Raw genomic sequence first — 56,179 nt, 5'->3', positions numbered from 1 at the left:
GCTTGTGATGTACATTTGATTTGTTATAGCTTTAAACCAATCTTTGGTTGGGCCAAAACAACGCTTTTCTATGAAAATGAAGATGGTAGTTTTTCGTTAGTCTATGACCAAGCAGTGGTAGACGAAATGGAACCAAGCGAAATGTTCAAACTAATCAGCAGCCAATCGAAAGGCTTCCAATTATCTGGCTGGGAAGAAGAACGTTTGAATAAATTCAACGGCCTAGTTGAAATGTACGAAGGTGTCACAGAAGAGAAACTATTTGATAATTTGAAATACTTCTTAGAGCGGATTATTCCAGTCTGTGAGGAGATGGATGTCAAAATGGCGATCCATCCGGATGATCCGCCATGGGAAATTTTCGGCTTCCCGCGGATTACGAAGAATCTCTTTGACCTAAAACGCATTATTGAGGCGGTAGATTCACCTTACAACGGTATCACCATGTGTACCGGTTCTTTAGGGGCGGATCCTAATAATGATTTAGTCGAAATCATCCATGAAGTAGGCGACCGCATTAACTTTGTTCATTTCCGTAACGTCGGTTTTATGGGAGAACGTAAATTCAAAGAGACGGCTCATTTGAGTACGGAAGGCTCTTTAGATATGTATGCCATTATGAAAGCCTTGGTAGATGTTGGCTTTGATGGCGTGATTCGTCCAGACCACGGCCGTACTGTTTGGGGCGAAGTAGCGCGACCAGGTTATGGCTTATATGATCGGGCCATGGGTATTACCTACATGCAAGGTCTGCATGAAGCTATTATCAAAGCAAAAGGAGAGTAAGAGCATGCAAGCAAATATGGCCCATGAATTATACCAAAAAATTGCGGAAACAAAATTATTGCCCCTCTATACGGCAACAGACCTGAGCCTACTAGGAAAACTAGAAGAAATTTTAGTGAAAAATGACGTGCGCTTTATTGAGGTGACCTTCCGCAGTAGTTTAGCAAATGAAGCCATCAAACAATTAGCCGCTTCTGGTGAGCTGATTGTCGGCGCTGGCACGGTGCGGACTTTGGCAGAGGCTAAAAGCGCCGTAGCCAATGGCGCTCAGTTCATTGTTTCGCCAGCCATCGTACCAGAAGTCATTGAATATTGTATCCAGCAGGACATTCCTGTCTTTCCGGGAACCGCAACACCAGGCGATATTCAGCGGGCAACGGAGTATGGAATTCGTGTAGTGAAATTTTTCCCAGCAGATATTTACGGTGGCTTGAAAGCTATTAAAGCCTTAAGCGGCCCTTTCTATGATGTCCAATTCCTACCAACCGGGGGTATCAATGAAGATAACTTCACTGAGTATTTACAAGATGAACATATCATTGCAGTTGGTGGTTCCTTCATTATTTCTGAAAGTGCTATTCAAAAAGACAGTGAAGCTGCTGACAAGACGCTAGCGGCACTTGTCGCAAAACGCTAGTAACGAAACACAGCGCAGCGAGTGGCCTTGACCTCTTGCTGCGCTTTTTGAAGGAGAAAAAGATGGATAAAATCGAATTGTTTATTTTTGATATGGATGGTCTGTTATTTGATACTGGCCGCTTAGCTTACCGAGCCTACTATCGTTCAGCCGAAAAGCATGACTTTGAAATCACCCATAATGTCTATTACTATCTGACTGGTCGGACTGAGGCAGATATTCGGGAAGAAATGGCCGTTTTATATGGTACGGACGTGGATTCTAGTGAGTGGCGCCGTTCCATGAATGAATTCAAAGAAGAAATCTTAGCGAAAGAGCAACGGGTTTTCAAGAAAAAAGGCGTGCGGGAAATTTTCCAATTTGCTCAGGAGCAGGGGGTTAAAATCGCAGTGGCCTCTTCTAACTCACGGGATAAGGTGAAGGCCTATTTAGAAATGGAAGGGATTCAAGAGGATGTGGACTTGATGGTAACAGGGGACCAAGTCAGCAAAGGTAAACCAGATCCGGAGATTTTCTTAACTGCCTGTAAAGAAGCGGGGATTGCGCCCGATCATGCTGTCGTTTTTGAAGACTCAGCAGCTGGTATCGAAGCTGCTAGCCGAGCGGGCATTCGCTCCTTCTTGATTGAAGACGACATTACAGATTTACCTACCCGCAAAGGGCAGTATCCGCTGCAAAAAGATTTAAGTCATTTGCGAGATCGCCCGGCGCCGGCAGATTATCAATTTCATGATTTGCTGCAAGCACGGAATTATTTAGCCAAAAAAGAATTGTATCTGTAAAAAAAGGCTGTAAACCAAGTCGCGGAGGACTTAAGTTTACAGCTTTTTCCTTGATGTCAGGTCAGCATAAATGCATTTGGGCATGCAAAAGTAGCTTGGTTCAAGTCGATTACGTAACAACACCCCCCATGGCGCTTATCGTCATGGGGGGTGTGAAGCTCTTCAGAGATGTTTAAGCTGCGTAGCGTTGCCAGCTATAAGCGCCGCCGATGACTAAGACAGCATCATAGCCTTGCTCAGCTAGAAATTCAGTGATAACGGCTGCTTTGCGGCCGCTATAACTTAAAACAAAATAAGTCGTATCCTTGTCCAATTCCCCTAAGCGACTAGGTAGTTCTGTTGCGGGGATTTGCAGGGCGTTTGGTAATAAAGCGGCGTCTTCCCGCAGATCCAAAATAGCTGGTTTTAATTGACGAAAAACAACATCAAAATCTTGTGTAGTAATAGAACGATGCATGAAAATCGTTCCTCCTTTTTCTGAAAGTAATTGGAACATGTCGCCTATCATAAAACCTTTTTTGGATTTCGTCAATTCTTTTGTGCGATATGACGAAACTGTTCGTCTATTCTTAAAAAGACTTAATAAATAACGTTCGTATAGTGAAAAGTAAAGATGATTACCCAGCTGTTCGGCGCCACAAAAACAAATCTTAAATTAAGCGAAACTCGTAAAAGGGTTATTCCTTGCTGAAAAAAAGTCAAATCACTACAATAGAGGTAGATGAATGGGGGAGAGGACATGACGTATCAGCTGGCAAGGGAGGCCGTGATCAAAAACGTTGCGATTCGCATCAAAAATGTTGAAGCGATGAGTGAATTTTACCGTCATATTATTGGTTTTACTTTGAAGCGTGAAGAAAACAATTTGACGATTTTCGGCTCTAGTGCGCCGGAGAGCGAGCTGTTGTTATTAGAAGAAACACCAGAGGGCGAAATGATGTACCCTTTGAAAAAAATGCGCCGGCTATCTTTTTCAGTCGGCTCAGAGGCAGAATTAGCGAGCCTTCTTAAACGGGCAATTCGTGGCAATCAGCCAATCCAAAGTACATTAGAAATGGATGGCTTTAAGGGATTGATTATTCGGGATCCGGAAGGAAATGAATTAGAATTTTTTACGCAGAACCGCGAAAATAAGCCAAACTGTGCCACGGGTCAAGCAATTGATATTGCCGCCTTTGCCAAAGAGGCCGATCCAGCTTTACGTTTGCAGGATACCTTGGCGGTTACGAGCCTTTTGTTTAACAGCGATGACTTGGACCGGAGCCATGACTTTTTCCAAGGACAATTGGGGATCAAGGAAAAAGATTATACAGGTTCGCTAAAAGTTGGCGCTGAGCAACTGACGATTGGTCTGCATAAAAACGAAGATGCGCTATTTGACGAAGAAGAAGCCGCTAGTTTGGGACTTGATTTCGTCACCATCCAACTGCCTGATAAGGCGGCCATCACAGCCTTACATGATCATTTGGCGGCAGGAACCCAACCTTTTTATATTGATAAAAAGTACCGGATTCTGACGATTTTTGATCCTAGCGGGGTAGAGTGGTGGTTCACTCGACCAAAAGAATAACAATAGGACGCCTCTTTGCGGGGGCGTTCTTTTTTTGTTATCCTGTGAGTTAGTAAGAAGGAGATGGATGTTATGGAACGCACGAAAGCGAAGATTGCTTCGCTAGTGGGGGACGCCTACCCAGGAGTTGATTATCGCTTCATTAACCCAGATGAGCACCATATTTTAGGGCTGGCGCAACTTTTGCCGACAGCTGAGGCACTAACAGAAGAGATGCTGTTTGATGTGGCTTCACTGACTAAAGTTGTTTGTACCACAACTGTGATTCTTAAGCTGTGGGAACGAGGGGTTTTGCAATTTGATGAACCTTTGCGGCATTTTTTACCTACCTTTCAGGAAGGGGTCACCATTAGACATTTATTGACCCATACGAGTGGTGTTGCCGGCTACATTCCCAATCGTGATCAGCTGACAGCGTCTGCTTTGCGGCAAGCTTATTTAGCCATGCAGACCTCTCAGTTGCCTAGTCCAGTTAAATACACCGACACAGGAACGATTTTATTAGGCTTTATGCTAGAAGAGATTTTTCAACAAGATGTGGTGACGATTTTTCAAGAGGAAGTTCTGACGCCTTTAGGTATGACGAAAAGCCGTTTTGAAAAAGTAGACCCTGCCCAAGCGGTTGCTAGTCAATATGATAGCCCCCGAGGACCTTTGCGAGGCACAACCCATGATCCTAAGGCCTTCATTTTAGGCGCTCATGCTGGTAATGCCGGTCTATTCACTACCAGTGGTGATTTACTGCATTTTAGTCGCATGCTGTTGCAGCGAGGCTGGCATGAAGGTCCTTTTTTAAAAGAAGAGACAGTCTTACTATTGTTAGAGGACCAAACTCCGGATAAACAAGGAGGGCGCTCACTGGGCTGGGATTTGAAAGGTCCTTATCTCTACCATACCGGCTATACAGGGACCTTCTTGTTATTGGATCCGTTACAAGAAAAAGGCCTGATTTTTCTATCGAACCGAGTCCATCCTTATGACCACCGCGCAGCTTATCTGAAAAAAAGAGATGAAATCATTGAGACTTTTCTCCAAGAAAGTACTAGTGGCGTAAAAAAATGATATAATAAGTCGGAAAAATGATAGGAGGATCCTCATGAAACAAGAACCATTATTTTTAGCACCTGTTTTTCAAGAAAAAATTTGGGGTGGCAACAAGCTTCATACTGTTTTTGGCTTTGATTTACCTAATGATCGCATTGGCGAATGTTGGGCAATTAGCGCGCATCCTCATGGCGTTAGTACGGTTGAAAACGGCGAGTTCGCTGGTTGGAAATTAGATAAGTTATGGCAAGAACACCAAGAATTGTTTGGCAATCAAACAGAACCAGTTTTTCCATTGTTAACTAAAATTTTAGATGCGGAAGATGATTTGTCGGTGCAAGTCCATCCAGACGATGCCTATGGCTTGAAGCACGAAGGCGAATTAGGTAAAACAGAATGCTGGTATGTTTTAGATGCGGAACCAGGGGCAGAGATTGTTTACGGTCATCATGCGCAAACACGAGAAGAATTAAAAGAAATGATCGAAGCCGGTGACTGGGATGATTTATTGACTCATGTTCCAGTGAAAAAGGGCGATTTCTATTATGTTCCTAGTGGCACCATTCATGCCATTGGTAAAGGCATCTTGATTTTAGAAACGCAACAAAGTTCAGACACGACCTATCGTGTATACGACTATGATCGTAAAGATGACCAAGGCCAGACCCGTGAGTTGCACATTCAACAATCAATTGACGTAACTACCGTGCCGGCTCAAACACCAGAAGTTCACATCCAAGAAAATTGCCAAGGAAATTCCAGCGTAGTAACCTATCTGAAGACAGATTTCTTTAATGTCTATGAGTGGCAAGTACGTGGCCGCTTAGAATTGAAAAAAGGTGCGCCTTATACCTTAGTTACCGTAGTTGACGGCGTCGGCAGCTTACTTGTTGACGAAAAGGAATACCAACTGACAAAAGGGACTAGCTTTATCTTACCTAATGCCATTGAAAAATGGGCATTACTAGGGGATATGGATATTATTGCTTCTGAACCTGGAACTAAAGAATAAGCAAAAAAGTCAAACAGTGGCGAACTGGTCAGTGTTTGACTTTTTAAATAAAAACCCCTCCTGCCACGAATATCATAGCAGGAGGGGTTTTTGTGTTATTCAACGTTTTCTAAATCACCTAAGGGTAAATCCACTTGACCATAACGATTTTCTAAAGCCGTGGTAATCAAACGTACAGCCAATGCTTTATTGCGAGAAAGGATGGGACCATGGAAATAAGAGCCGTAGACATTTTTATAAATGACGCCTTCGGAACGATCTTCACCGTTATTACCATTGCCTTCCACGATGTTGCCTAAAGGACGTTCGCCTTCGCCTAAGAAGGTACGACCATTGTGATTTTCAAAGCCATAATAGGTTTCATTGAATTCTTCATTGTGAATCACGATGTCACCTATGAAGCGATTGTTATCTTGCGATAGTGTATAGTGATCTAAGGCACCAATACCTTCGATTTTTTCACCATTGGCGCCCATGTAGTAGTGACCCAATAATTGATAACCACCACAGATCGCCAGCATGACGCCGTTATTTTCAATGTAATCCGTCAAAGCCTCTTTCTTTGCTTGGATGTCTTGAGAGACAATCAGCTGTTCAAAGTCTTGCCCGCCACCGAAAAAGACGAAATCATATTTTTGCGGATCAAAGTCTTCATGGATGCTTACGACTTCTGATTGAAAGTCAATCCCCAGCTTTTCCGCATAGTATTTCAACATTAGGAGGTTCCCGTTATCTCCGTAGGTATTCAATAAATTCCCGTATAAATGGGCCACCCGCAACTGATAGTTAGCCACGGTCCATTCCTCCTTTGATATAGCCTTGGTTGGCTAATTCTTTTCGTAATTGTAATACGGCTGTATACGTCGCCAGAATATAAACATGTTCTGTCGGCAATAGTTTAATGTCTTCAATGACTTCCGTCAACTCTTTCGTCTCGGTCAAGCGCTCCTCTGGAATACCTGCGACTTTCAGACGTAAAGCCATGTCCTCATGGCGCTCACCGCCAGCAATTACCGCCGGAATATTCATTTCAGCAAAGGCCTCGTGATTCCCATCCCAGATCCAGCTGACATCAATGCCGTCCGCATAGTTGGCATTGAGTAAGCTTACTAAGGAGAAAGGATAAGGGGCTAAGCCAATCATATCGATAACTTGATTCAAGCCAACCGGATTTTTTACTAAAATCAGCGTACAGATTTTATCGCCGATTTTTACGACTTCTTGGCGACCGAAAACTTTCTCATCATAGCCTAAGCCTTGACGAATTTTTTCCGGAGCCACATGATAATATTCGGCCACGGCTGTCGCAGCTAAGGCGTTGTAGACATTGTACATGCCGCCTACCTCAATGCCGTATTCTTCGCCATCAATTACGAAGTCAGCGGAGACATTGTCCATCCGCACCATTTTAGTCAAGGTATAGTCCAGTTCTGGCCGATGGAAGCCGCAGTTAGGGCAATAGTATTTGCCTAGATTAGCATAAGTGATCATTTTGTAATGTAAAATGTGGTGACAGACGGGGCAAAGCACACCGTCTGTATTGTAATGCGCCATTTGTTCTTCATCTGGCAGGTGGTCAAAGCCGTAATATTTCCGAGGATTGACGGTTTCTACTGAGTTGAAGATGGGGGAGTCGCCATTGCAAATGATGGGCGCATTAGGTGACTTGGCAGCTCCTTCGGTAATCAAGCGATAGGTAGTATAAATCTCGCCGTAGCGGTCCATTTGGTCACGGAAAATATTGGTAAATAAAAACAACTCTGGCTTAATATATTCTGTAACCTTGCTAAGACTGGCTTCATCAATCTCCAGCACCGCAAATTTCTCGCCTTGGCTTTTCTTAGCTTGCAGGAAGGTGGAAACGATGCCCTGCACCATATTAGCACCAGTTGGATTTGTCAAAACGTGATCGAATTGTTGCTTTAAAATATTGACGGTCAAGGCTGTAGTGAGGGTTTTACCATTGGTTCCGGTCACTACGATGACTTTATAATCTTTGGCTAATGTATCTAAAATTTGCGGATCAATGGCTAGCGCCAACTTCCCCGGGTAACTACTGCCGCCCTTGAAGAAAGTTTTTAATACCCACTGTGATGTCTTACCAGCCGCAACGGCCAGCGCACTTTTGAACCCCATAAAATTCCTCCGACTTTTCACTAAATCAAACTCGCGTTTGTAATCTCACCTATCTTACCATAATTCAGCTTAAAAATTAACGGCCTTTACTTTTCCTTAAGCTTGCCAAAAAAAGAGCAAAGGCTCCTCATTAGAAGCTGCTTTGCTCAGTCGGCGTTAGCCAATGATAATTTTTTCTGAAGGGTATTCGTAGCCTTGATCTCGTGTTTCTTTTGGTACAAAAAGGATCAGAGTATACAACATCCCAATCCGCCCGATAAACATCAACAGGGCAATCATGATTTTACCGCTTAAACTTAAGCTGGCGGTGATTCCTAGGGAAAGACCGGTAGTTCCAAACGCCGAGGCGACTTCTACAATGATAGCAATCAAAGGATGACTCTCAGTTGCACTTAAAAACAAGACGGCGAAAAAGCACATAATCAAAGAAAGGTTGAAGACCACCACTGACTTTTTCAAATCATCATCATCAATTCGGCGCCCAAAGATATTGATATTGGTTTCACTTTTAATGAAGGAATACATATACAGCCCTAAGATAATGATCGTGGTGGTACGCACGCCGCCGCCCACCGAACTAGGACTACAACCAATAAACATCAATACAGAGAAGACCATGAGGGTGGTCACCTGAAAATCGTTTAGATCATTTAACTGTAGCCCGGCATTACGGGTAGTCATGGAATAGAACATGGAAGTGATCCACTGCTGGACACCGCTCATTCCTTGGAACAAATGATCTTTTTCTAATAAGTAAATCAGTAAGGTACCACCAACAAACAGCAGGACAAAGGACAAAAGTGCCAATTTACTAAACAGTGAAAAGCGGAAGGGCAAGCCATGCTTAGTTTTTTTGTAGAATAGCCACTCGCGAATCTCCATCAAGACGGGAAAGCCGATACCGCCAATGAAAATCAAAAACATGATAATCAAAAGAAAGGGATAGTCTTGAGCAAAGGGCATAATGGAGTCTCCCGTTACGTCAAAGCCTGAGTTGGTTACGGCTGAAATTGATTGGTAAAAGCCGTAAAAAATTGCTTTCCCCCACGATTCATAGTAGCCACGATAAATGAAATATAAGGAAAAGACGATTCCAAAGAATACTTGGAAATAAATCAAAATCGCCAACGTGACCCGAATCAACCGCACAATACCACTAAGGCGGGGTTGGTTCATATCGGCCATAATCAGCTGCCGCTGTTTTAAGGAGATCCGCCTTTTAGAAACAATGAAGAAAAAAGTCGAGATCATCATAATCCCTAAACCACCAATTTGAAATAGGATTTCTAGCAGGACAACTCCACGGTCATTGAAGACGCTATTGATGTCGAAGGTAGTCAAGCCGGTGACACTGACGGTACTAACCGCCATGAAAATCAAATCCATCACACCCACGTGGGAATCAGGTTCCCGAAAGAATGGCAGATTAAATAAGATGAAGGAAACCACCGTCATCAGGAGGTAATACGAAACGATCACTTGGATCGAGGTGATACTACTGGCAGAAAAACGCTGATACTTGCGTTTTAAGAGCCAATAGGAACGCTCTAGATTCATGAAAAGACTCCTATGTTTTTTCTTCTATTATACCAAAATCAAGGTTAGCTGCCGCAAGTTTCTGTTAATGTAAAGAAATTCAGCTCCAATACTGTAAAAAAGTGGGATTTTCGGCTATAATCAAAACTGGTGCAAATTGCCTTAAGTGGGCGACTGCCCCGAAATGAGATCAACTGGAAGTGAAAAAATGGCGCAATTATTTTTTAAATACGGTGCAATGAATAGTGGTAAGACAATTGAAATCTTAAAAGTCGCCCACAATTATGAAGAACAAAACAAACCGGTGGTAATTATGACCAGTGGCTTGGATACCAGAGACGGTGTAGGTTATGTTTCCAGCCGGATCGGGTTAAAGCGCGAAGCCATCCCCATCTTTGCTGAAACGGATGTCTATGCGCTGATAGCTGCTCTGCCGGCAACCCCTTATTGTATTTTGATTGATGAAGCGCAGTTTTTAAGCAAACAGCACGTAGATGCCTTTGCTCGTATCGTGGATGAATTAAATATCCCGGTGATGGCATTTGGGCTGAAAAATGATTTTCGTAATGAGCTATTTGAAGGCTCTAAATATTTGTTATTGTATGCCGATAAGATTGAAGAATTGAAAACAATCTGCTGGTTCTGCCATAAAAAAGCTACGATGAATCTGCATTACATCGACGGCAAGCCAGTTTATGAAGGCGATCAGATCCAAATCGGAGGTAATGAGGCGTATTACCCAGTCTGTCGCAGACACTATGCCCACCCGCCGATTGAAGAAGGAAAGGAGTAACCTATGTACGATCAGTTACAATCAATTGAAGACCGTTATGAAGAACTAGGTGAATTGCTAAGCGATCCTGCAGTCATTTCAGACACGAAACGGTTTATGGAATTATCAAAAGAAGAGGCCAATACCCGGGAAACGGTGGAGGTTTACCGTCGCTATAAGGAAGTCGTCCAAGGAATCAAGGATGCTGAAGAATTACTAGGAGAAAACTTGGACCCTGAGATGGCAGAAATGGCTAAAGAAGAACTTTCTGACTTGAAAAAGGAAAAAGAAGTTTTAGAAGACCGCATCAAGATTTTGCTATTACCAAAAGACCCCAATGATGATAAAAATATTATCATGGAAATTCGAGGAGCAGCCGGTGGGGACGAAGCAGCGTTGTTTGCTGGCGACCTCTTTAATATGTACCAAAAATACGCAGAAAGCCAAGGCTGGCGGACTGAGGTTCTAGAAGCTAATGTGACAGGAATCGGCGGCTATAAAGAAGTTATCATGATGATTACGGGGGAAAGTGTCTTTTCAAAATTGAAGTACGAAAGTGGCGCGCACCGCGTGCAACGGGTACCTTCAACTGAATCACAAGGACGTATCCATACATCAACTGCCACCGTAGTCGTGATGCCTGAAGCCGAAGAAGTTGAAATCGATATTGAAGACAAAGATATTCGGACGGATATTTATCATGCCTCTGGTGCCGGTGGTCAGCACGTCAATAAGACGGCCTCAGCAGTCCGCTTGACGCACATTCCAACGGGGATTGTTGTGGCAATGCAGGATGAACGTTCGCAATTGAAAAACCGTGAAAAGGCCATGAAAGTCTTACGGGCACGGGTTTATGACCAAATTCAACAAGAAGCGCAAAGTGAATATGACGCTAACCGAAAATCAGCTGTGGGGACTGGCGATCGTTCAGAACGGATTCGGACCTATAACTTCCCGCAAAACCGTGTGACCGATCATCGTATCGGCTTGACCATCCAAAAATTAGACCAAATCTTGGCTGGAAAACTGGATGAAATCATCGACGCATTGATTCTGTATGATCAAACCAGTAAGCTAGAAGAAATGCAAAATGGCTAAAACCTATTATGAAGTCCTGAATAGGGCTTCTTCTTTTTTAACCAGTCAAGGAAAAGAAGGGGCCGCTATTCTATTTGTCTTTTTAGGACGTAAAGGTTGGTCAAAAACTGATTGGCTTTTGCAGATGAAAGCCGCAATTTCTCCTGAAGAAATCGCGCAGGTGGAGCAAGATACCGAAGCCTTACTAAAGGATGTCCCACCTCAGTATTTATTAGGCTTTGAAGAATTTTACGGTCGCCAGTTTCAAGTGACACCAGCGACCTTGATTCCGCGTCCTGAAACAGAAGAATTGGTGGAGTTGGTGCTGGCACAGGTGTCTGATGAACAATTACGTGTAGTGGATATCGGTACTGGCACCGGTGTTATTGCCATCTCCTTAAAGTTGGCGCGACCAAATTGGCAAGTGACGGCGGTGGACCTTTCTACTGAGGCGCTAGCTGTCGCCGAGGAAAATGCCCGCCAATTAGCCGCTGACGTGCGTTTTTTAGCAAGCGACGTTTTAGGTGCTGTCAATGAAGTGGATGTCATCGTGTCAAATCCGCCTTATATTGCCGCAGATGAGTGGCGGGAGATGGATGCCAGTGTGCGAAAGTTTGAGCCCAAAATGGCGCTCTTTGCTGAGGATAATGGCTTAGCTATTTACCGGCAAATTGCCCAAGAGGCACAGCAAAAATTATCAGTTAACGGTCAAATCTTTTTAGAGATTGGCTATCAGCAAGGGGCCGCTGTCAAAGCGTTGTTTGAAGCAGCCTTTCCTGACAAAAAAGTACAACTGCATCAAGACCTATCCGGACATGACCGAATGATTCAAGTGGGGAATTGTGGATAAAAATTTTTTAATCCCCATTTAAAAAATAAAAGAACAGGATAACAACGGGATTTATTACCATAAAAGAGGTTATCAACAGAGTTATCCACTATTGACAAATGAATTGTCCACAGTTCGTGGATAACTTTGTTGAAAAGTGGATAAAATCAAGATTTTAAGAAAAAAAGGGTGTGAATAAACTGTGGATACAAAAATTTATCAAGCAGATGAATTGTCAGAAGCGGTAGCTGCAATCAAAGCTGGTCAGTTGGTGGCCTTTCCCACGGAAACGGTCTATGGATTGGGTGCTGACGCGCAAAATGAAGCAGCGGTCAAGCAGGTTTATGCGGCCAAAGGACGTCCCAGTGACAATCCGCTGATTGTTCACGTTTCGTCCTTTGAGCAAGTGAAAGCGTTTGTGGATAACTTTCCAGTAATTACCGAAAAATTAGTCGAAACTTTCTGGCCGGGACCGTTGACTTTGATTTTTCCAATCAAACCAGGCACATTACCGGCAGTGGTGACGGGTGGTTTATCCACAGCAGCTTTTCGTATGCCAAATAACAAAAAAACCTTGGCCCTAATTGCACAAAGCGGTAGACCAATTGTCGGTCCTAGCGCAAATACTTCTGGTAAACCTAGCCCTACTACGGCTGAGCATGTCTATCATGATTTGAAAGGTAAAATTGCGGGCGTTCTAGATGATGGTTCGACTGAAATCGGCGTGGAATCGACCGTTCTGGATCTTTCTCAAGCAGTACCCATGATTTTACGACCAGGAGCCATTACTGAAGAAGCTTTAGCGGCAGTGATTGGTCCCGTAGCAATCGACGGTCATCTCGTTAGCGCTGAAGAAGTACCAAAAGCGCCAGGCATGAAATATCGGCACTATGCCCCACAAGTACCGGTGCAAATAGTAGAAGGAGCTGATTGGCAGGCAGCGCTAGCCTGGGCGGCTGCAAGACAGCAACGTCCTGGTATTTTAGCCGATCAAGCAGTGATTGCTGCTTTTCCAGCAGTGCCTCATTTTGAATTAACCACTGACAACGATGTCGCAACCGCTGCGCAACGCTTGTTTGCTGGGCTACGTTATTTTGATGAGCAGCCTATTGACGTCCTATTTGTACAAGGCTTTGCTGAACAAGGCATGGGTGTCGCCTATATGAATCGTTTGAAGAAAGCCGCCTCAGGAAATTTTTTTACTAGTGGAACCTGAAGTCTTCCTTTTTAGAAGAGCTATGATACAATCATAAAAAAGGAAAATGAGGTGTTGGCATGGATTATAAAGCATTTGATCCGGATTTATGGGTCGCAATCGAAAAAGAAACGAAGCGACAAGAAGGCAACTTGGAATTGATTGCTTCTGAAAATGTTGTTTCTAAGGCGGTAATGGCAGCACAAGGCAGTATTTTGACGAACAAATATGCAGAAGGTTATCCTGGCCGTCGCTATTATGGTGGCTGCGAATTTATTGATGTGGTGGAAAATCTGGCAATCGACCGCGCCAAGGAACTTTTTGACGCTAAGTTTGCTAACGTCCAACCCCATTCTGGGTCACAAGCCAATACGGCTGCTTATCTGGCGTTAATTGAGCCTGGTGATACAGTATTAGGGATGGATCTTTCAGCTGGTGGTCACTTGACCCATGGTTCTCCCGTCAATTTTAGTGGGAAAACCTATCACTTTGTCAGCTACGGGGTCGATCCAACAACTGAAGTTATTGACTATAATGTGGTGCGAATTTTAGCTCGAGAACACCAGCCTAAACTAATCGTTGCAGGTGCTAGTGCTTACTCCCGTACCATTGATTTTGCTAAATTCCGTGAAATTGCGGATGAAGTGGGCGCTCGTTTAATGGTAGACATGGCACACATCGCAGGGCTAGTGGCCAGCGGCCTGCATCCCAACCCTATGCCGTATGCTGATATCGTGACGTCTACCACGCATAAGACGTTAAGAGGCCCACGAGGCGGCCTAATTTTAACGAATGATGATGAGTTAGCGAAAAAAATCAACAGCAGTGTTTTCCCTGGGATTCAAGGGGGACCTTTGGAGCATGTGATTGCTGCTAAAGCAGTCGCTTTTAAAGAAGCCATGACGCCTGACTTTAAAGAATATAGTCAGCAAGTGATACAAAATGCACAGGCGATGGCGAAGGTCTTCAACCAGGCACCAGAGGCTCGTCTGATTAGTGGTGCAACGGATAATCATTTGTTGCTGATTGATGTTACCGGCTTTGACCTAAATGGGAAAGAGGCTGAAAATATTTTAGATAGCGTCAATATTACGGTGAACAAAAATAGTATTCCGTTTGAAACACTGAGTCCTTTCAAAACAAGCGGGATTCGTGTCGGGACACCAGCCATCACCAGCCGCGGTTTCAAAGAAGAAGACGCCGTAGAAGTGGCCAAATTGATCGTCAAAGCATTACGGGAACACGCAGAGCCGGCTAAAATGGACGAAGTTCGCCAAGAAGTCCAAGCTCTAACCGCGAAATATCCATTGTATCCTGAAAATTAATTCGATACCTTTCTTATGGGAGCTAGTTTACTCATAAGAAAGGTTTTTTGTTTGCGGCATGGACCTTTCAAAAATGTTCGTTTATCCTTAGTCGCCTGTTCGTGCAATTTTAAAGCGAGAGGTATAGACTACTTTAATAGGAGATGATAAACAAGATGAAGAAAATTATTGCAGTAGTCGCGGTCATTGTTGTCGCGTTTCTAGGCTATCAAGGCTACCATTATTACGAAAGTACCTATGTAGGTACGGATACCTATGCGGTAGTACCGGAACAAGTTCCTGAGAAAAAAGAGCTGAAGAGTGATTCGGGGGAGTTAATTAAAGAAGACGGTGTTCAGCTTTATACATACCATTACCAATTGTCAGGGGTTACTAAGGATGGAAAAGTGCGAGAAATGTCCTTTGAAGTAGATGGAGTGGATCCTAAACCACTACAACCCAATTCAGTTATTAAAGCCTCTGTTTCAGAAAAAAGAGTCGTCAAAGGTCCCTGGACGATCAAAAATACGGAAGTGCCAGCCGAAATTCAATCAAAAATAGGCCTGTAAATTAAAAGAATTGCCTCAACCTTTGAGTAAAAATCTCAAAAAATGGTTGCTGCAGTTCTTTTTTTGTTAAATTGAAATTTAAAAAAACTAGGTTTTTAGAAAACGATTTAATCGCCTAAATAGCGGTATTTAGCGGTTTTTGTCAGACTTTTCTTGCACTTTTTTGTAATCTTTTGTTACGAGATTAATGACATTTTTCAATGGAATTGCAATTGTCTTGAAACATTGAAACAGTATTCTAAGACTCGTACCACAAATACCGAAAAGAGAGGATTTTTTCACTTGAAGAAATTTATTTTTACGTTAGCTGTCGGCGCAGGATTTTTATTAGGCGGTAATGCCGCTTTTGCTGCAGAACAAACTCATGTTGTCCAACCAGGAGATTCACTATCTTCTTTATCCATTGAATATGGTACTACCATCGACTCCTTGTTGGGGTGGAACCCACAAATCACTAACCCAGATTTGATTTTTGATGGGGATACGTTAGTCGTTGCTAGTGACGAAGCGCCTGTTAAAGAAACTACTGAAGAAGTTGCAACAGCAGCGCCAGCTGAAGAAGCGAGCCAACCAGCTCAACCAGCTGCAGAAGAAACAACAGAAGTTGCAGCGACAGAAGCAGTTAGTCAACCGACATCTGGTTCTGGTGTATTGAACCCAGTGGATGGTGTTAATTATTACAATGGTGTTTATGAAACCTACTATTCACAACAAGTTCTACCTGGTGGTGGCTTGAATATTCCTGGGCGTCATGTGGCAGCTGATGGCACAATCCGTGATGCGGATGGCTATATCGTTGTAGCCAGCGACAATCAAGCAAAAGGTTCAACCGGTGAATCATCATTAGGCGCTTATAAAGTCTATGATAATGGTGTCGGCCATAATGGTATCGACGTATATACGAACTGGTAAAATTGAAATAAAGCAAAATCTCCACACGACTTAAAAGTTGTGTGGAGATTTTTGTAGTAGATTTATATTTTAAAGTAACGGGCGCAACTAAGTAAGAAGCTACGAACGATTTTTATGCGGATAGCGGGAATGTGCAAATTCGTAGCGAATCATAGACTCTCCCAAGATTCGGTACTGTTTAACGACAAATTGTCCGCGAGCATTGCTGACACCTTGCAAAGCGACATGACTACCTTCCGTGGCATCTGCCAAGAAATTCAGGGAATGCTGTGCAATCAAACAACTACGTCCGGCTAAAGTAAAGCGTACTAATGGCCGGGAGCTATATTGAAGAATCTTTAATTTTGAGATTGTGCCCACAAGCTGTTCCATTATTCTCACCTCACTTTTATTATACGAACAAACGTTCGATTTGTAAAGCGTGCGAACTAGGAAGCGGACAAAAAATTAAGCTAGTGTTTGTGGCATAGTAAGCTAGCGTATGAAAAAAGCCCGCTTAAAAAGCGAGCTGGTACAGAGAAGCGTTAGGAAGAGCAAAGGTGAATCCTGCTAGTAGCTAGCGAATAATCTATTCATAGTAATCTATTCATAGTAATCATAAATCTCTGCCCCAAAATGGAATTTAGGTCAAATACATAAAAAAAGAAACCTTGATTCATCAAGGTTTCTAGCTATGCCAACTGCAGGGATCGAACCTGTGACCTACGCGTTACGAGTGCGTTGCTCTACCTACTGAGCTAAGTTGGCGAAACACAAAAAGAATTATAAAATGAATCTTGAAAAATGTAAAGTAAAAAAGATGCTTTTTTCAAAACATGTGTTTTATTTTGATATTTGTGATAAGCTATAGGAGAAAGGAAGGTTTTTTATGGCAACTTTTGGAAGAAAAACTCCGGATGTTGGGCCATCAGACCTGGGTAAAGCCTTCAGTGTCGATACACCTGTGACTTTCACCGTCTATGGCCGTCCGCAAACGGGGCGGGTCGCAAAGCAACTAAAAAATTCAGCTGTTGTAGAGATAGATGAAACACGTGACAATGCTGAATTAGTCAATCAAAGTAATGGTGTGGTCTTGATCAACTATAAAAAGCTACAGAAAGTCGAATCAGATCATTAGTTCTGTATAACTAAAAAATACCCAAACACTGGCAACTATCGAGGAATTGCTAGTGTTTGGGTATTTTTGTTGCTTACAGGCGTTACTACATGACCGCTGCGATGCCTGCTAAAATTGCAGAACCGATAGTTACGATCAGCATTAACCAGACGACTACTTTTGTGATTTTTTGAAAACGACTCATTTTTTTATCGTTCATGCTATGCCACATCCTTTGCTCATTGAGTAGTGTACAATGATTTGGCAAAATTCACAAGAGAGTTGCTACAAAAGGTTCTTTTTTTTCAATGTGCGAATGGCTAGCACACAAAGAATGGTAGTTAAAATGAAAATCCACCAAAAGGCATCTTCACGGTTAGCAAAGGGCAGCTTGACGTTCATACCGAAAACGCCGCCAATAATCGTTGGAATAGTTAAAACAATTGTCAAAGAAGTCAAAATCTTCATGACGTTGTTTAGATTATTGGAAACAATGGCTGAAAAGGTTTCGCTGATCTTGTCCACAATCTGCATTTGAATTTGCGTGGTAGTCAGCGCCTGCCGGGTCTCCACGATGACATCGTGTAAACGGGGGAGATGCTGTTGAGAATTTTCAAACACCCGAGCTTTGTAGAGAGCTCCCAACACATCTCGATTGGCTTTTAGAGCGGCCTCAAAGTAAACGAGGCTTTTCTGGAAGTCCATGACTTGATAAAGCTGTTTATTTTGAGTAGTGACCTGCAATTCACTTTCTAAACTATCAGTTTTTTCACCTAAAGTTTTCAAGTAGTCATTATAGGAAAGCGATAAAAACCAAGCAAGATGTACGACGATTTCTTCTTGTAAATGTTCCTTTGATAGATCATATTGACTATTCATGGCTTTTTGAATAAAATCAGCAGGGTGGTTGGCAACGCTAATGACCTTATTATTCGTTGTCATAATCAGTGCTAATGGATAAGTATTCAGTTGGTTGTATCCGCTAGGACTGAGACTTTTCACGGGGTATTGCAATAGTAAGAGCGCAGGCTCCTCCAATGAATTTTGATGAAGTCCTTCAAACCGCGAATTTTCATCATCATCTAGAATCCCGGTAACATAATCATGAGGTAACTGATAAGTCGAAATCAGATAATCGATTTCTTCTTTAGTAGGCTGCTCCGCGCAGATCCACACGACATCCTTTGTATCCTCATGTTGGTTGATAAATTGGTTTTCTTGCAGCGCTAAAAAGTTCAGCACATGTCTCGCCTCCTTCTCTTTCAGTATAACGGAAACGAGCAATCTTGGCTGTTAGAAAACCTTCTTATAAGCGAAAGAGATTTTTAAAGTAAATGAAACACCAATGTAATGTTTATACAGTATAGTATCAATAGTGAAAAGAGATTGTGAGGGAATGTATTTGTTGTCAGCGGCTATGCTTTTTTGGTATGTATTTCCAGTTATTGTTCTATTTGCCTGTAATTTTTTGATCTCCACTTTTTCTTTGACAGAGCGGTTCCACATCCGGACACCGGATATAGCAACGCCTTTTCTATTACTGGGTCTCCATGAAGTTTCCAGGGATACGTTTGCGGTCTCCATTGTGCCTTACTTTTTGATTACCATCTTATTAGTAGGGATTGGGGTAGCCGTTTTTCATGCCTACTACTATGGCGACTTGGAGTATCGTCGTTTTTTCAAGATGTTCTGGCGATTGACTTTTTTGATCACCTTGATCGTGTATCTGTTAATGATCATTTTGAATATTATACATTCACTGTAGGCGGATCTGAGGACCCGCCTATTTCTGCGTTATAGCAAGCTTTTCTAAGATGATAAACAGTTAAAAAATATTACATTTTTTTTAAATAACAATTTATATACATATGCCTTCTGATTTCCGGTGGTAGAAAGTGGTGGATTGTGGTAGACTGTTTTTATCGAGTGGGGGAAGCGGGTGAAGTCTAGATGTTTATGGGTGAATTTCAACATAATATCGATGCAAAAGGCCGATTAATCGTGCCTTCAAAACTTCGCGAAAAACTCGGCGAACGTTTCGTCGTAACCCGTGGCATGGACGGCTGTTTATTTGGCTATCCTCTCAGCGAATGGCAAAAGCTGGAAGAAAAACTAGCAGAATTGCCAATGGCGAAAAAGGAAACGCGGACATTTGTACGCTTTTTCTATTCAGCCGCTACTGAATGTGAAATTGATAAACAAGGAAGAATCAACATTCCTCAAACATTGCGGACCCATGCTAGTTTGGAAAAAGGGTGTGCCATTATTGGGGTTTCAAATCGAATTGAAATTTGGAATGAAAGTCGCTGGCGGGAATTTTCTGCTGAGGCCGAAGCTGATTTTGATGCGATTGCAGAAACAATGGTTGATTTTGGCTTTTAGAAAGAGGATCGAAGATGGCAGAGACATTTCAACACTATACAGTACTATTGAAGGAAACGGTTGATGGATTAGACATCAAACCAGATGGCATCTATGTAGACTGTACCTTGGGTGGTGCAGGGCATAGTGAATACCTTTTGTCTCAGTTGTCTGAAAAAGGCCATTTGTATGCCTTCGATCAAGATCAAAAAGCCATTGACCATGCTAAAGAGCGGTTAGCGCCATTTGTCGAGCAAGAAATGGTCACCTTTATCAAAGCTAATTTTCGTTATTTGACGGAACGCCTTGAAAGCGAAGGGGTTCATCATGTAGATGGAATCTTATATGATTTAGGGGTTTCCTCCCCACAATTAGACGAAGCCGCTCGCGGCTTTAGCTATCATCAAGATGCTCCGTTAGATATGCGAATGGATCAGTCGCAAGAACTGAGTGCATATCAAGTAGTCAATGACTATGAATACCACGATTTAGTAAAAATCTTCTACCGTTATGGGGAAGAAAAATTTTCAAAACAAATTGCGCGTGAAATCGAACGAGTTCGGGCTAAAGCCCCAATCGAAACAACTGGTGAATTAGTTGAAATTATTAAGACTGCGATACCCGCACCGGCTCGCCGTAAAGGTGGTCATCCGGCTAAACGAATTTTTCAAGCAATTCGAATCGCAGTGAATGATGAACTAGGTGCCGTTGAAGACTCTTTAGAGCAAGCCATTCACATAATCAAAAAGGGTGGCCGCATCAGCGTAATTACCTTCCATTCATTGGAAGATCGTATCGTTAAAACCATGTTTAAAGAATATAGTACACCTCAAGATCTGCCACCCGGATTACCTGTGGTGCCAGAGGAGTATCAACCAATCTTGAAGCTGGTGAATCGGAAACCTATTATGGCCAGCGAAACAGAATTAGCTGAAAATAATCGCTCTCGCAGTGCTAAACTGCGAATTGCAGAAAAAACCAAAGACTAGGAAGGGGTAAGCTCATGGCTGAATTGAAAAAGTTCGAAGAATATCAATTGGATATTCCGGTTATTGCAGAACCAGCCAAAGATCAACCCATAGAAATAGAAGTAACCACCACCTCGCCAAAGAAAAAACTACGTCATATTACCTATTTAGAACGAATCGTAGTAATGGCATTAGTCGTAGCTGGTGTCGCCTTAGCAGTAATGACGATCCAAATGCGCACCTCTGTGAACCAAACCTTGACTGATATCGGTCAAATCCAAAATGAAGTGAATACGACCAAAACGGATATTACGCGCCTTGAACAAGAAAAAGGGGAGCTGAGCCGTGCTGATCGTGTCCAAAAGATCGCCAAAGAAAAAGGCTTAAAAGATCATGCGGATAATATAAGGAAAGTGAAATAATGAAAGTTACCGAAAAAATTAAGCAGTACATTCGTAATAAAAATCTAAACCCAATGAACAATCGCAAAAAAGTCGGAATCATTCTTTTTGGTACGAGTATTGGATTGTTCTTTTTGTTTGCTTCCCGTTTGACTTATGTAGTCGTAGTAGGAAAAGTCGCTGGCGAATCTTTAGAGGCAAAGACTCAAGCTTTATATGAAGGAAGTCGTGTCGTCCAAGCCAAACGAGGGTCGATTTTGGATCGTTTTGGCAATCCGATTGCAGAAGATGCAACGTCCTACTCTGTTTACGCTATCCTTGATGAAACTTACACGGGCTTGGAAAAAAAGAAGTTATATTTAGAAGAGAAAAACTTTGCTAAGGTAGCGGAAGTTTTTAAGAAATATCTGAAAATCAAAGAAAGCAAAACGCTAGAATACTTAAACAATGGTATGGATCGTAAAAAAGCTGGTGAAGAAGTCTTCCAAGTCGAGTTTGGTAATGACGGCAAGAATATTTCCTTAAATACCAAAAATGAAATGGAAGCTGATCTTGAAAAAGCCGGCGTGGAGGGGATTCAGTTCAGTGAGCATCCTGCACGCATCTATCCTAATGGGACCTTTGCTTCCCACTTTATTGGTTTTGTACAACCAGCTGATGCTGAAAATGAAAGTAAAGGCCTGACTGGTGTTATGGGGGTTGAAAAGTCCTTTAATGATATCTTGAGCGGAACCAATGGCAAGATTTATTATGAAAAAGACCAATATGGGAATCCATTACCTGGAACGGTCGCTGAAGAGAAGAAAGCGGTAGATGGTCAAGACGTTTACACAACCCTGGATGCCCGTTTGCAATCTTATCTAGAAACATTAATGGATCAAGCAAACAAAAAATTTAAACCAGAAAATATGACGGCAATCCTAATGAAGGCTGACACTGCAGAAATTTTGGCAATGAGTCAACGCCCGACTTTTGATCCAGAAAAGCAACTGAAAAATGATGATCTATGGCGCAATATGTTAGTAGAAGACGCATACGAGCCAGGCTCAACTATGAAAATTTTGACAATGGCTGCAGCCTTGAATGAAGGCGTAGTGGATCCCAACGAAACATTTAAAGCGGGTACGATTAAATTGTATGACGCGACGATCAATGACTGGGACTTTGGTGAAAAGGGGTACCTAACCTACCGACAAGCCTTATCATGGTCCAGTAACGTTGGGATGGTCCACTTGCAAGAAAAATTAGGAGACAAGTGGCTAGATTATTTACATCGGTTTGATTTTGGTCAAAGTACCAACTCGGGATTGACCCCAGAATCATCCGGTTCAGTCCCAACTAATAACGCCGTGGATATGGCTATGAGTGCTTTTGGACAACAGGTCTCAGTGACTAATTTCCAAATGATGCGAGCTTTCACTGCAATCGCCAATGATGGTACGATGCTCCAACCACATTTTATTAGTAAAATCGTGGATACTCAGAAAAATAAAGAACGGGTCATTGGACCTGAAGTTTTGGGACAACCCGTTAGTGCAGAGGCAGCTAAAACTGTGCGAGAATTTATGATTGATACGACAGAAGATCCAGAATATGGGTTGGCTTATGATGTTTATAAAGTGAATGATGAGCATGTGGCAGCTAAAACCGGGACGGCACAGATCTACAACCCTGAAACTGGTGAGTATTATTTAGAAGGTACCAACTACATTTATTCCGTTGTGGAAATGGTGCCAGCTAATCAGCCGCGCTACATTCTCTACATTACAATGCAGCATCCAACTCAGGATTATGATAAAACCTCAATCGCAACGATTGCTAACCCGCTATTGAAACGAGCAATGGATTTGGAAGATCAAGATGCGCAAGTAACAGAAGATTTGGCAGAAGAAAAAGTTGAAGTAGCCGATTATCGTAATCTTTCTGGAGACGAGGCTGCTAGCGATGCGCGTCGTAATGGCTTGGAGCCGGTAGTAATCGGTAATGGCGAAAAAATCAGCGAACAGTCAACGAAGGCTGGCGAAAAATTATTACCAAATCAGCGACTGATCTTGCTGACAGGTGGCGAGCATTTGATGCCAGATATCACAGATTGGTCCAAAAATGATATTACCCATTTAGCAAAACTTTTGGGTATCACGGTTTCCTTCGAGGGTGAAGGATACGCAACCAAACAAAGCATTGCTCCGGGGGCTAAGGTCACAGATCAGTTGACCGTTACCTTGAGTCAATAAGCAGAATTTTAGGAGAGATAGTATGGAGTGGACAAAAATATTTTTACCGATCGCCAGTAGTTTCGCGATCACCTTTGCGGCAATGCCGTTATTCATTGGCTATTTTCAGATGAAGAAGCAAGGGCAAAGTATTCGTGAAGAAGGACCAACGTGGCATAACAGTAAAGCTGGTACCCCTACGATGGGTGGCTTTGTATTCCTCGTTAGTGCTTTTGTGACAGCGATTTGGGTGGGTGCTTGGTCGAAAGAATTGACACCATCCTTGTTCATCCTACTATTCATCCTCTTTTTATATGGTGCTTTAGGCTTTTTAGATGATTTCATCAAAATATTCCGTAAACGCAATATGGGCCTAAATTCATTACAAAAGCTAATTGGTCAAATTTTAGGTGCGGTCGTTTTCTACTTTGTTTATCGAAGCGAACAGTTTCCAGACTCCTTAAACTTCTTTGGTGTTGTGGAAATTCCTATGGGCATTCTTTACAGTTTGTTTGTAATCTTCTGGCTAGTAGGCTTTTCCAATGCGGTTAATTTAACCGATGGTATTGATGGCCTAGTCTCCGGGCTAGGGACGATTTCGTTTGCCACCTACGCCATTATTGCTTGGAAGCAACAACAGTATGATGTGTTCATCGTTTGTTTGAGTATTATTGGTGGCCTGATTGGCTTTTTCCCTTATAACCGTAAACCAGCAAAAATTTTTATGGGAGATGTTGGTTCCCTTGCTTTAGGGGGACTGTTAGCTGCTATTTCGATTTTATTGCGGCAAGAGTGGACATTACTTCTGGTGGGACTAGTTTATGTGATTGAAACTGCCAGTGTGATGCTGCAAGTAGCATCCTTCAAATTAACAGGCAAACGCTTGTTTAAAATGTCACCGATCCACCACCACTTCGAAATGAGCGGTTGGACCGAATGGAAAATCGACGGGATCTTTTGGCTGGTGGCGCTCCTATGCTCCGCATTGACCTTATGGATTCTTTACTAAGGAGAACAGTAAGATGAAAAAAGTGACGAACTATGAAAACCAAAAAGTCCTAGTTTTAGGGTTAGCAAAGAGCGGCGTAAGTGCGGCTCTTTTGCTGCATGAGCTAGGGGCATTTGTAACAGTAAATGACGGTAAACAATTTGATCAAAACCCTGACGCCCAAGACTTATTAAGCTTGGGTATTCGTGTTGTTACGGGTGGTCATCCAATTGAATTATTGGATGAAGATTTCTCGTTGATGGTCAAAAATCCCGGTATTCCATATACCAATCCGTTAGTCGTAAAAGCTCAAGAAAAAGGAATCCCAATTATTACAGAAGTTGAATTGGCTTATGAGATTGCGGAATGTCCTATTATCGGTATCACTGGCACGAATGGTAAAACAACTACGACAACCATGATTGCCCAATTACTGAATACGGAGCGAGCAAACGGGTTGGCTCGTTTATCAGGTAATATTGGTTTTCCCGCTAGCTCCGTCGCACAAGAGGCAACTAAAGATGACGAGCTGGTGATGGAGCTTTCTAGTTTTCAATTATTGGGCATTACACAGTTCCATCCGCAAATCGCGGTAATCACGAATTTATACGAAGCACATATTGATTATCATGGTACACGAGAAGAATACGTAGCAGCAAAATGGCGTATTCAAGAAAATATGACGGCGGCTGACCAGTTGATTTTAAATTTTAATCAAGTGGAGTTACGAGAATTAGCCAAGTCAACTAAGGCTACGGTGGTACCATTTTCCACCACGGAAAAAGTGGCGGGGGCCTATCTGGCTGAAGGGAAATTATTCTATCTGGAAGAAGAAATCATGCCAGCAAGTGATTTAGGCGTGCCGGGAAGTCATAACATCGAAAATGCTTTAGCGGCTATTGCAGTAGCAAAATTACGAGGAGTACCTACCGCTGCCATCCGGCATGCGTTAAGTCTATTTACGGGTGTACCACACCGAACACAATATGTTGGCGAAATCAACGGTCGTCGTTTTTATAATGATTCAAAAGCGACTAATAGCTTGGCAACTGAGAAAGCTCTAGCAGGCTTTGAACGTTCCAATTTGATTTTATTGGCTGGTGGTTTGGACCGAGGCAATGAGTTTGATGAATTAGAACCCTATTTAACCGGGTTGAAAGCAATCGTTCTTTTTGGCGAAACGAAAGAAAAATTACAAAAGACGGCTGAAAAAGCTGGCGTAGCGGTAATTGAATTGACGGAAAATGCCGAAACGGCCGTGCCTATTGCCTATCGTTACTCTGAACCTGGAGATACGATTCTCCTATCTCCAGCCAATGCCAGCTGGGATCAATACACCAACTTTGAAATTCGTGGCGAGCGCTTTATGCAAGCAGTAGCTCGTTTGAAAAAAGAGGTGGAACAATGAGAATCTTAATGACAGGTGGTGGCACCGGCGGCCATATTTATCCGGCACTCTCGTTTATCAAACACATGAAGATAATTCAACCAGATACAGAGTTTTTATATGTCGGTACTGAGCGTGGCTTGGAAAGCAAAATAGTCCCGCAAGCAGGTGTCCCTTTTAAGACCATCAAAATTCAAGGCTTCAAGCGTTCGCTTAGTCCAGAAAATTTTCGGACGGTCTACCTCTTCCTAAATAGTATTAGTAGAGCGAAAGCAATAATTAAAGAGTTTAAGCCAGATGTGGTAATTGGTACGGGTGGTTATGTATCAGGTTCAGTGGTTTATGCAGCGGCTAAATTAAAAGTGCCCACAATTGTCCATGAGCAGAACAGTGTACCGGGGATTACCAATAAATTTTTAAGCAAATACGTTGATCGTGTAGCCATTTGTTTTCCAGATGCTGCCAGTTATTTCCCTGATGAAAAAGTTGTCTTGACCGGGAACCCCCGAGCCCAAGAGGTAGTGGGAATTGCCAAATCAACGATTTTGAATCAGTACGATTTGCAGCAAGGAATACCCACAGCAGTGATCTTTGGCGGCAGTCAAGGAGCCTTGAAAATCAACCAAGCCTTTAGTGAAGCCGTTGGCAATTTTGAAGGCAAAAATTATCAAGTATTGTATGCCTCAGGCGAGCGCTATTATCAAGCATTTCAAGAACAAATGGCGGATCAGTTAAAACAACTGACTAATGTTAAAGTCGTACCTTATATTGAACAGATGCCGGAAGTTTTAGCAAATGTTGATTTAATGGTAGGACGCGCGGGAGCTACTTCGATTGCGGAGTTTACTGCATTGGGCCTACCGGCAATCTTGATCCCAAGTCCGTATGTTACCAATGATCACCAGACTAAAAACGCCCAAAGCTTAGCGAATGTCGGCGCCGTGGAGATGATTGCTGACAATGATCTTTCTGGCGAAAGGTTGACAGATTCAATAGAAAGTATTTTACTAGATGAGGACAAGCGCCAGCGTATGGCTGATGCCTCTAGAAAAGAAGGAATTCCAGATGCGGCGGACCGTTTGCTGAAGGTCGTCCAACAAATCGTAAAGTAGAAAGGAGTGAGCCCCATCAGTAATAAAGAAGATGAAAAGCATACTGATGAGTCAACGCTCACGCCATGGCAAAAAGAAAATCTGAAATACCAAAAAGAGCGCGGTGAGCAGGCAACTTGGGAACCTAAGGTATTGTCAAATGAAGAAGCGCCAGCTGAACCGGAGCTGGAAACAGAAGAGACACCGCTAGAAGAGACGCAGCCTTTGCCGCGAAAGCAATCTTTTGCCGATCGATTGCCTAATTTGAAAAAGGAACGGCATCGACGGTTACTAAAACGCATGGCTTTAATTATTTCACCATTTCTGATTGCAATCATCGGCTTGACTTATTATGTTTCGCCTTATAGTAAACTTGGCGTGGTTAAGGTGTCCGGTAATGAACATATTAAAGCAGCGGACATTGAGAAAGCTTCAAAACTAACCTTAGGCTCAGGTCTATGGGGACAATTTTCTAACCGTGGGCAAGCAGAGGCCGCTGTCAAAAAGAGCAATCCGCGGATTCAATCAGCACAAATCCAGTGGCAATTCCCCAATGAACTGGCGATAAAAGTAACGGAATATCCCGAAGTTGCTTGGTCATTACGGAAAAAAGAGTACTACCCAATCTTGGCAAATGGTGTTATCTTAGAAGAGTCTCAAAAGAAAATCAGCAAAGATTTGCCTGTTTTGGAGGGCTTTGAGGAACAAAAGACGATTGAAAGTTTTTTAAAAGCCTTCAAGAAACTGCCATCGGAATTGCAAAATGCAGTCTCTGAAATCCATTATGCTCCTTCAAAAGCCAATCCAGATTTAGTCCGTTTGTACATGAATGATAAAAATCAGGTGTTGGTGCCAATTGAAACGTTGGCAGAGAAGATGGCTTATTATCCTCAAGTGGCCAAACAAATGAAAGAGTCTGGGGTAATTGATATGGAGGCAGGAATCTTTTCTTATCCCTACGAAACTGAAAGCTCTGAAAACGATGTTGAAAATCAAGCAGAGTAAAATGAAAATTAAGAAAAAATAAAGAGAATAAATCAAGAATCAGCTTTCTAAATACCCTTGATTTATGGTAGAATTGGTAGAAGTGGACAATCAAAAAACTAATCGATGAAAACGAACATTTTTTGTTTGTATGTATAACGTAATTATTAGGAGGGAACCCCGTTCATGGCAAAGACAGGAATGTATGTTGGGCTGGATATCGGTACAACATCTGTAAAAGTTGTCGTGGCTGAATTTATTGAAGGCCAAATGAATATCATAGGTGTAGGGAATGCAAAATCAGAAGGGTTGAACAGAGGGATCATCGTGGACATCGATAAGACCGTTCAAGCCATTCAACGTGCCGTACGTCAAGCCGAAGAAAAAGCCGGCATCAAAATTACAACAGTAAGCGTAGGCTTACCAGCAAATCTTTTGGAAGTTGAAAACTGCCAAGGTATGATCGCTGTGAACAGTGAATCAAAAGAAATCACGGATGAAGATGTCCGCAATGTGGCATCAGCAGCATTAGTCCGTTCAACACCACCAGAACGTCAAATCGTGACAATCATCCCACAAGAATTTACAGTGGATGGCTTTGAAGGAATCAAAGATCCTCGCGGTATGATTGGTGTACGCCTAGAAATGTTTGGTTTAGTGTTCACAGGACCTAAAACTATCATTCACAATACACGTAAGTGTGTGGAAAAAGCTGGCTTGCAAGTAAGCGAAATGCTTATCAGCCCACTAGCTTTGACGGAAACGATTTTATCTGACGGTGAAAAAGATTTTGGTACAATCGTGATTGACATGGGTGGGGGTCAAACAACCACAGCCGTGATGCACGACAAACAATTGAAATTCACTCACGTAAATCAAGAGGGCGGCGAGTTTGTTACAAAAGATATCTCAATCGTTTTGAATACATCTTTTAACAATGCTGAAGCCTTGAAAATCAATTACGGCGATGCTTATCCAGAACGTACATCAGCTAGCGAAGAATTCCCAGTAGATGTGATTGGTAAAGCGGAACCTGTAAAAGTTGACGAACGCTATTTGTCAGAAATCATCGAAGCACGGATGGAACAAATCTTTAAGAAATCGAAAGAAGTTCTAGACGAAATCGATGCTTTGGAACTTCCTGGCGGCGTCGTTTTAACAGGTGGAGCTGCTAGCCTACCAGGCGTTGTCGATTTAGCACAAGAAATTTTTGAAACAAATGTTAAATTGTACGTGCCAAATCATATGGGCTTGCGTAATCCAGTTTTCTCCAATGTGATTAGCTTAGTGGAATATTCTGCTAACTTAAGTGATATTTATCAAATCACGAAGAGTGCCATCACTGGTGAAAAGACCGTACCCGTTCAACCTGTACAAGAACCAACTTATGACACTTACAAAGAACCAGAAGAAACGTTCGCACCGGAAGACGATGCTCAAAAGGGTGATGTCAAAGGCAAGATCAAAGATTTCTTCTCAAACATTTTTGATTAAGACTAGGAGGATACAGAATAATGGAATTTTCTCTTGATAACAACATCAACAACGGTGCAGTCATCAAAGTGATCGGCGTCGGCGGTGGCGGCGGCAACGCAGTTAACCGTATGATCGAAGAAAACGTCAAAGGCGTAGAATTCATCGCCGCTAACACAGATGTGCAAGCGTTGAAAAACTCTAAAGCAGAAACAGTTATCCAATTAGGCCCTAAATACACTCGTGGTTTAGGTGCCGGTTCACAACCTGAAGTCGGCCAAAAAGCGGCAGAAGAAAGTGAACAAGCAATTCAAGATGCCTTACAAGGTGCAGATATGATCTTTATCACTGCTGGTATGGGTGGTGGTACTGGTACCGGTGCGGCACCAGTCGTGGCTAAAATCGCTAAAGATTTAGGCGCCTTGACAGTCGGCGTGGTTACACGTCCATTTAGTTTTGAAGGACCAAAACGTGGCCGCTATGCAGCTGAAGGTATCGCCTTGTTGAAAGAAAACGTAGATACTTTACTGATTATCTCTAACAACCGTCTATTAGAAGTTGTTGATAAAAAGACGCCAATGCTAGAAGCTTTCCGAGAAGCAGATAACGTATTACGTCAAGGGGTTCAAGGAATCTCTGACTTGATTACTGCGCCGGGTTACGTGAACTTGGACTTTGCTGATGTGAAGACTGTCATGGAAAACCAAGGAACTGCTTTGATGGGTATCGGTGTTGCCAGCGGTGAAGACCGTGTAATCGAAGCAACTAAAAAAGCTATTTCTTCTCCATTGCTAGAAACTTCTATCGATGGTGCCGAACAAGTCTTGCTGAATATTACCGGTGGTTTGGATATGACGTTGTTTGAAGCGCAAGATGCTTCTGATATCGTAGCCAATGCCGCAACGGGTGACGTGAACATTATCTTGGGTACTTCAATCAATGAAGAACTAGGAGATGAAATCCGCGTAACCGTTATTGCAACTGGTATCGATCCAACAAAAAAAGAAAAAAAAAGCAGTCGCGCGCGTAGCAGCCAAATCCAATCCGTCCCACAAAAACCAGTTCTAGATATGGAACCGGCTAAGACGGATGAAGAAACAAATGGCGCATTTGGCGACTGGGATATCCGTCGTGACCAAAATGTTCGTCCGCGTGTTGACGAAACATCATTTGAAACAATTGAAAAGAAAGAATTTGAAACGTTCAATCGTGAAGAAGCACCAAGCAACGATGATGATGAATTGAATACACCACCGTTTTTCCGCAGAAAGCGCTAGGACTGGAAGGAAGCGAAGCACATGTTGGACTCTAATCTGAAGCATATCCAGACTCAGATCGAGCTGGCATGTGCTTCTGTGCATCGTCCACCAGAATCTGTAACGTTGGTTGCCGTTACAAAGAGTGTCGATGCTGCAATAGCTGCGAAATTGCCAGAACTGGGAATCTATCATTTGGCAGAAAACCGAGTCGATAAAATGATTGAGAAACAGGATGCGTTATCAAATAACAAAATTATTTGGCATTTGATTGGCAATTTACAGCGAAGAAAGGTAAAATTGATTATAAATAGGATCGATTATTTTCATGCACTAGACAGCCTGAAACTCGCGGCTGAAATCAATAAGCGTGCTGAAAAAACGATCAAGTGTTTTGTGGAAGTCAATATAGCTGGTGAGGAATCAAAGCAGGGATTAAATAAAATGGATGTGCTGACTTTTATTGAGGAATTACAACCATTTGAGAACATTGAAGTTGTTGGTTTAATGACAATGGCACCCTATGATGCGACTGATTCTGACTTGCACCAGTATTTCCATGAGTTGCAACTTTTGCAAGAAACGATCGCTGCTCGTCATTTCTCACATGCACCTTGTACGGAATTAAGCATGGGCATGAGCAATGATTACCCGATCGCGATTGCCGAAGGCGCTACTTTTGTCCGAATCGGAACAGCACTATATCAAGAATAAAGGAGGACAGCCAATGTCGATATTTAGTAAGGGTGCGTTATCATCATTCTTTGGCCTGTCTGATGATGAATACGAAGACTACGTCGCGCCACAGTCAAAACCAGCCTTAGTCAATGTGTCGTCTACATCAGCACAGGGCGGACGTCCCTCTGATCGTTACCGAACAGAACCACCTGTTCGCGAAACACGTCAGCAAACTCGTCCGCAACCAACGACTAGAACGGAACAACCGAAGGAAGAGAAGGTTGTGTCTATCCGTTCTAATCATATGAAAAAAGAGGTCAAAGCACCGACCGCCAGCAATAATAACAAAATTCGCATTATTGAACCAAGAGTTTATTCAGAAGCAATGAATATCGCCAAGTATATCTTAGCGAATGAAGCGGTATTAGTTAATTTCCATCTCGTAGAAGAGCCACAAGCTCGCCGCATCGTAGATTTCCTAACGGGGACTGTCTATGCCATGGATGGTGACATCCAGCGAGTTGGGGACGAGATCTTCCTTTGCACACCGACTAGTGTAGAGATCGATGGTGCTGCTCGGAGTTTAGTAGATGAGCAGATGTTTGATTTAAATTAGGAGGCTGCTATTTGTATCAATTATTGAGTTTATTGAATGACGCAGTGCAGATTTACACGTTTATTTTAGTGATCTATGCACTGTTATCATGGTTTCCCGGCGCGTATGACTCTGCGTTTGGTAGACTGATTGCTAAAATTAGTGAACCATACTTGAGTTTGTTCGACCGCTTGAATCTGCATATTGGGATGATTGATTTTACGATTATCGTAGCAGTGGTGGTCCTACAGTTGGCGGCCGGTGGACTATCAATTATCCTACGCATGTTTGTGTAGGCGTAAAAGGGGTAGAGGCAAGTGGATGCAAATGTTTATCAACATTTTCGAAAAGAAGAACATCCATTTATCGACACAGTGGGTGATTGGCTGGAACAAGTGACCAGTCAATATGCCCCTTTTTTGACTGATTTTTTGGATCCTCGCCAAATGTATATTTTAGAAACGCTCATTCGTCAAAATAGTGATCTAGCTTATACTTTTTATGGTGGTTATGAGCAGGCAGAGCGCAAACGCTGCTTAATCTATCCGGATTATTACACCCCGGAGACGACAGACTACGGCATTGCCTTGTTTGAAATTGTTTATCCGGTAAAATTCGCGACCTTGTCCCATGGAAAAATTTTAGGCACAATGATGAGTGTTGGGGTAAAACGAGAGTATTTCGGTGATATTATTTCGGATGGAGAACGTTGGCAGGTTTTTGTTGCCAATGAGGTGGCACATTACGTTACCTCGCAAATTGATAAAATTGGCCGGATCAGTGTTCGTTTGGAAGAGCGAGGCTACACCGATATTATCGTTCCTAAAGATGAATGGTCGCCAGAACGGACAACGCTCAGTTCTTTACGGCTAGATACGGTTATCTCTACTGTTTATAATATTTCACGTCAACGCTCAAAGCAGTTGGTTGAAGCAGGCAAGGTGAAAGTCAATTGGACCGAAAATATCCGACCAGATTTCTTAGTGGATTTGCTGGATATCATTTCAGTCCGTGGGTTCGGTCGGGTCCAAATCCAGGAATTAGAGGGTAAGACGAAAAAAGAGAAATATCGTGTGTTATTGGGTGTTTTGAGGAAATAATTAAAGAGGTGAGTTCAATGGCATTAACTCCATTAGATATTCAAAACAAAAATTTTCCAACAAAATTCAAAGGGTATAATCCTGATGATGTCGATGACTTTTTGGATCAAGTGACTCGTGATTACGAAGCTGTTGTTCAGCGCAATCGTGAGTTAGAAAAATCCATTAAACATGCAGAAGAAAAACTGGAATACTTCAACGAATTGAAAGATGCGTTAAATCAGTCGATTATTGTGGCACAGGATACGGCTGATAAAGTTAAAACCAGCGCCAACAAAGAATCAGAAGTCATTGTTAGCACTGCAGAAAGTCAAGCCAACCAATTGGTTAAGGAAGCACAGGAACGTGCCGAACAAATCAACCGGACTGCTGAAAGCAAAGCAAAAGAAATTTTAGGCGATGCAATCGAAAAAGCCCGCCACTTGGCAGGTGAAACGGAAGATTTGAAACGGAAAACCAAAGTCTTCCACCAACGCTTGATCTTAATGTTGGAAACACAATTAGAACAAGCAAAAACAGAAGAATGGACGGAACTATTAAAACCATTTTCTGCTTATGTAACGGATAGTCATGAAGTCTTAAAGGAAGTCTTAGAAGAAGCAACTTCTGATGAAGCACTTGACAAAGAAAAAGTGTCTGATGTAAACTCAGACACAGAAGCAACGACTGAAGTGGCGACGGAAGCTGAAGCGACCGTTGAAGCTGAAGAAGTAAAAACTGAAGATGTAAAAACCAAGGATTAGAACAGAAAGAACCAAGATATTCTCTTAGCGAGTCAATGATGGTGCGAGATTGACAGACCCTATTTTGTGTTCAGATCATCTAATGCGTCGTTTCCTGAAATCAGTAAGGAAGCGCGACTGATCTCGATACCGATCATTGAGGGAGACTTAGTCTCTGAATTTTGGGTGGTAACGCGAGCTTGCTCGCCCCTGCATGGGGGTGCGCAGGCTTTTTTTGTACAAAGAAAGTGAGGAACTGCATCATGAAAATGAAAGAAACCTTGAATCTAGGGAAAACAGCTTTTCCGATGAAAGGCAATTTACCTGTTCGTGAAGTTGAATGGCAGAAAGAATGGGATGAAAAAGAAATTTATCAAAAGCGTCAAGAATTGAATGAAGGCAAACCAGCTTTTGTCTTACATGATGGACCGCCATATGCAAACGGCAATATCCATATTGGGCACTCACTGAATAAAATCAGTAAAGATATCATCGTGCGTTCCAAATCGATGTCTGGCTTCCGGGCACCGTATGTCCCTGGATGGGATACCCACGGACTGCCAATCGAACAGGTTTTAGCAAATAAGGGCATCAAACGGAAAGAAATGTCGATGGCTGATTACCTGGAAAAATGTCGAGAATATGCTTTGTCACAAGTCGATACGCAACGGAGTGATTTCAAACGTTTAGGTGTTGCCGGTGATTGGGAACATCCTTATGTAACTTTAGATCCAAGCTACGAAGCAGCTGAAATCCGTGTGTTCGGTAAAATGGCCGAAAAAGGCTATATTTATAAGGGCTTAAAACCAATTTACTGGTCTCCATCTAGTGAATCTTCCTTAGCTGAGGCGGAAATCGAATATAAAGATGTTAAATCACCCTCTATCTATGTCGCTTTTCCAGTAGTTGATGGCAAAGATTTATTAGATACAGATACTTCATTTGTTATCTGGACGACGACTCCTTGGACGTTACCAGCTAACTTAGGTATCTCGGTAAATCCTGAATATACCTATGTACAAATCGAAGCAGATGGTCGCAAGTTTGTTGTGGCTAAAGATCTATTGGCAACTGTCAAGGAAGCGATTGGTTGGCAAGATGTACAAGTCTTAAAGGAAATCAAAGGTTCAGACATGGAATACATGACCGGCCAACATCCTTTCTATGATCGGACTTCTTTAGTAATGCTAGGGGATCACGTTACCTTGGAAGCTGGTACAGGCTTAGTCCATACGGCACCAGGACACGGGGAAGATGACTATATCGTAGGGAAAAAATACGGTTTAGATGTGTTATCACCGGTGGACAGTCGCGGAGTCTTTACCGCTGAAGCACCTGGCTTTGAAGGGATCTTCTATGATAAAGCCAATCCGATGATTACGGAATTATTAACGGAAAAAGGTGCATTATTGAAATTAGACTTCTTTACTCATAGTTATCCTCATGACTGGCGTACTAAAAAACCTGTTATTTACCGGGCAACGCCACAATGGTTTGCTTCAATCGATGCCTTCCGTCAAAACATTTTGGATGAAATCGAAAAGGTTGATTGGATCATTCCTTGGGGCAAAACCCGTCTGTACAATATGATTCGCGACCGTGGTGATTGGGTGATCTCTCGTCAACGGGCCTGGGGTGTACCATTGCCGATTTTCTATGCTGAAAATGGGGAAGCAATCATCACGCCAGAAACTATCGAACATGTAGCGGAATTGTTTGGCGAATTTGGTTCAAAAGTTTGGGTAGAACGAGACGCTAAAGAGCTCTTACCGGCTGGCTTTACGCATCCAGGCTCACCAAATGGGGTATTTACGAAAGAAACAGATATCATGGATGTTTGGTTTGATTCTGGTTCTTCTCATGAAGCTGTTCTGCGCCAACGACCTGAATTGACCTTCCCAGCTGATTTATATTTGGAAGGCTCTGACCAATATCGTGGCTGGTTCAACTCTAGTATCACCACAAGCGTGGCCATCAATGGTGTCGCACCCTATAAAGCTGTGCTTTCTCAAGGCTTTACGTTAGACGGCGAAGGCCGCAAAATGAGTAAATCATTAGGCAATACTATTGCGCCAGAAAAAGTCATCAATCAAATGGGTGCTGACATTCTGCGTTTGTGGGTAGCCAGTGTCGATTATGAAGCAGATGTACGCGTATCAATGGATATCTTAAAACAAGTTGCGGAAGTCTACCGTAAGATCCGGAATACGATGCGTTTCTTATTGGCGAATACCAGTGATTTTGAACCAACGATGGCTGTTCCTTACGAAGAACGGCGCTCAGTAGATAAATATATGACGGTTCGTTTAAATCAAGTCATCCAAGATATCCGCGAAAATGGGTATGAAAAATATAACTTCTTGCACATTTACCGGACCATCATGAATTTCTTGACAGTAGATCTATCTTCTTTCTATTTGGATTTTGCTAAAGATGTGGTCTATATTGAAGCAGCGGATGACTACCAACGTCGTTGCATGCAAACTGTTTTCTATGAAACAGCGGTAGCTTTGACTAAATTATTGACGCCAATCATTCCCCATACATCTGAAGAAATCTGGTCTTACCTGAAAGAAAGCGAAGACTTTGTCCAATTGGCTGAGTTGCCAGGCTATGAAATTTTCGCTAATCAGGAAGAATTACTAGATACTTGGCAAGCTTTCATGAGCTTCCGCGATGAGGTCTTGAAAGCTCTGGAAGTGGCTCGTAATGATAAGCTGATCGGTAAATCATTGGAAGCCAAAGTAACCGTTTATCCATCGGAACAAGTGCGGACATTATTGACCGCCTTAGATGCTGATATCCAACAATTGCTGATTGTTTCTGGTTTTGAAATCAGTACGGAAACAGCGCCAAGTGAAGCGATGGTCTTTGAAGATACAGCTATCTTGGTAAGTAAAGCTGAAGGTGAAGTTTGCGAACGTTGCCGTTCTGTTCGGACTGATGTTGGCGTTGATCCTAAATTGCCAACCTTATGTGGTCGTTGTGCCCATATTGTGGAAGCCCATTTTCCAGAAGCCGTAGCAGAAGGTTTTGAACAAAAATAATAAATTGTCATCAGCATATTGATAACAGAAAGTAATGCAAAAGAGCAGAATCAAGCTTCCTATAAGAAGTTTGATCCTGCTCTTTTTGTAGATTTTAGTCTAATTTTCCTCGTTCACGGTACCAGTCATCTGGTGTCCAAGCCCAAGAATGTTGGTCTTTTGCTAATAAATCAAAAGCGGCTTGTGGTCCCATCGTGCCGGCTTGGTAGTTAGGGAAATCTGGTGTTTGGTTGTCCCAAGCGTGGCGAATAATATCCACGATGCGCCATGATTGAGCGACTTCATCCCAATGGGAGAAGTTGGTACTATCACCATTAAGGGCATCAAAAATCAATTTTTCGTAAGCTTCGGGACTATTTTCCACCATCTCAGCACTTTGTCGATAATCTAATTTCACTGGTGTGGTGGTGAAGCCTTGGCCGATTTCTTTGCCATTCAGTGTGAGTGAGAAACCTTCTGTTGGCTGGATATAGATAGTCAAAATATTTTGCGGCAGGTCATTGACCGGTTGCTTTTTCTTGTAATCATCTTTAAAAACATTGACAGGGACTTGTTTGAAGACGATATTGATTCGTGTGCCTTTTTCGGTAAGGCGTTTACCTGTGCGGACATAAAATGGTACGCCAGACCAGCGGAAGTTATCAATGAAGAATTTTCCGGCCACAAACGTTTCGGTAACGGAATCGTGGGCGACTTTGGCTTCTTCTCGGTACGCTTTAAATTGTTGTCCATCTAATTCGCCCTGATCATACTGACCACGGACAAAATTTGCTAGTGCTTCGTCTTCCGTATATAAACGAATAGCCTGTAGCGCCTTAACTTTTTCTTGTCGAATCGCTTCTTGTGAGAAGACCACCGGAGGTTCCATGGCTAAGAGGGAAAGAACTTGCAGGATATGATTTTGTACCATGTCCTTTAAGGCTCCGCTCTCTTCATAATAGCCGCCGCGATCTTCAACACCTAGGGCTTCAGCGAAAGTGATTTGTACGTTTTCAATATAGCGGTTATTCCACTGTGATTCAAAAATATTGTTAGCAAAGCGGATTGCGGAAATATTTTGAATCATTTCTTTACCTAAATAGTGATCAATCCGGAAGATATCGGTTTCCGGGAAGACGCTGCGGATTTCTTGATTCAACTGAAAGGCAGAATCATAATCAGAGCCAAATGGTTTTTCAATCATTAAGCGATTGAAGCCATTGTCGGTCAAGATGCCTTGTGATTGTAAGTTTTGTACGATTGTTCCGAAAAATTGCGGTGCCATTGCCAAATAATAGAGGCGGTTGCCTTTTAATTGGTAACGGTCATCTAAATCATCCGCTAATTTTTTAAGGTTACTATAATGCTCACTATCGTTTACGTTGTGAGATTGATAGTAAAAGTGTTGGCTGAAGCTTTGGGCTTCTTCTTCCGTGGGTTTTAAATCTTGAATCGATTCTTGAACGACTTCCCGGTAGTGGTCATCGCTCCATTCCCGCCGAGCGGTTCCGATAACGGCAAAATGTTGACTAATGTGACCTTTACGGAAAAGTCGGAAAAGGGAAGGATATAATTTGCGTTGGGCAAGATCGCCAGTTCCGCCAAAAATCGTCATTAAAACAGGTTGTTCCATTATGATTCCTCCTATTCAATAAGTGGTTCCACAAAAATTGTGCTAGCAGCTTTGTAGCTGATGACCACTTTTTTTTCTGGGTTATGCAGTGTGATAGGGCCTTCGTAGGCACCAATTTCTTCGATTAAGTATTCCTCGTCCATGCCTAAATCAATGGAAACCAGGTAGTCTAAGAGTTCCTTTTCATCCAATACGCGTGCAATCCGGATCTTGGTACCAACTGGAAACTCGGTCAATGTTTGCCGCTGCGTTTCATGGATTGGTTGCTCAGCGTGGGGGATGATTCCGCCATGGGGACAATATTCGGGGTGATCCAAATAATCGTCTAAATGCTGCGCCAAGCGCTCGGAAGTCACATGTTCTAAAACCTCCGCTTCATCGTGGACTTGGTTCCAAGAATAATCCAAGTGTTCTACTAGGAAGACTTCCCACAGGCGATGTTTGCGAATCAGATTGCTGGCTTTAGCCAGACCGGATTCAGTCAGCTGGACTCCTTGGTAAGGCGAATGCTCCACGAGACCTTCCTTCACCAATTTGGAAATCATTTCACTGACGCTGGCAGGAGAAACACCTAAGCCTGCCACAATTTGTTTATTGTTGATTTTTTCATCAGCACCGCCTAATTCAAAAATCAATTTTAGATAATCTTCCCGATTAGGAGTCACGCCTGTCATTCCTTTCAAAATACAATTCATTCATAGTGTATCAGATTCTAGGCTTTTTGACTATTTGCGGTGATTATTAAAGCTAGCCCGTTAAGTGTAACGAACATCATTGTACTTTTTGCGAATCTCTATTTAACTGTAGGCTTAGTTGCGGCTATCGAGTGTGAGGTATCACCCAAAAAGTTAGATCCCAGCCTCTGCCCATCCGAATAACCACTTCCGCCTCAATTTATTTAAATTTTTATACATCATAAAGTCGATTTATTAACTAAAGTTACAATTAAAAATCTGCCATGACGGTATAGTTAAGAATAAAAATACGTAAATTGAGAAAAATTTCTTGACCAAGCTTAGTAAGGTATGGTACAGTAACACAAAATCAAATGAGTCAAAAACAAAGACCGGAACAAGTAGGACAGATCCCCTTCTTTAAGAGAGCTCTTGGTAGCTGTGAAAGAGCAGAAGCATTTGTCAGAACACATCCGTGAGTTGCGTTTCTGAATCCAGTAGGAAAAACCGGCGGCCCGTTATCCCTCTAGTCATAGACTAATGGAGTGTGCTTTTGTGAAAAAGTACAGTATTGAGGTGGGACCGCGAGTTGTTACTTGCCCTCTTGGCGTAAAGCTGAGAGGGCTTTTTTTGTATAAAGGAGAGGGTCAAAATGGATTGGCGTCGACGTTTACCCGAGGGCATGAAGGATAAGCTGTTTCGTGAAGCAGCTGGAACCTATGAATTAGAAAAAAATATTAATCAGCTGCTAGAAAAGCGAGGCTACCAGCGCATTGAAACGCCGGTACTGGAGTACGACGAAATGTTTCAAAAAGGTGCTGCCGAAGCAGTCCACTATCGTTTTTTTGAAGGGGAACAGTTAGTGACTTTGCGTCCCGACATGACTTTACCAGTGGGGCGTGTAGTAGCAACTACGGGTGTTCAGCTACCTCTGAAACTTTCTTATAGTGGCAAGGTTTTTCGTAAATATCAAGAAGGCATGGGGTTACCTAATGAGCGGCTGCAAGCTGGTGTCGAATTACTAGGCTTTCCTTCCCTTAAGGCGGAATTGGAGGCTATTCAAATGGCCCTCCAAGTAACCCAGCAGTTGCAAATCAATGATTGGCATTTAGAGTTAGGTCACGCCAAAATATATGGGACGTTGATCCAAGAATTAGAGTTGGACCAGCGACAGGAAGTAATCTTTCGCGAAGAGTTGTTAAACAAAAGCTTTAGTGGTTTTGCGGCTTTTGCTGAGAACCAACCGCTGGCTTGGCAGCCGTTTTTACGCGCCTTACCGGAATTATTTGGCCCGGCTGAGCAGATTTTAACTAAGGCACTGACTTTGGTACCGCCGACTTCACAGCTAAAGAAGGCTTTTCAAGAGCTGCAAACCTTGGTGACGTTATTGACTCCTCAGGAAGATTTGACTTTGACGGTGGACTTGGGCTTGGTACCAGCAATGCGGTATTACACGGGAATTTTGTTTAACGGCTATGCGGATCAAGTACCGGAAACGATTTTTCAAGGTGGTCGTTATGATCATTTACTGGAAGAGTTTGGTGGGGCGCCGGTAGCGGCGGTGGGGCTAGCCTTGAATCTCGATTCTTTAGTAGAATGGCAGTATCGAACTGGTAATTTTTATCAGCTGCCGCAAAAAAAGATTTTGATTCACAGCGAGTTGGCTTTTTGGCAGCAAGCGGAAGCATTACAGCAGGCAACGCCCAACAGTCAATTATCGCTTTTTGAAGATATTGCGGCTGCTAAAGCTTACGCGGCAGCCTGGCATTATGAAGAGGTTTGGCAAGTGGCAGCAGTTTTAACGAAATGGCAGGTGACGAAATGAAACCTTTAGTGATTGCAATGACCAAGGGGCGCTTGGAGCAGCAAACAATCGCTCTTTTTACAGCTTGCGGCTATGACATGAGTTTTATGGCCGACAAACAGCGACGCTTGATTTTCACAAGTCCCGACCAAACCTTGGAAGTCTTGTTAGTGAAAGCACCCGACGTCACCACCTATGTGCGTCACGGTGTAGCTGATTTAGGGGTGGTGGGCAAGGACGTGCTATTGGAGCATCCCTTTGGCTACCACGAGTTGCTGGATTTGGGAATTGGCCGTTGTCGCTTTGCCGTTGCTTCTACGCCGGATTATCAGCCGGATGATTACAAACGCAAAGTAATCGCAACGAAATACCCAACGGTGACCGCTAATTATTTTGCCCAAAAAGGGGAAGATGTTGCCATTATAAAAATTGAAGGCAGTGTCGAAATTGCGCCAGTTTTAGGGTTAGCTGATGCGATTGTGGATATCGTTGAGACTGGCACGACATTGAAAGAAAATGGCTTGCAAATTTTTGAAGAGATTTGTCCGATTTCAGCACGGTTGATTGCCAATAAAGCATCATTGAAACGCGAGCGGGAACGTATTTTACCGTTAGTGAAGCGATTGGAGGGAACACTATGAATATCATAAAAGGGACGGCGGTCGAGATTTTACCGCAGCTAGCAAGAAGGGAAACCAGTGAAGATTTAACGATTGAAACCCAGGTGCGAGGAATTATCCAGCAGGTGCGCCAGTTAGGGGATGCGGCACTCTTCACCTATAGCGCCGAATTTGATGGTTTAGAGTTGACGCAATTAGAAGTGACGGATCAATTAACGGCAGCTTATGAGCGTGTTGAACCAGAAGTGATTGCCGCCTTAGAAGCTGCTAAAGAAAATATTTTAAGCTATCACCGTCACCAAATAGAAGATGGCTTTTTGGATACGGCCCGTGCGGGGGTGCTTAGAGGGCAGTTGGTTCAGCCGCTAGCCCGTGTTGGCATTTATGTGCCAGGGGGAACGGCAGCTTATCCGTCTTCGGTTTTGATGAATGTACTGCCAGCAAAACTTGCTGGGGTTGAGGAAATCGTAATGGTCACGCCACCTGGTACCGCAGGCGTTCCCGATGTGATTTTGGCGGCTGCTAAAATTGCCGGCGTAGATCGGGTCTTTCAAGTGGGAGGGGCCCAAGCAATCGCCGCTCTGGCTTATGGGACAGAGAGTATTCCCCGAGTTGCCAAAATCGTCGGTCCAGGCAATGTCTTTGTCGCCACGGCAAAAAAATTAGTCTTTGGTCAAGTTGGCATTGATATGATCGCCGGCCCTTCGGAAATTGGCATTTTAGCCACTACCGGAGCTAAACCAGACTATCTCGCCGCCGACCTATTGTCACAAGCCGAGCATGACCGCTTGGCCCGGGCGATACTGGTGACAGATGATCAAGAATTGGCCGAAGCAGTGGTCACTGCGGTGACCGCACAATTGCCGACTTTGCCGCGTAAAGACATCGCTGCGGCAGCTTGGCAGGAACAAAGCTTAGTAATTGTCGTGCCAACTCAGACTGACATGTTTACCGTGATGAACGAGCTGGCGCCTGAGCATTTAGAAATCCAAATGCCAGATCCTTTGCAGTACTTGCAAAAAGTCAAAAATGCGGGTTCTGTTTTTCTAGGAGATTACGCTTCTGAACCTGTGGGTGATTATTATGCAGGGACCAATCACGTCTTGCCGACTAGTGGCACGGCTAAATTTTCGTCTCCTCTAGGTGTCTATGATTTTGTCAAGCGTACGCAGTATACTTATTATACTAAAGAGGCTCTGGCTGAGGATCAAGCCGCGATTGCGACTTTAGCTCGTAAAGAAGGACTAGAAGCCCATGCCCGTGCCGTAGAAATCCGCTTTAAGGAGGAAGAAACCAAATGAGAGCAGCACAACAAACCCGCGAAACTGCGGAAACCAAGATTCAGTTAGCCTTGGACTTGGAACAACAGGAACCAGTCCAAATTGAAACGGGAGTTGGCTTTTTTGACCATATGTTGACCCTACTAGCTCGTCATGGTCGTTTTTCATTAATCGTGAAAGTCGAAGGCGATTTAGCAGTTGATGCCCATCACACGGTGGAAGATGTGGGCATTGTTTTAGGCCAATGTCTAAAGATAGCGTTAGGTGATAAAGCCGGTATCAACCGTTACGGGACTAGCTTTGTACCGATGGATGAGGCATTAGGCCGGGCCGTGTTGGATTTGAGCGGACGCGCCTATCTCGTTTTTGACGCTACCTTTGATAATCCTAAATTAGGCTTATTCGATACGGAATTAACGGAAGAATTTTTCCAAGCCTTGGCCTTCAATGCGCAGATGAATCTGCATTTGGCAGTGCTCTATGGCAAAAATACCCACCACAAAATTGAAGCCTTGTTCAAAGCGACGGGTCGGGCCTTGCGGGAAGCGGTGACCTTCAACCCTGAAATCAAGGGCATCAATTCAACAAAGGGGACCTTAGCATGATTACAATCATTGATTACGGTGCGGGCAATACATGGAATGTCCAAAAGGCCTTGAAATATATTGGCTTAGAGAGTCAAGTCTCGGCTGATCCAGCAGAAATCTTACAGGCAGAGGGTCTGATTTTGCCGGGAGTCGGCGCGTTTGGTCAAGCGATGGCTGAGCTGAAGGCTCGTAAGCTAGTACCTGTCATTCAAGAAGCGGCCCAACAGACGCCACTTCTAGGTGTCTGTCTAGGCATGCAGTTATTGTTAGAAGGCAGCATGGAATATGGCTTTACTGAAGGCCTAGGCCTGATTGAGGGAATCTGTGAACGCATCCCTGCAGAAAAAACGATGCCAGTACCTCACATGGGCTGGAACCAATTATTGGTGACGAAAGATACGCCTTTGACGGCGACCATCAATGAAGAATATGTCTACTTTGTTCACTCCTACTACACGGATTGTGACCCTGACGCCATTGATGCCTTAACCCAGTATTCCATCAAACTGCCCGCCATGATTTCTCAAGGACAAGTTTACGGCGTTCAATTCCACCCAGAAAAAAGTGGGCCGGCTGGCTTGGCGCTCCTAGAACGTTTTAAAAAGGTGGTGGTAGCATGATGATTTATCCAGCAATCGACTTGAAGGAAGGACAAGCCGTCCGTTTAGTCCAAGGCGATTTTGCCCAAAAAACGGTGGTTAACCCAGATCCAGTGGCGCAAGCCGAGCTGTTTGCCCAGCAGTTACCGTGGTTACACATTGTTGATTTAGAGGGAGCTTTAGCAGGCAAGGCAATCAATGCCGATTTGATCAAGGCGATCAAGCTGAAAACAAACAGTCAGATTCAAGTGGGGGGCGGTATTCGGACATTAACGCAAATCGAAGAATACTTAGCAGCCGGTATCGACCGCTTGATTATTGGTTCAGCAGCTGTAAAAGACCCGGTCTTTTTGAAAACTGCTTTAGCGCGCTATGGCGAAAAAATCGCCGTGGGGATTGATGCTAAAGCTGGAAAAGTCGCGGTTAGCGGTTGGCTAGAGGTGAGTGATCAGGATTACTTAGCTTTTGCTGCGGAAGTGGTCAAGCTTGGGGTAGCTACCATTATTTACACTGATATCAGTCGAGACGGCACATTGACAGGTCCTAATTTGGCTCATTACCGTGCGTTACGGCAAGTCTTGCCGCATACGCGCTTGATTGCTTCAGGTGGGGTTAGCGGCAAATCTGATTTAATGGCTTTGGCGCAAGCCGGCCTAGATGGTGCTATTGTAGGCAAGGCCTATTATGAAGGCGCTGTAACTCTGGCAGAATTAAGTGAGGTGGCGCAAAATGTTAGCTAAACGGATCATTCCTTGTTTAGATGTGAAAGATGGTCGGGTCGTGAAAGGCGTTAAATTTGTTGATTTAAAAGAAGTCGGCGATCCAGTGGCCGTGGCCCGAGCCTACGATCAGCAAGGGGCTGATGAATTAGTCTTTTTAGATATTACCGCGACTAGCGACCAGCGGGCTATTTTATTGGAAACCGTGGCTAAAACAGCAGCCGAGGTGTTTATTCCCTTGACGGTGGGGGGCGGTATTCGCTCAGTGGCGGATATGCAAGCCTTACTACGTTCGGGGGCAGATAAAATTTCCTTAAATTCCGCCGCTTTGGCAGAGCCAACTTTGATTCGCCAAGGTGCTGAAAAGTTTGGTAGTCAGTGTATCGTGGTTGCCATTGATGCGAAAAAAGTTGGGAATGAGTGGCATGTCTTTACCCATGGTGGCCGGAGTGACACGGGCCGGGAAGTCGTTAGCTGGGCAACTGAAGCCGCCGCATTAGGCGCTGGCGAGATTCTCTTAACTAGTATGGACGCGGACGGGACCAAAGCCGGCTATGACCTGCCTTTGACGAAAGCGGTATGTGAGGCGGTTTCAATTCCGGTGATTGCTAGCGGTGGTTGTGGTAAAGCGCAAGATATTGCGGACGTTTTTAAAGAAACAACCGCAACGGCGGCTTTGGCTGCCAGTATTTTTCATTATGGGGAAGTCACGATTCCTGAGGTGAAGAAGGTATTGAAAGCGCAAGGGGAGGTGGTACGATGACCACGATTGATTTTTCAAAAGGCTTAGTACCGGCGATCATTGTGGAAGCAGGGACCAAGGAAGTGCTGATGTTGGCCTACATGAATGAGGAAAGCTATCAAAAGACTCTTGAAACAGGACAAACGTGGTTCTATTCCCGCTCAAGACAGGCCTTATGGCACAAAGGCGCGACTAGTGGACATATTCAAAAAGTGCAGCAAATCGTGGCGGACTGTGATGCTGATACCCTGTTGATCACGGTGGAGCAAACCGGACCCGCTTGTCACACAGGAGCCCATAGTTGTTTCTTTCAAACCATTCAGGAGGGAAAGCGTAATGGATAAGTTAAAGGAACTTTATCAAGAAATCAAGGACCGTAAAGAGGTGCCTAAAGCAGGCTCATATACCAACTATCTCTTTGACAAAGGACTGGATAAAATTTTAAAGAAGGTTGGCGAAGAAGCTACGGAAGTCATCATTGCGGCTAAAAATAATCAGGAAGAACTGATTTATGAAACCGCCGACCTCTTTTACCATGTCCTCGTGCTATTGGTGGAGCAAGGTGTTAGCCTAGAACAAATCGAAGCGGAATTAGGTCAGCGCGAAGGGAAAATCAGTAAAACCGCTGAGCGTAAACCAATTGAAGAGCTCTAAAAAAGAATCTGAGACATAACTCAAAAAGTTATGTCTCAGATTCTTTTTATCCAAATAAACGGTGGAAGTAGAAACAACAGCTATACGCATACAGTTACTGCTAAGATTTGCTAAGCAGAACTAGCATCCTCCGACAGAATTGATGATGAAAAGTACCTACCTGGTCTCGGAGTTAGACGCTTCTGTTTCCAACGTCGTTATTTAGTCACCATTATATTCGTCGTAAGCGGGGCCGTTAGAACGCAGTTCATTTTGCTCTTGTTCATCTAATTCAGAGAAAACATCGCTACCGTCTAGAAAAGCCGACCAGTCGCTGGTCATCATGCGGTTCAAACTATCGACATCATGATGCCCTAGTACTTCCGTTTTAATACCAGCGTCACTGATAAAGTGGCCATCTTGGTCCACCTTGCTAGTTTTTAAGCTGTCTAAATCGTGTTTTTTCCCAAATAATTTTTCCCATTCTTTGCGTAATGTATGTGCCATACTGATCACTCCTTCTAATGATAGTTTACCACGAACTAAGAGGACTGCCTTGATTGACGCTCTAAGGCCAATAGCTGCTCTTTGAACCGCAGACCTGCTTCGCTAGGACCGCCGTAGCCCGTCATTTTGCCATTTTTACCAATGACCCGATGACAAGGAATCAAAATTGCCAGTGGATTGCGACGATTGGCTTGACCAACAGCCCGAATGGCTTTCGGGCGACCAATAGCGGTGGCTAATTCTTGATAATTCCAAGTGGTGCCGTAAGGAATGGTTAGCAGTCCTTGCCAAGCAGCCTCCTGAAAAGCTGTGCCTTGATAGTCGAGAGGCAGTTCAAAATGCCTTCTCGTTCCGGCAAAGTATTCTGACAATTGCCGACTAGCTTGTTGGAGCAAAACGTTATTTTCAGATTCTGGCAATGGTTCAAAAGCGACTTCTGTGATGCCCTTGTCTGAAGCTGCGAGCCAGATTGGCCCAAAAGGGGTAGTGTATTTCATGGTAAAAACCTCCTTACGAGCATTATACAACGGAATCCTTGGAAATATGGTAGTATAACTCCATAAGGGAGGTATTTTTATGGAAACCTTGACCATTTTACATACGAATGACCTACATTCACATTTTGAAAATTGGCCCAAAATTCGGCGCTACTTGAATGACCAGCATCAGGGGCAAACACCAGACCATACCGTTTTTGCCGTCGACTTGGGGGATTTTGTTGATCGCTGGCATCCATTGACGGAAGTCAGTCAGGGGCAGGCGAATATCCAGTTAATGAATGAGGTACACTACCAAGCGGCTACGATTGGCAATAATGAAGGTGTCGGCAGTTCCAAGGAAGAACTGAATCATCTCTATGATCACGCCGATTTCCCCGTCTTATTAGATAATTTATTGGACCCGGATACGGAACTACCACCTCAATGGGCGCGACCTTACCGCATTTTGACAACGCAAGCCGGCACCAAAGTAGGCTTATTGGCCTTAACAGCACCTTTTCCTTTGACCTATGAACCCAATGGCTGGCACATTCTCTATCCTGACGAAGTTTTACCAGAGATGGTGAAACGAGTGCGTCCTAAGTGTGATGTCTTGGTTCTGATGTCACATTTGGGCATTGAGGAAGACCGGCGAATCGCCAAAGTTTATCCAGAATTTGACGTAATCTTAGGCTCCCACACCCATCATTTATTTATGCAAGGGGAACTTGTGGAACAAACGCTTTTAGCCGCTGCTGGGAAATTTGGCCAATATATCGGGAAAGTCGATTTGGAACTGGCCAATCATCGCATCGTCACTAAAAAAGCCGCTGTGATTCCCACCGCTGAATTGCCCACTTGTCAGGAAGACGAAGCCGAAATTGCGGGTTATTTTGCGGAAGGCCGGCGCTTATTGAAAGAAGAGCAAGTAGCCGATTTACCCTTTGTCCTAAGTGCTGATTTAAGCCAACCCCATCCGGCCATTGAAGTTGCTTTAGCTGCGATGCAGGAAAGAGCTGGTGTGTCAGCTGCCATCTTAAATAGTGGCCTCTTTTTAAAGGACTTGCCGCAAGGACTAGTGACTCATGATGATTTACACGAGGCCTTACCTCATCCCATGCATCTAGTGCGAATTACCTTGTCCGGCCGTGATTTGCTGCGCTTTTTAGAAGAAGTTTCGAAAAACCGCAACTTCTTGAAAAAGTTCCCCATTCAGGGTATGGGCTTTCGGGGCAAAATTTTTGGGGAAGTCCGCATGACGGGCATGCAGTATAACCGCTATACGAAACAGGCTTCTTTTTTAGGCCAGCCTATTGAGCCGGAGACGGAATACCAAATCGTGACGGTTGATCATTTTGTCTTTATCCCCTTTTTCCCAACGTTGGAAATTGCCGGTAAAATTGAATTTCTGTTTCCAGAATTTATCCGCACAGTGCTAGGGGACTATCTCGGGAAGCACTATCCAATCCTTTAAAAACACGGTATAATACAACACAGGTGGTGAAAAAATGACCAAGACAATTGATAAAAAGAAAAAACCGGAAAAAGAAACATTAACGGATGAATTGACAGCGGTTATTGAAGAAATAGCCGATACTGATACGGAAGAAAAAGAAAAAAAGACAAAGGGTGAAGTAGTGACCCTTTTAGAAGATGATGAATTTTTGATTGGGGAGCGGAAATACCGCCTTGTCCATGACCATCGTGAGGCCTTTGACCCGGAACGCTTAGGCGAACGTTATAGTGATATTTTATCTCGCTATGATTATATTGTGGCAGACTGGGGCTACGAACAACTACGCTTGAAGGGCTTTTTTGCGGCAGATAATCGTAAGGCCCAACCTGAACAGCGCATTGATACCTTAGAAGACTACTTATACGAATACTGTAACTTTGGCTGTGCTTATTTTGTGATTGAACGAATTGGCGGTAAGCGTGAGAAGACGCAACGTCAAAAGAAACGCAAAAAAGTTCGCACGCAAGCCCATATTGAAGAAAAGCGCGAACCGGTGAAAAAAGACAAGAAAAAACCGGTAATTAAGCAACGGCAAGACAAGAAAAATACGACCTCCGTGGTAAAGGAAAAAACATCCAGCTTTACCATCCGTCAACGAGAAGAATAGAGGGTTTTGATTGAAGTACCAAGGTTATTTGATTGATTTAGATGGCACAATCTATCGCGGCAAGGAGCCGATTCCAGCAGGACGCCGTTTTATAGAAGCCCTGCAGGCACAAAAGATTCCTTTTCGCTTTGTCACCAATAATACGACTAAAAGTCCCGCAACGGTTGCTGATCGTTTGGCCAATGAGTTTAATATTCAAGTAACGGCTGATACCGTTTATACGGCGACCTTAGCCACGATTGACTACATGAAAGCTACTGACCGTGGCAACCGGGTCTTTGTGATTGGCGAAGCCGGCTTGATTGATTTGATTTTAGCTAGCGGCTTTGTTTGGGAAGCAGAGACCCCTGATTATGTGGTGGTGGGCTTGGACACAGAGTTGACCTACGAAAAAATCGTGACGGCGACCTTGGCCATCCAAAAAGGAGCCTTGTTTATTGGAACCAATCCGGATAAAAATATTCCTACTGAACGGGGGCTTTTGCCAGGGGCAGGCTCAGTGGTCGCTTTTGTAGAGACGGCAACGCAAACGAAGCCCGTCATGATTGGTAAGCCCAACGCAGTGATGATGGATTTAGCAGTAGCTGAATTAGGCTTACCTAAGGAAGACGTTATTATGGTCGGGGACAATTACGAAACGGATATTCAAGCGGGGCTACAAAATGGTGTCGACACCTTACTAGTGCTCTCCGGCTTTACGCCTAAAGAAGCGGTGCCAACTTTACCTGAAGCACCAACCTTTGTGCTAGATAGTCTAGATGAATGGCGGTTTGATCATGCGTAGGCGCTGGCTAGGAGCATTAGGACTAACAAGCTTGATTTTGTGTATCGTCTCTTTGGCGATTTTGATCACCATCAATTTTAGACCGCTATATGTCTTTGATATCGGTCATTTGAATATTTTAGACTATACGACACTTTCTGAAAAAGAGTTGTTGAAAAACTTTGATTTATTGATGCGCTATTTGAATACGCCCTGGATCACCGAATTAAAGCTACCAGATTTTCCGATGTCAACGAGTGGTGCCTTCCACTTTTATGAAGTCAAACGGTTATTTCTCTTAGACTACGTCGTCTTTGCAGTGACGTTGATTCCAGCAGGACTTTATCTACGCTACCTAAAAAATCATGGTTTTTGGCGCGTGATTCGCCCTATGCAGTGGGCTATGTTGCTGCCGGTTTTATTTGGATTTCTTATGATGATTGGTTTTGACCAGTTTTTTGTGGCCTTCCATGGCTTATTTTTCAATAATGATGCCTGGCTTTTTAATCCAGCAACTGATCCAATCATCAATGTCTTACCGGAACAATTCTTTATGCATTGTTTCATTCTGTTCTTTGTCTTGATTGAAGGCTTCTTTTTCTTCTTTTATTGGCTGGGCAGACGGGATTTGAAAATAAAAAAGTAAGCCAAACAGAATCAAGTGCTTGATTCCGTTTAGCTGTTAGAAGCATCTTCTTAGGGAGATGCTTTTTTCGATTAAGGAATTACATGTTTTGAAGGAGCTACGAAGGCCGTTTTGAAGACTAATTATATTAAGAATATCGCTGTCTTGCTAATTGTTGGGCTTATTACCGATTTCTGGTAGTAATGACACTTCTATTTTTATCGGATTTGCATAATTGAAAGCAGCATACAGATACCTGCTACTGCTAAAAGAAATTTTTGAATTGAAGGATACTTCTTAAGAATTGGATTATAGTCAGCGCCTAAGCATAGAGATACCATAAATATTCCAACAGATAACAGAAATACAGGGTTAAACATTTTTTAACCTACTTTCTATTAATGCTAAATTAGTTGTTGTACGGTAATATGTGAACAATATTTGTAGAGGAAAGTTCACCTAGTCAAAATTTATAAAAGTTTTTTGAACCAAGGTCAGAGGTGTAGATTCCAATGGAAATTGAATTTAACCATACCATCAGAACCAAAGACAACCCACCAACCATAAGTGTTTAGTCCAAAATGTTTTGAAATCTCCAAATTAGTAACTACAATACATATCATAGAGCTTCGATTCTATAGTCATAAAGCTAAAACAGTAATCTCGTACACGTTGTTCAAAGTATCTTTTTTTATTGCACGATATCGATATGGTCAGGAGTAGAATGGGCTAAGCGACTAGCGGCCGCCGCGGCGATGGCCCCCACGATATCATCTAAAAAGGTATGGACATGTGGCCCTTCATGGGAATTTAACTCGGCTAAAATGCCCGGCTTCACTTTGTCGATATAGCCGTAATTGGTAAACCCAATCGAACCATACACATTGACGATAGACAGGGCTAAAATCTCATCTACGCCGTAAAGGCCTTCGTCTTCCGTTAGAATTTCCTGTAAAGGACTCATAAGTTTATTTTCCTCCGCTAGGATATCCAGCTGAATCCCTGTAATAATAGTATTGTGGACTTCGCGTTTCGTGAGGACACTTTCCACATGTTCGATACAAGTTTCAATCGTTAACTGTTCGTTGTAGGGCTTTTGCAGAAACATGACCAACTCGGCCAGATCTTGGATCCCTACGCCGCGCTCCTTTAACAGGTCGCGGGCTTTTTCTTCTAATGTTTGTCCTTTGATTACCATGACGTGCCTCCTAGGCATTTTTTGAATGCTTGTTTTAACTCCATGTTATACTAAGCCTAAGAAAAATAGCAAGGGGAAGGATTTATGAATCCACTGATTGAATTTTGTGAACAAAATCTAGCTAGTGGCACGGCAGAAATTGCCGAAAAAGCCTACTTTCAAGAAATGAGCGATATCGTGACATACAGCTGTCTAAATGAGTGCGTATTATGTGCGCAGCGACCCTTCGCAATTTTTGAAGGCGAGCTGATGGCAGCAACGTCGGTGGCTGAGCTGGAGCAAGCATTACGACAACTAGTTGAAGAATGGCATAACGACATGTAAAAACCCATCTGCCACATTAGGCAGATGGGTTTACTGTTATCCGAAAAGGCTGCTGGAATGCATGGGCTGTGTCCGGTTTTCCGGATCAATAAAATGCAAAGCATTATTGATAGCCGTAGGTGCTTCGCCAAACCCGGTTGCAATCAATTTGACTTTCCCGACATAGCGGCAAATATCACCAATGGCATAAACTCCTGGTAAATTCGTAGACATATCACTTTTGACCTCGATGGCATTGCGACTAATTTCAAGTCCCCACCCTTTTAATTGATCTAGGGAAGAAGTAAAGCCGTAATTAACAATCAAACTGTCTACTGGCAGGATTTCTTCGTTACCAGTTTTGACTTCCTGCAGGACTAAGCCAGTCAGCTGGTCATCCGTGACGGTGAGTTCTTTCACCACAAAAGGTGTTAAGATATTGACACCGGAAGCTTGTAGTTTTTCAACACTATGCTCGTGACCTCTAAACTGGGCTCGCCGGTGAATAATCGCCACTGAAGCCGCAATGTCTTCTAACATTAAAGCCCAGTCGATGGCCGAGTCCCCACCGCCTGCGATGGCGACTTGCTTTCCGCGAAAGGCTTCTAAACTAGGAACGTAGTAATGCAAGTCACGCCCCTCCAGACTATCGGCCTCTGGCAAGGCTAGCCGGCGAGGCTGGAATGAGCCATTACCTGCTGCGATAATCACTGCTTTCGTGTAATGAGTTCCTTGGTTCGTCGTCAACTCCCAATAGTCTTCTACTCGAGTCAGATCCAAAACTTCTTCTTCCAAACAAATCGTATGTTCAAAAGGTTCAATCTGCTTTTCCAAATTGGCGACTAAATCAGCGGCTTTGATATTTGGAAAACCAGGCGTATCATAAATATGTTTTTCGGGATACAACATCGCCAACTGTCCCCCCAGCTGAGGAAGACTGTCAATGATCTTCGTTTTGGCTTTACGCATTCCAGCGTAAAAAGCGGCAAACAGACCGGCCGGGCCAGCGCCGACGATAGTGATCTCGTAAATGTCTTTGGTCATAAAATACCTACCTCCTAAAATGTAGTATATAGTAATTTTTACTTTTATGATAGTTGTACAATTTGATTAGCATTTTTGCGTAAAATTCGCTATCATGAGTATATCAAGAAATGAGGAGGAATTTTCGTGTCAGAATTTCCACAGTTAGATTTAGCAAATGCTAAAGGACCAAAAGCGGTGCTTCATACAAACCGCGGTGATATCAATGTGCAATTGTTCCCTGAGCAAGCACCTAAAACTGTTCACAACTTTGTTGAATTAGCTAAGAAGGGCTACTATGATGGGATCATTTTTCACCGTGTCATTCCCGACTTTATGATCCAAGGGGGCGACCCAACTGGAACTGGGATGGGTGGCGAAAGTATCTATGGTGAAACCTTTGAAGACGAGTTTTCTCGTGAAGTGTTCAACCTACGTGGTGCGTTGTCAATGGCGAATGCTGGACCTAACACCAACGGCAGCCAGTTCTTTATCGTTCAAAACCAAAGTGTTCCTTCCAATATGATGAGCCAGCTTGAAGGTGCCGGTTTCCCAACTGAAATCATCGAAGCCTATAAAGAGGGCGGTACGCCATGGTTAGACTTCCGTCATACTGTTTTCGGACAAGTGACAGCGGGCATGGATGTTGTCGATGAAATCGCCGGTGTTCAACGGGGACCACAAGATAAACCAGTTCATGATGTAGTTATCGAGTCAGTCGAAATTACCGAATAAAGCAAAAAGCTTCCAACTATTCAAAATAGTTGGAAGCTTTTCTTCTATAATAAACAAGTTTTAGGTCGTTTTACTTTTGCACCGGTAATTCAGCGAAGGCTCGTTGGATACGAGTGAGTCCTTCAGCTAAAGTCGCCTTCGTACAAGCGATATTCAAACGCATGTGACCCGTACCGCCAGGACCAAAACTATTGCCGGGATTCAAGACTACTTTGGCTTCACGAATCAGATGTCGTTGTAAGGCTTGATCGCTTAAGCCGTAAGCAGAGAAATCCAGCCAAATCAGATAAGTTCCTTCTGGTTTCATCACAACCACCTCAGGTAGATTTTCAGCAAAAAAGTCACAGACAAAGTTTACGTTGTCCTCTAGATAAGCTAATAAATCTTTTAGCCAGTCAGCACCTGTTTCATAAGCTGCCTGCGTGCCCACTTGTCCAAAGGTGTTGATTTCATTTTGGCGATTACGTGCTTGAACATCTGCAAAGCGCTGGCGTAGTTGGGGATTGTCAATAAAAATCATTGAATTTTTGATTCCTGCCAAGTTGAAAGTCTTCGTAGCAGAAGTTAAGACAATCGCATGTTGCCGAAATTCTTCTAATGAATAGAAGGAAGTGAAGGTATGTGGTGCAAAGACCAGGTCGCCGTGAATTTCATCACTGATTACCAGGACATTGTATTGCGCACATAGTTGGGCTAACTGCTGTAGTTCGGACCTTGTCCAAACACGGCCACCAGGATTGTGAGGGTTACATAAAATGACCGCTTTGACGCCCTCTTGTAGTTGTTGTTCCAAGCTGGCAAAGTCGATTTCAAAACGTTCCGCTACTTTTAATGAGTTCCGTACAACTTGACGCCCATTTCGCTTGATCATATCCGCAAATGGTGGATAAACAGGATCAAAAATCAAAATTTGGTCATTTTCCTCAGTAAAGGCTTGAATCGCAATAGCCAGACTAGGGATTACACCGCTAGAAAATAAGATACTTTCAGGGTCTAGCTTGACTTGGTGTTGTACCTGCTGCCAGTTGATAACAGAGCGGACTAGCTCCGGACTTTCAATCGTATAGCCTAGTACACCCTGCTTTAAGACTTGTCCCATCGCATCCAATATAGGCTGATGGGCTTTAAAGTCCATATCTGCTACCCATAAAGGCAATAAGTCCTTCTCGCGATAAGTCTGTTCGATCGTATCCCATTTCACCGAATTTGTATGGTAGCGGTCGATCTCTTGAAACTGTTCCATAGTGACAACTCCTCCATAAGGGCACGCCCTTTTTTTTCTATCTGCTTTCCAGTATAATGAAAGACGAGAAAAGAGGGAAGTAAATGAGTTATAAAATCGGCGATATCTTAACAGGACAGATCACAGGGTTACAACCATATGGTGCCTTCGTTTCATTAGATGATGAAACACAAGGGTTGATCCACGTTTCGGAAGTGCAATCTGGTTATACGAAAGATATCCATCAATTATTACATGTGGGCGCGACTGTCACCGTTCAGATCATCGACATCGATGAGTACTCCCAAAAAATCAGTTTGTCGATCCGCACGCTAGAAGAGCATGCCCAAGGACACATTTACCGCAAGAAGCGCTACTTTACTAATAAAAACCGCAAAATCGGTTTTCGTAGCATTGAAGAGCAGCTTCCCAAGTGGATTCACGAAGCATTAGAGCTGTTGGTTACAAAATAATTCTGTTTTTTTTCAGAAAATCGTGCTATCATTCTTACAGGGAATATCAAAACTAACATTGAGGTGAACAGCTTGACTAACAAAATGGTTGCTGGCACGATTATGCTAAATCGTCAGGATGGGACCAAAGCATTTCTAGTCCATCCGCATGAAGGTAACTTGGAGTTTGCTACTACTAGTGTGACCGAAGAAATGACTGGACTTGCTAGTGTTTTGAAGATGTTTAAGGAAGAAATTCACATCAATGTATCAGCCATTAATCTGGTTGAGTTGACCAATGCACATGTTGAAGAAGTGAATTTGCCTTTGTTTGTGTTTGAGATGGATGAGGAGCAATCAAATGAGATCGACCAAGAATTCGTTTGGGAAGGTCCATCAAACCTCAAAAATCTCTTGAGTAGTTATGATTTTAATGGTGTTCCACAATTTACGTAAGAATTTTTACCCGGTATTGCCTGTAAAAAGGGAATATCGGGATTTTTTTTATTTCTTTTAAGCGAATAATAATTGTTTTATGGCCGGTATCATTCCAATTATCGGCTGAAAATAAAAAAAGACTAGTTTCATTATCCGTTTTCATAGTAAGAACCCGAACATCAGCCTAGACACGGCGTTTTTACTAGAAAAAACATGCAAAATAAGTGAAAGAAAAGTGTTGACCTATTGAAAACAACTTGGTATATTATTACATGTCGCTAGGGACAAGACATCAACTTGTTACCTGCGAAACAAAATCGCAAAAAAGTTCTTGACGAGCTGGAAAGCTCATGATAGACTAACGAAGTTGCTGAAAATCAGAAGTTGAAAATTGCTTGATACATCAAGAAAAAATCTTGAAAAAAGTAGTTGACAAATAACAACTCAGTTGATAAACTAACAGAGTTGCTGCTGAGAAACAGCGACGAGCGAAAAAATAAATCTTAAAAAAGTAGTTGAT

62 protein-coding genes, 1 tRNA gene and 1 other annotated feature (1 of these 64 cut by a window edge) are annotated in these 56,179 nt (G+C 43.1%); of the genes, 48 read left to right on the top strand and 15 right to left on the bottom strand.

The genetic code is table 11. The annotated features are described in order from the left end of the window. The 3 genes from uxuA to ECA01S_RS11095 form a co-directional block, all read left to right on the top strand. Window positions 1-786, top strand: partial view of a mannonate dehydratase gene (gene uxuA / locus ECA01S_RS11105; protein ID WP_067395407.1) — the 3' portion only. The gene continues 282 nt to the left of window position 1, outside the view; 786 of the gene's 1,068 nt are visible here — the last part of the coding sequence; its start codon lies beyond the left edge, outside the window; its stop codon occupies window positions 784-786. 4 nt (window positions 787-790) lie between these two features. Continuing rightward, window positions 791-1,423 carry a bifunctional 4-hydroxy-2-oxoglutarate aldolase/2-dehydro-3-deoxy-phosphogluconate aldolase gene (locus ECA01S_RS11100; protein ID WP_067395404.1) on the top strand — a complete coding sequence of 211 codons (633 nt, stop codon included), beginning with the start codon at window positions 791-793 and terminating at the stop codon, window positions 1,421-1,423. Window positions 1,424-1,485: 62 nt separating this feature from the next. Beyond that, window positions 1,486-2,205 carry an HAD family hydrolase gene (locus ECA01S_RS11095; RefSeq protein WP_067395401.1) on the top strand — a complete coding sequence of 240 codons (720 nt, stop codon included), beginning with the start codon at window positions 1,486-1,488 and terminating at the stop codon, window positions 2,203-2,205. A gap of 172 nt (window positions 2,206-2,377) precedes the next feature. Here the strand turns inward: ECA01S_RS11095 and ECA01S_RS11090 are convergent, their stop codons facing one another. Next, complete coding sequence (locus ECA01S_RS11090) at window positions 2,378-2,662, bottom strand: rhodanese-like domain-containing protein (RefSeq protein WP_067395399.1); 285 nt, start codon at window positions 2,660-2,662, stop codon at window positions 2,378-2,380. A gap of 282 nt (window positions 2,663-2,944) precedes the next feature. Here ECA01S_RS11090 and ECA01S_RS11085 point away from each other — a divergent pair, with 282 nt between their 5' ends. The 3 genes from ECA01S_RS11085 to manA all read left to right on the top strand — a co-directional run bounded on the left by ECA01S_RS11085 (window position 2,945) and on the right by manA (window position 5,831). Next, on the top strand, window positions 2,945-3,775 hold the full coding sequence (locus ECA01S_RS11085) for a VOC family protein (RefSeq protein WP_067395396.1): 831 nt from the start codon (window positions 2,945-2,947) through the stop codon (window positions 3,773-3,775). A gap of 63 nt (window positions 3,776-3,838) precedes the next feature. After that, window positions 3,839-4,837: a serine hydrolase domain-containing protein gene (locus ECA01S_RS11080; RefSeq protein WP_067395393.1), complete on the top strand. Its 999-nt coding sequence runs from the start codon at window positions 3,839-3,841 to the stop codon at window positions 4,835-4,837. 34 nt (window positions 4,838-4,871) lie between these two features. After that, window positions 4,872-5,831: a mannose-6-phosphate isomerase, class I gene (manA, locus tag ECA01S_RS11075; protein WP_067395390.1), complete on the top strand. Its 960-nt coding sequence runs from the start codon at window positions 4,872-4,874 to the stop codon at window positions 5,829-5,831. 95 nt (window positions 5,832-5,926) lie between these two features. On the opposite strand, the gene ECA01S_RS11070 is transcribed toward manA, so the two are convergent. The 3 genes from ECA01S_RS11070 to ECA01S_RS11060 form a co-directional block, all read right to left on the bottom strand. Continuing rightward, entirely contained in the window at window positions 5,927-6,625 is a 699-nt protein-coding gene (locus tag ECA01S_RS11070) for a type 1 glutamine amidotransferase (RefSeq protein WP_067395387.1), read from the bottom strand. Continuing rightward, the gene (locus ECA01S_RS11065) at window positions 6,618-7,967 is read right to left on the bottom strand and encodes a Mur ligase family protein (RefSeq protein ID WP_067395384.1); all 1,350 of its coding nucleotides are present in this window, start codon (window positions 7,965-7,967) and stop codon (window positions 6,618-6,620) included. The genes ECA01S_RS11070 and ECA01S_RS11065 overlap by 8 nt, the downstream gene beginning before the upstream one ends. Window positions 7,968-8,123: 156 nt before the next feature. Continuing rightward, a complete protein-coding gene (locus ECA01S_RS11060) occupies window positions 8,124-9,524 on the bottom strand; it encodes a TrkH family potassium uptake protein (protein WP_067395382.1) in 1,401 nt (466 codons plus the stop codon). A 187-nt stretch (window positions 9,525-9,711) separates the two neighbouring features. Between ECA01S_RS11060 and ECA01S_RS11055 the strand changes: the two genes are divergently transcribed. The 7 genes from ECA01S_RS11055 to ECA01S_RS11025 all read left to right on the top strand — a co-directional run bounded on the left by ECA01S_RS11055 (window position 9,712) and on the right by ECA01S_RS11025 (window position 16,161). After that, window positions 9,712-10,296, top strand: coding sequence for a thymidine kinase (locus ECA01S_RS11055; protein ID WP_067395379.1), 585 nt, complete (start codon window positions 9,712-9,714; stop codon window positions 10,294-10,296). Window positions 10,297-10,299: 3 nt separating this feature from the next. After that, window positions 10,300-11,373 carry a peptide chain release factor 1 gene (gene prfA / locus ECA01S_RS11050; RefSeq protein ID WP_067395376.1) on the top strand — a complete coding sequence of 358 codons (1,074 nt, stop codon included), beginning with the start codon at window positions 10,300-10,302 and terminating at the stop codon, window positions 11,371-11,373. Beyond that, window positions 11,366-12,202 (top strand): peptide chain release factor N(5)-glutamine methyltransferase, encoded by an 837-nt coding sequence (gene prmC / locus ECA01S_RS11045; RefSeq protein ID WP_067395373.1) that lies wholly within the window; start codon window positions 11,366-11,368, stop codon window positions 12,200-12,202. Before prfA ends, prmC begins: the two co-directional genes overlap by 8 nt. Before the next feature lie 181 nt (window positions 12,203-12,383). After that, a complete protein-coding gene (locus ECA01S_RS11040) occupies window positions 12,384-13,397 on the top strand; it encodes an L-threonylcarbamoyladenylate synthase (protein WP_067395371.1) in 1,014 nt (337 codons plus the stop codon). Between the two features lie 59 nt (window positions 13,398-13,456). Next, a complete protein-coding gene (gene glyA, locus ECA01S_RS11035; protein ID WP_067395368.1) occupies window positions 13,457-14,701 on the top strand; it encodes a serine hydroxymethyltransferase in 1,245 nt (414 codons plus the stop codon). A gap of 155 nt (window positions 14,702-14,856) precedes the next feature. Continuing rightward, a complete protein-coding gene (locus ECA01S_RS11030) occupies window positions 14,857-15,249 on the top strand; it encodes a DUF1093 domain-containing protein (protein ID WP_067395365.1) in 393 nt (130 codons plus the stop codon). A 282-nt stretch (window positions 15,250-15,531) separates the two neighbouring features. After that, window positions 15,532-16,161 carry a LysM peptidoglycan-binding domain-containing protein gene (locus tag ECA01S_RS11025; protein WP_067395361.1) on the top strand — a complete coding sequence of 210 codons (630 nt, stop codon included), beginning with the start codon at window positions 15,532-15,534 and terminating at the stop codon, window positions 16,159-16,161. A 99-nt stretch (window positions 16,162-16,260) separates the two neighbouring features. On the opposite strand, the gene ECA01S_RS11020 is transcribed toward ECA01S_RS11025, so the two are convergent. Together ECA01S_RS11020 and ECA01S_RS11015 are read right to left on the bottom strand one after the other, a co-directional pair. Then, window positions 16,261-16,533: a hypothetical protein gene (locus ECA01S_RS11020; protein ID WP_067395357.1), complete on the bottom strand. Its 273-nt coding sequence runs from the start codon at window positions 16,531-16,533 to the stop codon at window positions 16,261-16,263. Window positions 16,534-16,835: 302 nt separating this feature from the next. Next, window positions 16,836-16,908, bottom strand: a tRNA-Thr gene (locus ECA01S_RS11015). A gap of 121 nt (window positions 16,909-17,029) precedes the next feature. Between ECA01S_RS11015 and ECA01S_RS11010 the strand changes: the two genes are divergently transcribed. Continuing rightward, window positions 17,030-17,278, top strand: coding sequence for a hypothetical protein (locus ECA01S_RS11010; RefSeq protein ID WP_067395354.1), 249 nt, complete (start codon window positions 17,030-17,032; stop codon window positions 17,276-17,278). Window positions 17,279-17,363: 85 nt separating this feature from the next. Here ECA01S_RS11010 and ECA01S_RS13915 read toward each other — a convergent pair whose 3' ends face one another. Beyond that, entirely contained in the window at window positions 17,364-17,477 is a 114-nt protein-coding gene (locus ECA01S_RS13915; protein WP_071858985.1) for a DUF4044 domain-containing protein, read from the bottom strand. A 65-nt stretch (window positions 17,478-17,542) separates the two neighbouring features. Further along, on the bottom strand, window positions 17,543-18,499 hold the full coding sequence (locus tag ECA01S_RS11005; RefSeq protein ID WP_067395351.1) for a magnesium transporter CorA family protein: 957 nt from the start codon (window positions 18,497-18,499) through the stop codon (window positions 17,543-17,545). 154 nt (window positions 18,500-18,653) lie between these two features. Between ECA01S_RS11005 and ECA01S_RS11000 the strand changes: the two genes are divergently transcribed. From ECA01S_RS11000 to ileS, 17 genes are all read left to right on the top strand, one after another. After that, complete coding sequence (locus ECA01S_RS11000; RefSeq protein ID WP_067395348.1) at window positions 18,654-19,022, top strand: DUF3397 domain-containing protein; 369 nt, start codon at window positions 18,654-18,656, stop codon at window positions 19,020-19,022. 185 nt (window positions 19,023-19,207) lie between these two features. Beyond that, window positions 19,208-19,639 carry a division/cell wall cluster transcriptional repressor MraZ gene (gene mraZ / locus ECA01S_RS10995; protein WP_067395345.1) on the top strand — a complete coding sequence of 144 codons (432 nt, stop codon included), beginning with the start codon at window positions 19,208-19,210 and terminating at the stop codon, window positions 19,637-19,639. Between the two features lie 14 nt (window positions 19,640-19,653). Beyond that, window positions 19,654-20,607 carry a 16S rRNA (cytosine(1402)-N(4))-methyltransferase RsmH gene (rsmH, locus tag ECA01S_RS10990; RefSeq protein ID WP_067395342.1) on the top strand — a complete coding sequence of 318 codons (954 nt, stop codon included), beginning with the start codon at window positions 19,654-19,656 and terminating at the stop codon, window positions 20,605-20,607. A gap of 14 nt (window positions 20,608-20,621) precedes the next feature. Further along, window positions 20,622-21,008 (top strand): cell division protein FtsL, encoded by a 387-nt coding sequence (gene ftsL / locus ECA01S_RS10985; RefSeq protein ID WP_067395339.1) that lies wholly within the window; start codon window positions 20,622-20,624, stop codon window positions 21,006-21,008. Continuing rightward, entirely contained in the window at window positions 21,008-23,221 is a 2,214-nt protein-coding gene (locus tag ECA01S_RS10980) for a penicillin-binding transpeptidase domain-containing protein (RefSeq protein WP_067395337.1), read from the top strand. Before ftsL ends, ECA01S_RS10980 begins: the two co-directional genes overlap by 1 nt. A 22-nt stretch (window positions 23,222-23,243) precedes the next feature. Beyond that, window positions 23,244-24,209, top strand: a complete 966-nt coding sequence (gene mraY, locus ECA01S_RS10975; RefSeq protein WP_067395336.1) for a phospho-N-acetylmuramoyl-pentapeptide-transferase — start codon at window positions 23,244-23,246, stop codon at window positions 24,207-24,209. A gap of 13 nt (window positions 24,210-24,222) precedes the next feature. After that, window positions 24,223-25,596 (top strand): UDP-N-acetylmuramoyl-L-alanine--D-glutamate ligase, encoded by a 1,374-nt coding sequence (gene murD, locus ECA01S_RS10970; RefSeq protein ID WP_067395335.1) that lies wholly within the window; start codon window positions 24,223-24,225, stop codon window positions 25,594-25,596. Next, the gene (gene murG / locus ECA01S_RS10965; protein ID WP_067395333.1) at window positions 25,593-26,687 is read left to right on the top strand and encodes an undecaprenyldiphospho-muramoylpentapeptide beta-N-acetylglucosaminyltransferase; all 1,095 of its coding nucleotides are present in this window, start codon (window positions 25,593-25,595) and stop codon (window positions 26,685-26,687) included. Before murD ends, murG begins: the two co-directional genes overlap by 4 nt. A gap of 6 nt (window positions 26,688-26,693) precedes the next feature. Beyond that, window positions 26,694-27,671, top strand: coding sequence for a cell division protein FtsQ/DivIB (locus ECA01S_RS10960; RefSeq protein WP_067395330.1), 978 nt, complete (start codon window positions 26,694-26,696; stop codon window positions 27,669-27,671). A gap of 165 nt (window positions 27,672-27,836) precedes the next feature. Then, complete coding sequence (gene ftsA / locus ECA01S_RS10955; RefSeq protein WP_067395327.1) at window positions 27,837-29,144, top strand: cell division protein FtsA; 1,308 nt, start codon at window positions 27,837-27,839, stop codon at window positions 29,142-29,144. Between the two features lie 20 nt (window positions 29,145-29,164). Next, window positions 29,165-30,400 carry a cell division protein FtsZ gene (gene ftsZ, locus ECA01S_RS10950; protein WP_067395324.1) on the top strand — a complete coding sequence of 412 codons (1,236 nt, stop codon included), beginning with the start codon at window positions 29,165-29,167 and terminating at the stop codon, window positions 30,398-30,400. Window positions 30,401-30,421: 21 nt separating this feature from the next. Then, the gene (locus tag ECA01S_RS10945) at window positions 30,422-31,093 is read left to right on the top strand and encodes a YggS family pyridoxal phosphate-dependent enzyme (protein ID WP_067395321.1); all 672 of its coding nucleotides are present in this window, start codon (window positions 30,422-30,424) and stop codon (window positions 31,091-31,093) included. Between the two features lie 13 nt (window positions 31,094-31,106). Further along, window positions 31,107-31,673, top strand: coding sequence for a cell division protein SepF (locus ECA01S_RS10940; RefSeq protein WP_067395318.1), 567 nt, complete (start codon window positions 31,107-31,109; stop codon window positions 31,671-31,673). A gap of 11 nt (window positions 31,674-31,684) precedes the next feature. After that, window positions 31,685-31,948, top strand: a complete 264-nt coding sequence (locus ECA01S_RS10935; protein ID WP_245631219.1) for a YggT family protein — start codon at window positions 31,685-31,687, stop codon at window positions 31,946-31,948. A gap of 21 nt (window positions 31,949-31,969) precedes the next feature. Next, entirely contained in the window at window positions 31,970-32,752 is a 783-nt protein-coding gene (locus tag ECA01S_RS10930; RefSeq protein WP_067395315.1) for a YlmH family RNA-binding protein, read from the top strand. Between the two features lie 17 nt (window positions 32,753-32,769). Then, window positions 32,770-33,495: a DivIVA domain-containing protein gene (locus tag ECA01S_RS10925; RefSeq protein ID WP_067395312.1), complete on the top strand. Its 726-nt coding sequence runs from the start codon at window positions 32,770-32,772 to the stop codon at window positions 33,493-33,495. A gap of 242 nt (window positions 33,496-33,737) precedes the next feature. Next, window positions 33,738-36,521, top strand: a complete 2,784-nt coding sequence (gene ileS, locus ECA01S_RS10920; protein WP_067395309.1) for an isoleucine--tRNA ligase — start codon at window positions 33,738-33,740, stop codon at window positions 36,519-36,521. Window positions 36,522-36,615: 94 nt separating this feature from the next. Here the strand turns inward: ileS and zwf are convergent, their stop codons facing one another. Both zwf and efaR read right to left on the bottom strand, forming a co-directional pair. After that, entirely contained in the window at window positions 36,616-38,133 is a 1,518-nt protein-coding gene (gene zwf / locus ECA01S_RS10915; protein WP_067395306.1) for a glucose-6-phosphate dehydrogenase, read from the bottom strand. Between the two features lie 11 nt (window positions 38,134-38,144). Next, window positions 38,145-38,798: a transcriptional regulator EfaR gene (gene efaR / locus ECA01S_RS10910; RefSeq protein WP_067395303.1), complete on the bottom strand. Its 654-nt coding sequence runs from the start codon at window positions 38,796-38,798 to the stop codon at window positions 38,145-38,147. A gap of 388 nt (window positions 38,799-39,186) precedes the next feature. Further along, window positions 39,187-39,414: a binding site (T-box leader), on the top strand. A gap of 45 nt (window positions 39,415-39,459) precedes the next feature. On the opposite strand from efaR, the gene hisZ reads away from it, so the two are divergent. The 9 genes from hisZ to hisE are packed head-to-tail and all read left to right on the top strand — an operon-like array spanning window position 39,460 to window position 45,812. Then, window positions 39,460-40,632 (top strand): ATP phosphoribosyltransferase regulatory subunit, encoded by a 1,173-nt coding sequence (gene hisZ, locus ECA01S_RS10905; RefSeq protein ID WP_067395300.1) that lies wholly within the window; start codon window positions 39,460-39,462, stop codon window positions 40,630-40,632. Continuing rightward, window positions 40,629-41,252, top strand: a complete 624-nt coding sequence (hisG, locus tag ECA01S_RS10900; protein ID WP_067395498.1) for an ATP phosphoribosyltransferase — start codon at window positions 40,629-40,631, stop codon at window positions 41,250-41,252. Before hisZ ends, hisG begins: the two co-directional genes overlap by 4 nt. Next, window positions 41,249-42,532: a histidinol dehydrogenase gene (gene hisD / locus ECA01S_RS10895; protein WP_067395296.1), complete on the top strand. Its 1,284-nt coding sequence runs from the start codon at window positions 41,249-41,251 to the stop codon at window positions 42,530-42,532. Before hisG ends, hisD begins: the two co-directional genes overlap by 4 nt. Then, window positions 42,529-43,116 carry an imidazoleglycerol-phosphate dehydratase HisB gene (gene hisB, locus ECA01S_RS10890; RefSeq protein ID WP_067395292.1) on the top strand — a complete coding sequence of 196 codons (588 nt, stop codon included), beginning with the start codon at window positions 42,529-42,531 and terminating at the stop codon, window positions 43,114-43,116. Before hisD ends, hisB begins: the two co-directional genes overlap by 4 nt. After that, the gene (gene hisH / locus ECA01S_RS10885; RefSeq protein WP_067395289.1) at window positions 43,113-43,718 is read left to right on the top strand and encodes an imidazole glycerol phosphate synthase subunit HisH; all 606 of its coding nucleotides are present in this window, start codon (window positions 43,113-43,115) and stop codon (window positions 43,716-43,718) included. Before hisB ends, hisH begins: the two co-directional genes overlap by 4 nt. After that, complete coding sequence (hisA, locus tag ECA01S_RS10880; RefSeq protein WP_067395286.1) at window positions 43,715-44,437, top strand: 1-(5-phosphoribosyl)-5-[(5-phosphoribosylamino)methylideneamino]imidazole-4-carboxamide isomerase; 723 nt, start codon at window positions 43,715-43,717, stop codon at window positions 44,435-44,437. Before hisH ends, hisA begins: the two co-directional genes overlap by 4 nt. After that, window positions 44,427-45,179: an imidazole glycerol phosphate synthase subunit HisF gene (gene hisF / locus ECA01S_RS10875; protein WP_067395283.1), complete on the top strand. Its 753-nt coding sequence runs from the start codon at window positions 44,427-44,429 to the stop codon at window positions 45,177-45,179. The genes hisA and hisF overlap by 11 nt, the downstream gene beginning before the upstream one ends. Further along, window positions 45,176-45,502: a phosphoribosyl-AMP cyclohydrolase gene (gene hisI, locus ECA01S_RS10870; RefSeq protein WP_067395280.1), complete on the top strand. Its 327-nt coding sequence runs from the start codon at window positions 45,176-45,178 to the stop codon at window positions 45,500-45,502. Before hisF ends, hisI begins: the two co-directional genes overlap by 4 nt. Further along, window positions 45,495-45,812, top strand: a complete 318-nt coding sequence (gene hisE, locus ECA01S_RS10865; RefSeq protein ID WP_067395277.1) for a phosphoribosyl-ATP diphosphatase — start codon at window positions 45,495-45,497, stop codon at window positions 45,810-45,812. The genes hisI and hisE overlap by 8 nt, the downstream gene beginning before the upstream one ends. A 201-nt stretch (window positions 45,813-46,013) precedes the next feature. Here the strand turns inward: hisE and ECA01S_RS10860 are convergent, their stop codons facing one another. Continuing rightward, window positions 46,014-46,298: a hypothetical protein gene (locus ECA01S_RS10860; protein ID WP_067395274.1), complete on the bottom strand. Its 285-nt coding sequence runs from the start codon at window positions 46,296-46,298 to the stop codon at window positions 46,014-46,016. Window positions 46,299-46,333: 35 nt separating this feature from the next. Continuing rightward, the gene (locus tag ECA01S_RS10855; RefSeq protein ID WP_067395271.1) at window positions 46,334-46,795 is read right to left on the bottom strand and encodes a methylated-DNA--[protein]-cysteine S-methyltransferase; all 462 of its coding nucleotides are present in this window, start codon (window positions 46,793-46,795) and stop codon (window positions 46,334-46,336) included. Between the two features lie 79 nt (window positions 46,796-46,874). Between ECA01S_RS10855 and ECA01S_RS10850 the strand changes: the two genes are divergently transcribed. From ECA01S_RS10850 to ECA01S_RS10835, 4 genes are read left to right on the top strand one after another with little or no spacing between them, the layout of a single operon-like run. Then, window positions 46,875-48,251, top strand: a complete 1,377-nt coding sequence (locus tag ECA01S_RS10850) for a bifunctional metallophosphatase/5'-nucleotidase (protein WP_067395268.1) — start codon at window positions 46,875-46,877, stop codon at window positions 48,249-48,251. 34 nt (window positions 48,252-48,285) lie between these two features. Beyond that, the gene (locus ECA01S_RS10845) at window positions 48,286-48,900 is read left to right on the top strand and encodes a YutD family protein (RefSeq protein WP_067395265.1); all 615 of its coding nucleotides are present in this window, start codon (window positions 48,286-48,288) and stop codon (window positions 48,898-48,900) included. 10 nt (window positions 48,901-48,910) lie between these two features. After that, a complete protein-coding gene (locus ECA01S_RS10840; protein WP_067395262.1) occupies window positions 48,911-49,684 on the top strand; it encodes a TIGR01457 family HAD-type hydrolase in 774 nt (257 codons plus the stop codon). Continuing rightward, a complete protein-coding gene (locus tag ECA01S_RS10835) occupies window positions 49,677-50,309 on the top strand; it encodes a TIGR01906 family membrane protein (RefSeq protein WP_067395259.1) in 633 nt (210 codons plus the stop codon). The genes ECA01S_RS10840 and ECA01S_RS10835 overlap by 8 nt, the downstream gene beginning before the upstream one ends. 670 nt (window positions 50,310-50,979) lie before the next feature. Here ECA01S_RS10835 and ECA01S_RS10830 read toward each other — a convergent pair. After that, complete coding sequence (locus tag ECA01S_RS10830) at window positions 50,980-51,486, bottom strand: phosphatidylglycerophosphatase A family protein (RefSeq protein ID WP_067395256.1); 507 nt, start codon at window positions 51,484-51,486, stop codon at window positions 50,980-50,982. Between the two features lie 84 nt (window positions 51,487-51,570). Here ECA01S_RS10830 and ECA01S_RS10825 point away from each other — a divergent pair, with 84 nt between their 5' ends. Continuing rightward, window positions 51,571-51,810, top strand: a complete 240-nt coding sequence (locus ECA01S_RS10825; protein WP_067395253.1) for a DUF1450 domain-containing protein — start codon at window positions 51,571-51,573, stop codon at window positions 51,808-51,810. Window positions 51,811-51,846: 36 nt separating this feature from the next. On the opposite strand, the gene ECA01S_RS10820 is transcribed toward ECA01S_RS10825, so the two are convergent. Beyond that, on the bottom strand, window positions 51,847-52,833 hold the full coding sequence (locus ECA01S_RS10820; RefSeq protein WP_067395251.1) for an NAD(P)/FAD-dependent oxidoreductase: 987 nt from the start codon (window positions 52,831-52,833) through the stop codon (window positions 51,847-51,849). A gap of 126 nt (window positions 52,834-52,959) precedes the next feature. Between ECA01S_RS10820 and ECA01S_RS10815 the strand changes: the two genes are divergently transcribed. Next, window positions 52,960-53,547, top strand: coding sequence for a peptidylprolyl isomerase (locus tag ECA01S_RS10815; RefSeq protein ID WP_067395248.1), 588 nt, complete (start codon window positions 52,960-52,962; stop codon window positions 53,545-53,547). A 70-nt stretch (window positions 53,548-53,617) separates the two neighbouring features. Here ECA01S_RS10815 and ECA01S_RS10810 read toward each other — a convergent pair whose 3' ends face one another. After that, window positions 53,618-54,790 carry a MalY/PatB family protein gene (locus ECA01S_RS10810; RefSeq protein WP_067395245.1) on the bottom strand — a complete coding sequence of 391 codons (1,173 nt, stop codon included), beginning with the start codon at window positions 54,788-54,790 and terminating at the stop codon, window positions 53,618-53,620. A gap of 83 nt (window positions 54,791-54,873) precedes the next feature. Between ECA01S_RS10810 and ECA01S_RS10805 the strand changes: the two genes are divergently transcribed. Then, window positions 54,874-55,242, top strand: a complete 369-nt coding sequence (locus ECA01S_RS10805; protein ID WP_067395242.1) for a CvfD/Ygs/GSP13 family RNA-binding post-transcriptional regulator — start codon at window positions 54,874-54,876, stop codon at window positions 55,240-55,242. Between the two features lie 72 nt (window positions 55,243-55,314). After that, window positions 55,315-55,677, top strand: coding sequence for a hypothetical protein (locus tag ECA01S_RS10800; RefSeq protein ID WP_067395239.1), 363 nt, complete (start codon window positions 55,315-55,317; stop codon window positions 55,675-55,677). The last annotated feature ends 502 nt before the right edge of the window (window positions 55,678-56,179 follow it).

The sequence above is a fragment of the Enterococcus canis NBRC 100695 genome (genome assembly GCF_001544375.1).
GTDB classification, from domain to species: domain Bacteria; phylum Bacillota; class Bacilli; order Lactobacillales; family Enterococcaceae; genus Enterococcus_H; species Enterococcus_H canis.
The sequence above is the reverse complement of the archived record's forward strand: the minus strand, read 5'-3'. Positions and strand labels throughout refer to the sequence as shown.

Excerpts from the sequence above, each read along its gene's own strand:
- ECA01S_RS11060 (WP_067395382.1), bottom strand. The coding sequence starts at position 9,524 with ATGAATCTAGAGCGTTCCTATTGGCTCTTAAAACGCAAGTATCAGCGT.
- hisB (WP_067395292.1), top strand. The coding sequence starts at position 42,529 with ATGAGAGCAGCACAACAAACCCGCGAAACTGCGGAAACCAAGATTCAG.
- ECA01S_RS11080 (WP_067395393.1), top strand. The coding sequence starts at position 3,839 with ATGGATGTTATGGAACGCACGAAAGCGAAGATTGCTTCGCTAGTGGGG.
- hisE (WP_067395277.1), top strand. The coding sequence starts at position 45,495 with ATGGATAAGTTAAAGGAACTTTATCAAGAAATCAAGGACCGTAAAGAG.
- hisZ (WP_067395300.1), top strand. The coding sequence starts at position 39,460 with ATGGATTGGCGTCGACGTTTACCCGAGGGCATGAAGGATAAGCTGTTT.
- ECA01S_RS10940 (WP_067395318.1), top strand. The coding sequence starts at position 31,107 with ATGTCGATATTTAGTAAGGGTGCGTTATCATCATTCTTTGGCCTGTCT.
- ECA01S_RS10850 (WP_067395268.1), top strand. The coding sequence starts at position 46,875 with ATGGAAACCTTGACCATTTTACATACGAATGACCTACATTCACATTTT.
- ECA01S_RS10945 (WP_067395321.1), top strand. The coding sequence starts at position 30,422 with ATGTTGGACTCTAATCTGAAGCATATCCAGACTCAGATCGAGCTGGCA.
- ECA01S_RS10810 (WP_067395245.1), bottom strand. The coding sequence starts at position 54,790 with ATGGAACAGTTTCAAGAGATCGACCGCTACCATACAAATTCGGTGAAA.
- ECA01S_RS11055 (WP_067395379.1), top strand. The coding sequence starts at position 9,712 with ATGGCGCAATTATTTTTTAAATACGGTGCAATGAATAGTGGTAAGACA.
- ECA01S_RS11100 (WP_067395404.1), top strand. The coding sequence starts at position 791 with ATGCAAGCAAATATGGCCCATGAATTATACCAAAAAATTGCGGAAACA.
- glyA (WP_067395368.1), top strand. The coding sequence starts at position 13,457 with ATGGATTATAAAGCATTTGATCCGGATTTATGGGTCGCAATCGAAAAA.
- hisG (WP_067395498.1), top strand. The coding sequence starts at position 40,629 with ATGAAACCTTTAGTGATTGCAATGACCAAGGGGCGCTTGGAGCAGCAA.
- manA (WP_067395390.1), top strand. The coding sequence starts at position 4,872 with ATGAAACAAGAACCATTATTTTTAGCACCTGTTTTTCAAGAAAAAATT.
- hisA (WP_067395286.1), top strand. The coding sequence starts at position 43,715 with ATGATGATTTATCCAGCAATCGACTTGAAGGAAGGACAAGCCGTCCGT.
- hisD (WP_067395296.1), top strand. The coding sequence starts at position 41,249 with ATGAATATCATAAAAGGGACGGCGGTCGAGATTTTACCGCAGCTAGCA.
- ECA01S_RS10825 (WP_067395253.1), top strand. The coding sequence starts at position 51,571 with ATGAATCCACTGATTGAATTTTGTGAACAAAATCTAGCTAGTGGCACG.
- ECA01S_RS10980 (WP_067395337.1), top strand. The coding sequence starts at position 21,008 with ATGAAAGTTACCGAAAAAATTAAGCAGTACATTCGTAATAAAAATCTA.
- mraY (WP_067395336.1), top strand. The coding sequence starts at position 23,244 with ATGGAGTGGACAAAAATATTTTTACCGATCGCCAGTAGTTTCGCGATC.
- murG (WP_067395333.1), top strand. The coding sequence starts at position 25,593 with ATGAGAATCTTAATGACAGGTGGTGGCACCGGCGGCCATATTTATCCG.
- ECA01S_RS10830 (WP_067395256.1), bottom strand. The coding sequence starts at position 51,486 with ATGGTAATCAAAGGACAAACATTAGAAGAAAAAGCCCGCGACCTGTTA.
- ECA01S_RS11090 (WP_067395399.1), bottom strand. The coding sequence starts at position 2,662 with ATGCATCGTTCTATTACTACACAAGATTTTGATGTTGTTTTTCGTCAA.
- ECA01S_RS10925 (WP_067395312.1), top strand. The coding sequence starts at position 32,770 with ATGGCATTAACTCCATTAGATATTCAAAACAAAAATTTTCCAACAAAA.
- ECA01S_RS10835 (WP_067395259.1), top strand. The coding sequence starts at position 49,677 with ATGCGTAGGCGCTGGCTAGGAGCATTAGGACTAACAAGCTTGATTTTG.
- ECA01S_RS11020 (WP_067395357.1), bottom strand. The coding sequence starts at position 16,533 with ATGGAACAGCTTGTGGGCACAATCTCAAAATTAAAGATTCTTCAATAT.
- hisH (WP_067395289.1), top strand. The coding sequence starts at position 43,113 with ATGATTACAATCATTGATTACGGTGCGGGCAATACATGGAATGTCCAA.
- ftsA (WP_067395327.1), top strand. The coding sequence starts at position 27,837 with ATGGCAAAGACAGGAATGTATGTTGGGCTGGATATCGGTACAACATCT.
- ileS (WP_067395309.1), top strand. The coding sequence starts at position 33,738 with ATGAAAATGAAAGAAACCTTGAATCTAGGGAAAACAGCTTTTCCGATG.
- hisF (WP_067395283.1), top strand. The coding sequence starts at position 44,427 with ATGTTAGCTAAACGGATCATTCCTTGTTTAGATGTGAAAGATGGTCGG.
- ECA01S_RS11030 (WP_067395365.1), top strand. The coding sequence starts at position 14,857 with ATGAAGAAAATTATTGCAGTAGTCGCGGTCATTGTTGTCGCGTTTCTA.
- ECA01S_RS11095 (WP_067395401.1), top strand. The coding sequence starts at position 1,486 with ATGGATAAAATCGAATTGTTTATTTTTGATATGGATGGTCTGTTATTT.
- ECA01S_RS11010 (WP_067395354.1), top strand. The coding sequence starts at position 17,030 with ATGGCAACTTTTGGAAGAAAAACTCCGGATGTTGGGCCATCAGACCTG.
- ECA01S_RS10820 (WP_067395251.1), bottom strand. The coding sequence starts at position 52,833 with ATGACCAAAGACATTTACGAGATCACTATCGTCGGCGCTGGCCCGGCC.
- zwf (WP_067395306.1), bottom strand. The coding sequence starts at position 38,133 with ATGGAACAACCTGTTTTAATGACGATTTTTGGCGGAACTGGCGATCTT.
- ftsL (WP_067395339.1), top strand. The coding sequence starts at position 20,622 with ATGGCTGAATTGAAAAAGTTCGAAGAATATCAATTGGATATTCCGGTT.
- prmC (WP_067395373.1), top strand. The coding sequence starts at position 11,366 with ATGGCTAAAACCTATTATGAAGTCCTGAATAGGGCTTCTTCTTTTTTA.
- ftsZ (WP_067395324.1), top strand. The coding sequence starts at position 29,165 with ATGGAATTTTCTCTTGATAACAACATCAACAACGGTGCAGTCATCAAA.
- mraZ (WP_067395345.1), top strand. The coding sequence starts at position 19,208 with ATGTTTATGGGTGAATTTCAACATAATATCGATGCAAAAGGCCGATTA.
- rsmH (WP_067395342.1), top strand. The coding sequence starts at position 19,654 with ATGGCAGAGACATTTCAACACTATACAGTACTATTGAAGGAAACGGTT.
- ECA01S_RS10845 (WP_067395265.1), top strand. The coding sequence starts at position 48,286 with ATGACCAAGACAATTGATAAAAAGAAAAAACCGGAAAAAGAAACATTA.
- ECA01S_RS13915 (WP_071858985.1), bottom strand. The coding sequence starts at position 17,477 with ATGAACGATAAAAAAATGAGTCGTTTTCAAAAAATCACAAAAGTAGTC.
- ECA01S_RS11085 (WP_067395396.1), top strand. The coding sequence starts at position 2,945 with ATGACGTATCAGCTGGCAAGGGAGGCCGTGATCAAAAACGTTGCGATT.
- ECA01S_RS10855 (WP_067395271.1), bottom strand. The coding sequence starts at position 46,795 with ATGAAATACACTACCCCTTTTGGGCCAATCTGGCTCGCAGCTTCAGAC.
- ECA01S_RS10805 (WP_067395242.1), top strand. The coding sequence starts at position 54,874 with ATGAGTTATAAAATCGGCGATATCTTAACAGGACAGATCACAGGGTTA.
- ECA01S_RS11000 (WP_067395348.1), top strand. The coding sequence starts at position 18,654 with ATGTATTTGTTGTCAGCGGCTATGCTTTTTTGGTATGTATTTCCAGTT.
- ECA01S_RS10860 (WP_067395274.1), bottom strand. The coding sequence starts at position 46,298 with ATGGCACATACATTACGCAAAGAATGGGAAAAATTATTTGGGAAAAAA.
- ECA01S_RS11065 (WP_067395384.1), bottom strand. The coding sequence starts at position 7,967 with ATGGGGTTCAAAAGTGCGCTGGCCGTTGCGGCTGGTAAGACATCACAG.
- murD (WP_067395335.1), top strand. The coding sequence starts at position 24,223 with ATGAAAAAAGTGACGAACTATGAAAACCAAAAAGTCCTAGTTTTAGGG.
- hisI (WP_067395280.1), top strand. The coding sequence starts at position 45,176 with ATGACCACGATTGATTTTTCAAAAGGCTTAGTACCGGCGATCATTGTG.
- prfA (WP_067395376.1), top strand. The coding sequence starts at position 10,300 with ATGTACGATCAGTTACAATCAATTGAAGACCGTTATGAAGAACTAGGT.